The following is a 55,234-nucleotide window of genomic DNA, read 5'->3' as shown; positions in this document are numbered from 1 at the left end:
GTGTGCTGTTCCGTTCTGTGGCCGCGGGGCTCCGCCCCGGACCCCGCGCCTCAATCGCCGGCGGGGCTTGATTTGCTCGCCCGCAGGGGCTTGAAGAGGTCAGGCCGACTCGAGGGCTGACACGTCGATCTTGCCCATTTTCATCATCGCGGCGAGGACCCGACCCGCCCGATCCTTGTCGGGGTCCGCGAGGAGCTCGGTGAGGCGGCGCGGCACGATCTGCCAGGACAGGCCGTACTTGTCCTTGCACCAGCCGCACGGCCCCGGCTCGCCGCCGTCCGCCGTGAGCCGGTCCCAGAGCCGGTCGACCTCGGCCTGGTCGGCGCAGTCGACGGTGAGCGAGACCGCCTCGTTGAACTTGAACTCGGGCCCGCCGTCCAGCCCTTGGTACTCGGAGCCCGCGATGCGGAACGACACGATGACGCCCGAGCCGGGCTCCTGCGACTCCTTGTCGCCGAAGTGCTGGACGTCCAGGATCTTGGAGTCGGTGCCGGGGAACAGCGAGACGTAGAAGCCGGCCGCTTCCTCGGACTTGCCGTCGAACCACAGACAGGGGCGGATCTTCTGGGCGGTCTCGGACATGGTGTGCCTCCTGGTTCCCGTTCCGGTGCCGGCGGGCCGGCCTGTATCAGGGTTCTCCTCCTACAGACCGGCCGCGAGTCGAGAACTCATCGCCGCGGCACCCCTAGGGCGTGTTTCGAAAGTCCCGTCTGCCTCGCGGGCGGACGACGCTACTTTCGAAACACGCCCTAGAACACAACCAGCGCCCGTCCGCCCTTGCCCGCCACCATGTTGTCGAACGCCGCCGGGATCCCCTCCAGGACGATCCGCTCGGTCACCAGCGTGCTCAGGTCGAGGCGGCCCGCGCGGATGTGCTCGGCGAGCACCGGAAGGTCGACCGCCGGGTCGCAGTTGCCGTAGACGCAACCGGACAGCGTGCGGCCCCAGTGGAAGATCTCCAGGGCGTTGAAGGTGACCTGCTGGTCCTTGCCGCCGATGCCGACGACGGTGGTGCGGCCGCCGCGCCGGGTGGACTCCCAGGCGGTACGGATCGTGACGGCGCGGCCGACGCACTCCACCGCCACGTCGACGCCCTGCTTGTCCGTGAGCCCGCGGATCTCGCGCGCGGTCGTCTCGGAGGCGACCACGTAGTCCGTCGCGCCCGCCGCGCACGCCAGCGCCTCCTTCTCCGGGGACACGTCGACCGCGATGATCTTCGAGGCGCCCGCGATGCGCGCGGCCTGGAGCGTGGCGAGGCCGACGCCACCGACGCCGTACACCGCGACCGTCTCCCCCTCCCGTACGCGCGCGGAGTGGTGCACGGCGCCGTACCCGGTGAGCACCGCGCAGCCGAGCAGGGCCGCGTCGATGAGCGGGACGCCGTCCGGCACCGGCAGCACGCAGTTCGCTGCGACGACGGTCTCCTCGGCGAACGCGGCGACGTTCAGGCCGGGGTGGAGGTCGCTGCCGTCGGACGCGCGCTTCGCGTGGATGTTCGCCGCGCCCGCGAGGGCGTTGGCGCACAGCCAGACCTCGCCCAGCGCGCAGGCGTGGCAACTTCCGCAGGAGGGAGCCCAGTTGAGGACGACACCGTCACCGGGGACCACGTGCGTGACACCGTCACCGACGGAGACGACGGTCCCCGCGCCCTCGTGACCGAGGACCGCGGGGACCGGGACCCGCATGGTGCCGTTGGTCAGGGACAGATCGGAGTGGCAGACCCCGGCGGCGGCGAGTCGCACCCGGACCTGGCCGGGCCCCGGTTCGGGCAGGTCGATGTCGGCGATCTCCAGCGGGGAACCGACGGCGGGCAGTACAGCGGCGCGGACCATGATGGACACAACTCCCTGAGCGAGTGCGGGATGTCACGTACGTGCCGATCCAAACTAGCGTCGCTAGTTTCCAGGGTCCAGGGGTGCCCGGTGGAGGGTCAGTGCCGCTGGTGGTCCTTCTCGCGCCGACGCAGCCGGGGCGCCCATGCTCTCCCTTGCCCCGCACCGTCTTCGGCACCGCGCTTGGCGCCACCCCTGACCCCGAGCCCCGCCGCCACGAACAGCAGTCCGCCCAGCATCACGAACGGGGCCGCCGTCCCCGCCACGCCCGCGATCAGGCCCGCGGAGGCCGGGGCCGCGACCTGGCCGAGACGGTTGCCGGTCAGCCGGAGCGCCAGCGCGGTGGAGCGGGCCTCCGCCGGGGCGGCCTGCACGACCGTGGTCATGGAGAGCGGCTGGCCCACCCCGAGGCAGAAGCCCAGCACGATCAGCATCGCGCCGAGCGCCCACACCGGCACGGGCAGCGCGATGCCCACGCACAGCAGCGCCGCGAGCAGACACGTGGTGGCGACCAGGGTGGTCCGGCCGAGCCAGTTGATGAGCGGGGTCATGACCAGCCGGCAGGCGACCGTCGCGCCCGCGCGCAGGCTGAGCAGCACGCCGATCACCGCGGGCGCGATCCCCCGGTGCTCGCCCACCACCGGCAGATACGCCGTGAGGATGTCGGTGGCCGACAGGACGGCGAGGCTGATGAAGATGCCGCCGGGCACGCCGCGGGTGCGCAGGATGCGGTGCACGGGGACCCTGGAGGACTCCTTCGCACGCGAACCCGTCTGCGTACGAAGGGACTCGATGCGCCACAGCGAGGTCACGGCCAGCGCGCAGACACCCGCCGACACGAGGAGCGCGAGCGCGCTCGTGCCCGCCATGTCGTGGCCCTCGATCAGGGCGCCCGCGGCGATCGGCCCGACGAGCTGGCCGAGGGAGGCCCCGATGGTGAAGTGGCCGAAGTTGCGGTCCTGGTCCTCGGGCGCGGACTGCCGGGCCACGATCGACTGGGCACCGATGACGAAGCACAGGTGCCCGAGCCCCATCACGCCGCTCCAGGCGGCCATCCCCGCAAGGGAGTTCGCGAGTCCGCTCATCGCGCAGCCGCCCGCGATGAGCACCACACCCACGGGGAGCAGCGGCGCGCACCGGCCGTGGTCCGTGCGCCGCCCGAGCGGCACGGCGGCGAACAGCGGGAGCAGCGCGTAGACCCCCGCGATGACGCCGACGGCACGCTCGTCGGCGCCCAGCGCGAGGGCCCGGTAGGAGACCGCGGGCCGCGCCATCGACACCGCCGCCTGCGCGAAGCTGAAGGCGATGACGAGGCGGAGCAGCCAGGCACGGCTCATGAGGTCACAGGATTCATCGGGTCACACGATTCCGAACAGCAGACCGGCGCAGAGGACGACCAGCGCGGTCAACGCCGCCCATTTCACGGTGAACTTGGTGTGGTCGCCGAACTCGACCTTAGCCATGCCCACCAGCACGTAGACCGCCGGGACCAGCGGACTCGACATGTGCAGCGGCTGTCCGGCGAGCGAGGCGCGGGCGATCTCGAGGGTCGAGACGCCGTGCGCGTTGCCGGCCTCGGCGAGCACCGGCAGGATGCCGAAGTAGAAGCCGTCGTTGGACATGAAGTACGTGAAGGGGATGGACAGCACGCCCGTCACGAGTGCCATGTGCGGGCCCATCCAGTCCGGGATGCCGCCCACGACCCACTTCGCCATGTGGTCGACCATGCCGGTGCCCTGGAGCACGCCCGTGAAGACGGCGGCGGCGAAGACCATGCCCGCGACGTTGAGGACGTTCTCTGCGTGCGCGCCGATCCGCGCCTTCTGGTCGGCCATGTGCGGGTAGTTGACCGAGAGCGCGAGCGCGGCGCCGAGCATGAACAGCACCGGGATCGGAAGCAGTTCCATGATCATGGAGGCCAGCAGCCCCACCGTGAGCAGGGCGTTGAACCAGTAGAGCCTGGGGCGCAGGGTGGCCCGGTTCGGGTCGAGCCCGGAGAACGTCTCGCCCTCGTCGTTCTCGTACGAGGGGGTGGACGCGGCGCCGGTGCCCTTGCTGCCGCTGCCGCCGCCCGCGCCGACGAGCACCTTCTCCTCGACGGTCTCGGTGACCTTGACGTCCTCTTCCAGGGAGAGGAAGCCGAGCCGCTTGCGCTCCCGGCGCCCGAGGACGTACGAGAGGGCGAACACGAAGAGCAGTCCCACGCCGAGCGCCGGGATCATCGGTACGAAGATGTCGCTGGCGTCCACCTTCAGCGCGGTGGCGGCGCGGGCCGTCGGGCCGCCCCACGGCAGCGTGTTCATCACGCCGTTGGCGGTCGCGGCGACACCCGTCATCACGACGAGGCTCATCTTCAGGCGCTTGTACAGCGGGTACATCGCCGAGACGGTGATCATGAAGGTGGTGGAGCCGTCGCCGTCGAGCGAGACGATCGCGGCGAGCACGGCGGTGCCGACGACGATGCGGACGGGGTCGGCCTTCGCGAACTTCAGGATGCCGCGCACGATCGGGTCGAAGAGGCCGACGTCGATCATCACGCCGAAGTAGACGATCGCGAACATCAGCATGGCCGCGGTGGGCGCCAGGTCACCGATGCCGGCGATCACGTAGTCGCCGAGGTTGGCGCCCTTGCCCACCAGGACGCAGAACAGCGCCGGGATGAGCACGAGCGCCGCGATCGGCGACACCTTTTTCATCATGATCAGCACCAGGAAGGTGGCGATCATGCCGAAACCGAGGATGGTCAGCATGGGGAGGGGCCCTCTCACGTCTACGTTCGCCTTCGAACAGCCGCCGTGGGGGAGGCAGCCAGCGAGACGCTAGGTGGGCCGAACAAGTGTTAACAAGGCGTTGACACGCGAGCAATAAGCGCAAAACTCCAGGTCACGAGCGGTTCACACGGGCGGTTCAGTCGAGCACGCGCGCCAGATACGCCCGCAGCAGCTCCCGTACCTCTCCGATGATCGCCTCGTCGCCGCGCTCCGGGTCGACGCGGAACGCGAGCCGGACCAGCGCGTCGGCGGATTCGACGGCGACGAGGAACGCGCGGCGCAGATCGACGTCCGGGACGCGGTCGAGGCGTGGGGCGAGGAGGCCGGTGAGGGTGTCGGCGACGCGGTGGTTGGGGCCGGCGTCGGGGGCGCCCACGGGGAGCTGGGTGCCGAAGTCGACCAGGGAGAAGCCCGGCGCCGTGCGCTTCATCGCGAGGTACTCGTCGAGTACGGAGTCCATCGCGGCCCGCCAGTCACCGGCGGGGACGTCCCTGAGGCGCGCGGTGACCCGCCGCACGTACCGGTCGAGGTTGCGTTCGGCCAGCGCGTCGACCAGGGCCCGCTTGTTGCCGAAGAAGCGGTAGACCGAGCCGATGGGGACCTCGGCGCGGTGCGCGACGGCGCGGGTGCTCAGCTCGTCGTAACCCGTCTCGTCGAGGAGTTCGGCGCAGGCGTCGAGGATCCGGGCCAGGCGCTCGGCGCTGCGCCGCTGAACGGGCTTGCGGCGCAAGGGCGTTGGATGGGCCATGGAACAAGCCTACGGTGAGGCCGTCAGGTCCGCGGTGGCCTCGACGGGCTTGTTCGCGACGGCCCACACCGTGTGGTCGTCGGCGTAGAGGCGGGCGGTGAGGTGGTGGGTGCCGCGGTGCAGGCGGGTGCCGGGGAGGCGGTAGTCGACGGCGCGCAGCCGGGCCAGGTGGCGGCCGTCGAGGTAGAGGCGCGCGTAACCGCGGCCCTCGACGGCGCGGGTCGGGGTGCCGTGGGGGCTGAGGCGGAAGTGCCGTACCCAGATACGGACCTCCCAGCCGCCCGCGGGGCCCGTCCGCGGCTTCACGATCAGGCCGATCTCGGGTGCGCCCTCGTCGGGGACCCGGCGGTAGTGGTGCCCGGCCGCGTCGGTGTGCTCCAGGACCTCGCCGACCTGCCGCGGTCCGCCGCCGTCGCCCCCGCAGCCCGCGACGCCGGCGAGCAGGGCGCAGGTCAGCAGCGCCGCGGCGGCCGCGCGGAGGGACGGGAAAGTGGGCATGTTCCGGACGGTAGAGGACCGCTGACATCGGCGGATCCCTCGCGGGGAGGACCCTCTGCGGCCGCTGCTCGGCCGCTGGTACCGCCGCGCGTCAGCCATACGACGGACGGTGACGTCTTGCGCCGCCCACCCACGAATCCTACGGTGTTGCATAGGATTCACGGACCAGGGAGCGATGATGAGCGGGGACGTACGCAAGACCGCCGAGGGGCTGACCTACCTCTCCGGCTTCGGGAACGAGCACGGCTCACAGGCCGTGCCCGGGGCCCTGCCGGAGGGGCGCAACTCGCCGCAGCGCGCGCCGCTCGGCCTGTACGCGGAGCAGCTCAGCGGCACCGCATTCACCGAGCCGCGGGCACACAACCGCCGCTCGTGGCTGTACCGGATCCGCCCGTCGGCGGCGCACCCGGAGTTCAGCCGTGTCGACAACGGGGCGGTGCGCACGGCCCCGTTCACCGAGACCGCCCCCGATCCCAACCGCCGCCGCTGGAACCCGCTGCCCGAGCCGGCACCCGGCACGGACTGGCTGGCCGGCCTGTGGACACTGGGCGGCAACGGCGACGCGACGCAGCGCACCGGCATGGCCGTGCACCTGTACCACGCCAACTCCCCCATGAAGGACCGGGTGTTCAGCGACGCGGACGGTGAACTGCTGATCGTTCCGGAACACGGCGGGCTGCTGCTGCACACGGAGTTCGGGAAGCTCGCCGTCGAGCCGGACGAGGTCGCGCTGGTCCCGCGCGGCGTCCGCTTCCGGGTGGAGCTCCTCGACGACTCCGCGCGGGGGTACGTGTGCGAGAACTACGGCGCCCCGTTCCAGCTGCCCGACCTCGGCCCGATCGGCGCCAACGGCCTGGCGAACGCACGGGACTTCAGGGCGCCGGTCGCCGCGTACGAGGACGACGACCGTCCGGTGGAGGTCGTGAACAAGTTCTGCGGGAACCTGTGGTCGGCCGTATACGACCACTCCCCGCTCGACGTCGTCGCCTGGCACGGCAACCACGTCCCGTACGTGTACGACCTGCGCCGCTTCAACGTCATCGGCACGATCTCGTACGACCACCCGGACCCGTCGATCTTCACGGTGCTCACGTCGCCGTCCGACACCCCGGGCCTCGCGGGTGTCGACTTCGTCGTCTTCGCGCCGCGCTGGCTGGTGGGCGAGGACACGTTCCGGCCGCCGTACTTCCACCGGAACGTGATGAGCGAGTACATGGGGCTCATCGACGGCGCGTACGACGCCAAGGCCGAGGGCTTCGTGCCGGGCGGCGGCTCGCTGCACAACATGATGTCGGCGCACGGCCCCGACCGGGAGACGTTCGACAAGGCGAGCGCCGCCGAGCTGAAGCCGCAGAAGGTCGACGACGGCCTGGCCTTCATGTTCGAGACGCGCTGGCCCGTCACCCTCGCCCCGCAGGCCGCGACCGCCGGACATCTGCAGCGCGGCTACGACGATGTGTGGCGCGGCCTGGAACGCCACTTCCGCGGATAGATCCGGCGGATGGATCCGGCGGATCCGATGGACCCCATGGTCGCCGCATTGCACCACTCCCCCCACGACCGGTACGGATAACCCGTGACGTCATTCGCCCCGGACTCGATCGTCCTGAACCGCAAATTGCCGCTCTGGTATCAGGTGTCGCAGTCCCTGCGCGCCTCGATACTCGGAAGATCGCCGCAGGACCCGCTGCGCCTGCCCACCGAGGAGCAACTCGCGGGGCACTACGGGGTCTCCGTGCTCACCATGCGCCAGGCGCTGAAGGAACTGGAGGACGAGGGGCTCATCACGCGGCACAGGCGCCGCGGCACGTTCATCGAGCCGGACGCCCAACAGGGTGCGCCGGTACGCCTGTTGGGCTCGGTCGACGCGATCGTCGCGCAGCAGTCCGGCATGACGACGCGGCTGCTCGACCACGGCACGGTGCCGGTCCCCGTGGCCTTCGCCGAGCACTTCCCGGAGGCGGGGGCCGTCCCCACGTACCACCGGCTGCGCAGCGACGAGAAGACCGGCGAGCCGACGAACCACGCGCGCAACTATCTGCGGCCCGACCTCGGCGCCCGCGTCGACCTCGCGGATCTGGAGCGGTGGCCGATGACGAAGGTGCTGCGGGATGTGGTGGGTGTGCGGATCAGCCGGATCACGGACTCGGTGCAGGCGCGGCTCGCGGATCCGGAGACGGCGCGGCTCCTCGAAGTGCCGTTGCTCAGTCCGATCCTGCACTACACGGGTGTCACGTACGACGAGGCGGGCAGGGTGCTTGATGTGGCGGTCATCCACTACCGGGGGGACCGGTTCTCCTTCACGGTGACGTTGGACGCGGACTGATGCGCAGCACCGGCGTTCCGGCCACGGGGCTCCGCCCCGGACCCCGCGCCTCAATCGCCGGCGGGGCTGGAAATGGGTCACCCGATCAAGCCCCTGCGGCGATTGAGCAGCGGGGTCCGGGACGGAGCCCCGAGGCCGTAACGCCGGTGCCGTGGAGGGGGACGTAGCATGCCGGGCGTGACGAATGACCCGCTCACCGAGGCCATCGGACTGACCGACCTCATGCCATGGTCCGTCGCACCCCTGCGCCTGGGCCGCACCTGGCCCGTCTCCCCGGACCCCGCTTCCCTGAAGACCCGTTGGAACGCCTTCGTGGCTGCCGACGAGGCCGAGCGCACCGCACTCCTCGAACCCTCCCGCGCCCGCACCCTGCACACCGCCACCGCCCAACTCCCCGGCCAACGCACCGGCACCGAACCACTCGCGCACGCCCACGGCCCCTGCCCGGCCCCCGTGCCACTGCTGCACGGCCCGTTCGACGAGCAGTGGCTCATCCCGGACCAGCGCCTGATCGACGCCGCGCGCCCCGAACTGTGGCGGGTCGCGGACGAGCGGCAGCTGTTCCTCGTCGAGCAGAGGTACGCGCCCGATGCCGCCGGCCCCGCACTACTGGCGTCCACCGTGCTCCCGGAGGGCCGCGTCCGCCCGCTGTACCGCCGCCCCGGCGGCGCGGAGCCGAACGTGGCGCCGGGCCTGCTCACCCACCTCTCCGGCGCGTACGACCAGGAGGTGACAGCGGCCGAGCTGTTCGCGTGGATCCTGGTGACGGGCACCCGCGACGGCTCGCGCGGCATCCGCGTGCCGCTGCCTGACGCCGCCGACGTATGGGCGCGCGGCGTGGAACTCGGCCGCCGTGTCCTGTGGTTGGAGCGGCGCGGCACGGACGCCGAGCGCCCCAAGCTGCCCGGTGGCCGCCGCCCGTACGTACGCGCCCCGCTACCGGCCCGGCCGACGGAGATCCTCTACGACCGCGAGGAGGAGGCCCTGCTCGTCGGCGACGGGCGGGTGTCCCCGGTCCCCGCGGCGGCCTGGGACTTCCATGTCGGCGGGGTCCGGGTCCTGGAGCAGTGGTTCGCGCGCCGCACCGCACCTGCCGAACCCGGCACACTCGCGGCCCTGCGCCCGGCCACCTGGCCGCAGCCGTGGACCTCGCAGCTCCTGGAGCTCGTCACGACCCTGACGCTGCTCGCGGAACTCGGCCCTTCACAGGACGAGTTGCGGGAGGCCGCCCTCGCGGACCCGATGACGACGAAGGACCTGGAACGGGCACACATCCTCCCCGTCCCGGACTCGGCCCGCCGTCCCGCCTCCGTCCTCGACCACCAGGAGGAGGGCCCGGGCGGCCAGTTCGCGATCCTGTAAATCCCGAGAGGTCCGGGAGGGCGAGCGCTCCCGGCGCCAAAGCGCGAACCCCTGGGCGACTGTCGGCCCGGGCCATCAGGAAGCGGGCGCGGGCGACCCGTTCGCCCGGCTCCCAGGTCACCCGGCGGGCACGCTCACTCCGCCGCGAACCCCTCCAGCGTCCGCCGCAGCGCCCGCTCGAACACGGCCTCCAGGTCGATGGGCCCGGCGTCCTCCGCGAAGGACGCCGCGAGCCGCGGGTACCGGCCCGAGGCCACCTGCCTGCCCAAGTACGCGATCCGCGCCGCCTGTTCCTGCTCGGCGCTCCACGGCAGGGAGCGGGTCCGCTCGGCCGTGGCGATCTCGTTGGCCACGTACGTCGTGACCACGCTGGTCACCGCGGCGACCAGCTCCATCTTCGTGCCGTACGGCAGGTCGAGCGGATCGAGGCAGGTCAGGCAGTACTCCAGGTAGGCGAGGGCGTTCGGGCTGAACCCGTAGACCGGTGACATCAGGCCCGGCATCCAGGGGTGCCGATGCATCAGCGCCCGCGCCTGCCGGGCGAGCCCGAGCACATCCGCCCGCCAGTCGCCGCTCGGCCCGGGGAACTCGTACTCGGCACTGACGGCGTCGACCATCAGCTCGTACAGGTCCTCCTTGCGCGGCACGTAGTTGTACAGCGACATCGTGCCCATGCCCAGCTCACCGGCGATCTTCCGCATGGACACCGCGTCGATGCCCTCGGCATCGGCGACGCGCACCGCCGTCGCCGCGATGTCGGCCCTGCTGTGCGCGGGTCTCGGCCCCCGCCCGGCGCGCTCGGGGCGCGCCCAGATCACTTCGGGTTCGGCCGCTCGGCCCGCCATTGGTCATCACCTCGCGCACCATCCTAGTTACGTACGCCGTACGTAATGCGCTACGGTGGGGTCATGACTTCTACGTACGCTGTACTTAGTGAGGGTCTGGAGAAGCGCTTCGGCAGGGGGCCGAAGGCCGTGCACGCCGTGCGCGGCCTGGATCTGGCGGTCCGCGAGGGCACGGTGTGCGGTCTGCTCGGGCCGAACGGGGCAGGCAAGACGACCGCCGTCCGGCTGCTCACGACGCTGCTGCGCCCCGACGCCGGCACCGCGCGTGTCGCCGGGCACGACATCACCGCCGCCCCGCAGTCCGTCCGCCGCCGCATCGGCGTCACCGGCCAGTACGCCTCGGTCGACGGCGACCTCACAGGACGCGAGAACCTGCGCCTGTTCGCCCGCCTCCTGCGCGCGCCGCACGCCCGTGCCCGCGCCGACGAGCTGATCGAGCGCTTCGAGCTGACCGACGCCGCCGACCGCACCGCGCGTACGTACTCCGGCGGCATGCGCCGCCGCCTCGATCTGGCCGCGAGCCTGCTCACCCGCCCCGCCGTCCTCTTCCTCGACGAGCCGACCACCGGCCTCGACCCACACAGCAGGAACGGCATCTGGGAGACCGTGCGCGAGCTGTCCCGCGAGGGCACGACCGTCGTCCTCACCACGCAGTACCTGGAGGAGGCCGACCAACTCGCCGACGACATCGTGCTGATCGACGAGGGCCGCGCCGCCCACTCGGGCACGCCCGCCGAACTCAAGGCGCAGATCGGGCACTACGCGGAGGTCGTCGTGGCACAGGAGGCGGGCGAGCGGGCGCTGCACGCGGCGGCCGTCGTCCTCGACCAACTGACCGGCACCCGGCCCCGGTTGGACACGGAGTGCCGCACCGTGGGCGCCGTCGTGCTCGACCCGGCTCTCACCCTCCCCCGCGTCGTACGCGAACTCGACGCGTCCGGCGTCCCGTTGCTCGATGCGACGCTGCGCCCGCCCACGCTCGACGAGGTGTTCCTGCGCCTCACCGTCACCAGACCTCAGGAGGTCGCCGCATGAGCACCGCCATCCTCTACGACGGTACGGCCGTGCTCGGCCGTCACCTCCAGCGCCTCCGGCACGCCCCGGCGATCCTGATCATGACGCAGACCATGCCGATCGTGTTCCTGCTGTTCTTCGGATACGTCTTCGGCTCCGCGCTCGCCATGCCGGGCGCGGAGTACCGGGCGTTCCTGGTGCCGGGCATGCTCGTGGCGACCGCGGCCAACGGGATCATGACCGGGATGTTCGGCGCCGCCCAGGACTCGCACCGGGGCGTGATGGACCGCTTCCGCACGCTGCCGATGAGCCGGGCCGCGGTGCCGCTCGGGCAGGCGGTCGCCGATCTGCTGACGACCGCCGTCGGCCTGGTGCCGCTGGTGCTCGTGGGGCTCGCGATGGGCTGGCGGATCGAGGGCGGACTGCCGGGCGCACTCGGCGCGTTCGGGCTGCTGCTGCTCCTCCGGTTCGCCGCGACGTGGGTCGGGATCCTGCTCGGGCTCGCCTCGCAGAGCGAGGAGGCGGCGGGGCAGCTGGGCGGCGCCACGTTCATGCTGCCGCTACTGTCGAACGCGTACATCCCGACCGACGGGATGCCGGGGTGGGTGCGCACCCTCGCCGAGTGGAACCCGATCAGCGCCGTGGCCACGGCCGTGCGCGAGCTGTTCGGCAACGCGCCGGTGCCGTACGGCGCGGCCTGGCCCGTGGCGCATCCGGTGGCGGGCTCGCTGGCGTGGTGCACGGTGCTGCTCGCGGTGTGCGTGCCGCTCGCCGTCCGCCGCTATGCGCGCGGCGAACGGTGAACGGGCCGTGCGTACCGGCTACTTCTGCGGCTCGAGCGCGGGGCCAAGGGAGGAGAACTTCTCCTGGGACACGATCCGCTTCGGCGGCCAGGTGATGTTGTTCGGCGGCCACTTCTGCCCGGTCTTCTTCAGGAACCACTCGGGCGGCTCGTACATGGGCGGCTCATAGCCGTCCGGGATCGCCGTCTTCCATTCGACGTCCTTCGTACGGTCCTTGAACTCGTCCTTGATCGCCTTGAGCCGCTCCGGCTGGGTGATCAGGTCGACCGCCGTGGCGGCGAGGTACTTCGCGGCGGCGAGCACCGCGGCCTGGCCGGGCGCCGCGGCGGCGCAGGCGGCCGTGGACCAGGTGTGCATCTTCGTGCCGATCGGGGCGAGCGCGGAGCCCATCGAAACGGTCGGCGCGTTCCAGCTGATGTCCGCGACGTCGGTCGAGCCACCGCCGAGGAACACCGGGTCCGGCGGCGTGAGTTCGGCGACCTTGTCGTGCATTCCGGACTCGGGGAGACCCAGGGACTTCTGCAGGTCCTTCGCCAGCTGATGGGCTTCAGCGTTGAATTTCGGCGGGCCGATCTGCTGCATGTTGTCGTGCAGCAGCTCCGCGAAGGACCTGGACGGCAGCTGGTTCCAGCAGGCGGAGGTGATGCGGTGCTGCACCTTCGTCTGCGAGGCCTTGGCGGCGGCCTCGGAGATCGCGATCACCTTGTCGAGCAGCACCTGGACGCGGGCGGTGCTGCCCTCGCGCACGTAATAGCTGATCTCCGCGAGTTCTGGGGTGACGTTCGGGATTTCGCCGCCGTTGTTGATCACCCAGTGGAGGCGGGCGCTCGGCGCCATGTTCTCCTCGCGCAGGAACTCCGACATCGTCGCCATCATCACGGCGGCGTCGAGCGCGGACTTGTTCCCGAGCGGGGTGCCGCCGTGACCGGCGACACCGAGGAACGTGAAGGTCACGGCGGTCATGGCGTTGGTGGTGCCCCAGCCGGTGGCGTTGGCGGTGGAGGGGTGCCAGTCGAGGAAGGCGTCGAGACCCTCGTACACGCCCTTGCTGACCGCGTACGTCTTGCCGATCAGGGCCTCCTCTGCGGTGGAGCCGAAGAACTTCACGGTGACCGGGAGCTTGTGCTGCTTGGCGGCCTGCGCGACCGCGGCCGCCGCGGCGGCCGCCGCCGTGCCGAGCGCGCTGTGCCCGCAGCCGTGTCCCGGGCCGTAACTCGGGGCGAAGGGGTCGTGGATGTACTCGCGCGGGTCGTGGTGGCCCACGCCCTTGTTCTGCGAGAGGCCGGGCAGCGCGTCGTACTCGCCGCTGAAGCCGAGCACCGGGCCGCCGCTGCCGTAGGAGTAGGTCGCGGTGAACGCGGTCGGGAAGCCGGCTGTGCCGAACTTCACGTCGAATCCGGCCCGTTCGAGGAAGCCGGCCTCGGCGAGCGAGGAGTTCCACTCGCGCAGCGACAGCTCGGCATGCTCCCAGATCTCCTCGTTCAGGCCGGTGATGCGGGAGCTGTTGGCGCCGATCCAGCCGAGGGCGGCGGACTTGGCGGGGCTGTCCTCCGCGAGGCCTTCGGGCGCCTTGTACTCGAGCGGGGCCGCGTCGGCGCCGTCGGCCGCGGCGGCCATCGCCGGGTCCGCCTGGGCGGTCATCGCGGCGGTGGTCACTCCGGCGGCGCCGAGCATCTGCATGATGCGGCGTCTGCTGATCTGCGGTCCGGTCATTGCCGCGGGTATCTCGTGCTCGTGATGGTCGTGCAGGTCACACACGCGTACCTCCCGGGGGTGAGGTGGGTGTAGCTGTAACTGCCAACGAAGATCACGCGCCACATTGGACCCTGGAGATTGCCCCGTCAACACCCGTGCGTGACAAGGGCGTTACGCGATGTATGGGTGAGCGGGCACGACAAAGGCCCGCATCGTCCTCCTTGCCGGAGTGTCCGCCGCGTGCCGTGGGGATGACGGTCGCTGTGCTGCGTGGCGATACACCGGACGGCGCGGAGGCGCGATACGAGCCTTGTCCTCTACTGGGGCGGCGCTTCCTAGTGGCCGCCGAACAGCGTGCGGCGAAGCCGCCGCAGGGGCGCGAAGAGCGAGACCCTCCGCATACGTGCGCGACTACCGCTGCGCTCGTGCGCCGCGTCCCGCGTGGTCAGCTCGCGCATCAGTGACGTCGCCTCCATCGTCTCGCGCTGCGGGACGGCAGGGCCGCCGAGCACCGAGAGATGGCGGTCGAGACGCGAACTGGTCGCACCGTTCCCGCAGGTGATCGCAGGCACTCGCGGCCTGCTGCGCACTGTTATCTGTTCCATGTCACTCCCCACCCGTACGAGGGCACCCGGCCCGGGCAGGTTAACCCTATCGCCCCAGCGCGGCACTCGTGCATCCCGGTGGCAGTATTCACCTCCCTCGTAAGGGGGTTGACGGTTCGAAAGCGATCACTCTCCGAATCCGACCGATTCCAGGGCGAGTTGGACAAGTGGGGCTCCTGTGGGGCGCGCGGAACCGCCGTCCGGCTCCGTTGTGACGGCGAGTGAGGAGGCGTCCGAAGTCAAGCCGGTGGCCACCACGGGCGTGTCGGAGCCGCCCTCGGGCAGCACACCGAGGGAACGCGGCGGTGCCGAAGGGGCCATCAGCCACAACTGGTGGACCCGGCCGCGGGGCGGCGCTTCGAGACCTGTGACAGTGATCACCGCACTGCCCCGCTCGGGCGACGCGACCACGTTCAGTCCGTCGGCGCGGACGGCACCGGCGTCCGGCGCCGCGAGCACCCGCGCCACCTCGCGCGCGGCGGCCCGCTGCGCGTCGAGCCGGTCCGAGGTGCGCTCCAGTTGCACGGCGAAGAGCGCGGCCACGGTGAGCGCGCCCGCGCCCGTTGCCACGCCGAGCGGAATCAGCAGCCCACGCGCGCGTGGCGCCGGTCGCTCCACGGTGGCCGCGGGGGCCTGAGCGGTGATCCGTACGGCGGTCAGCACCCGCTCGCGCAGTTCGGCGGGCGGCGCGACCGCGGCCGAGCAGGCGAGCCGCACGGAGCTCTCCGTCAGCGCACGCACCTCGTCGGCGCAGGAGTCGCAGCGCGCCAAGTGCCGCTCGAGCCGGGCCCGTTCGCGGTGCTCCAGGGCATCCAGGGCGTAGGGCGCGGCGAGGGAGTGGACACGCGGGGCCCACGGGACGCGGTGAGGCTTCGGGGTCCGGTCGTTCATGCGGCGTCCCCCAGGCAGGCGCGCAGCCGGGTCAGCCCGTCGCGCATCCGCGTCTTGACGGTGCCGAGCGGGACGGAGAGGCGCTGCGCGACTTCCCGGTAGGTGTACCCGTCGTAGTAGGCGAGGGTCACGGAGCGGCGCTGGAGTTCGGTGAGCCCTTCGAGGCAGCGGCGGACCCACTCGCGGTCCAGGTTCGTCTCGACCTGCTCGGCGACCTCGTCGAAGGCGGTGCGGTGCCAGCGGCTCACGGCCCGCTCCTCGCGCTCCCTGGCCGCGCGGGCGCTGCGCACCCGGTCCACCGCTCTGCGGTGGGCGTGGGTGAGCACCCAGGCCATTCCAGTACCCCGGCGCGGGTCGAAGCGGGCGGCGTCCCGCCACAGTTCGAGGAACACCTCCTGGGTGACCTCCTCTGACTGGGCGGGGTCGCGCAGCACCCGGAGCACGAGCCCGTACACCGCGCCCGACACCAGCTCGTACAGCTCCTCGTACGCCCGCACGTCGCCCTGCCCGACCATCGGCAGCAATTTGTCCGCCCGCATCGGTTCCCCTCCCGCCCGGTGGCGCGGCCCGGTGCCGCGCCGCCCCCACTACGTGGTTCGCGGCCGGGCCCGGTCCGGATCGGGGACGCCGCGAAGTTTCGTGAAGGAAGTACGGGCGGACAGGGGTCCGGCACCCAATTCGCGGTCGACCAATCCGCCGGGCGCGGCGCGCCGAATGGCTTGGCGTCAACCGCACTTCGTGCACGGACCGCGTGAGGACGGACCCATGACCTCTCAGTCAGCGAAGCCATCGAAAGCACCGGCTTCGGCAAGCCCAGACACGGCACGCGGCACTGCGCGCGTGCGGATACGGCGCCGGGGGCAGAAGCCCGCCCTGGCGCTCCTGGTCTGCGGCGGCCTCGCCGTGGGCGGTCTCACGGCCGCCGGCGCGACCGGTGTCGGCCCGCAGCGGGCCGAGGCCTCCAGCCACCGCGAGGCGCCACTGATCTCGGGCCAGCCCCAGTACGACAACACGGACGTGTACGCGTTCGTGAGCCCCGACAAGCCGGACACCACGACCCTGGTGGCCAACTGGACCCCCTTCGAGGAGCCCGCGGGCGGCCCGAACTTCTACCCGTTCCCCGAGGATGCCCACTACGACCTGCACATCGACAGCGACGGCGACGCGCAGGGCGATCTGCTGTACCGGTGGACGTTCAAGACCCGGACCAAGAACGGGAACACGTTCCTCTACAACACCGGCCCGGTGAACAGCCTCGACGACCCGAACCTGAACGTCACGCAGACCTACGACATCGATCTGCTGCGCCTCAAGGACCAGAAGATCGTCTCGAAGTCGAAGATCGCCGACGACGCCCCGGTGGCGCCGTCGAACGTCGGCAAGGCGTCGATGCCCGACTACAAGAAGCTGCGCGACCAGGCGGTGAAGAAGGTCGGCGGCGGCGTCACCTCGTACGTGGGCCAGGCCGACGACCCCTTCTTCCTCGACCTGCGCGTCTTCGACCTGCTGTACGGCGGGAACCTCTCGGAGGTCGGCCGGGACACGCTCAAGGGCTACAACGTGAACACGGTCGCCCTCCAGGTGCCCACCGCGTTCCTCACGGAGTCGAAGGACCAGCCGACCATCGGCGTGTGGTCGACGACCTCCCGCAAGGACGCGAAGGGCGACTGGACGCAGGTGTCCAGGCTCGGCAGCCCGCTGGTCAACGAGGTGGTGAACCCGCAGAAGGTCAAGGACCGCTTCAACGCGTCCGCGCCGTGGAACGACAGCCAGTTCCTGCCGTTCGTGACCGAGCCCGAGCTGCCCAGGCTCATCGAGTCGATCTACAAGATCAAGGCTCCGAAGACGCCGCGCAACGACCTGGTGGACGTCTTCCTGAAGGGCGTGAAGGGCCTCAACCAGCCGCCGGGCGTGCACCCCTCGGAGATGTTGCGCCTCAACACGTCGATTCCACCCACGAGTTCACCGAAGCGTCTCGGCGTCCTCGAGGGCGACAAGGCGGGCTTCCCGAACGGGCGCCGGCTCTCCGATGACGTCGTGGACGCCGAGCTGCAGGTCGTCGAGGGCGAACTCCTCGGCAAGAAGAACGACCTGGGCGACGCCGTCGACGCCAACGACAAGAAGTTCGATTCGTCGTTCCCGTACGTGGCGCTGCCCACGGAGGGTTCGCGCGGCCCGCTCGCCAAGAGCAAGTCGCAGAGCGACACCGAGGTCCGCGACCAGCTCACCGGCAGCTCGGTGTCCTCGGGCTCCGGCGACGACAACACGCTCGTGACGGCGTCCATCGCGGCGGCCGGCGCCGGCTTCCTGCTGATCGGCACCGGGCTCGTGTGGTGGCGCAGCCGGAGCAGGCGGCGCGCCGGGTTCGGCCCGCCGTACTCCATGTGAGCCGTCCCCGGAACGGCGCGGCCCGCGTGCTTGATCCTCCACCGCGGGCCGCGCCTCCCACTCGCACATCCGTATCTCCATCTCTCGGAATTCGTCCCAAGGAGCGCGCATGCAGGCCTTGTCCGGCAAGGGGTCAGGGGCGTCGGGGCTCGGGCGGCTGCTCGCCCTGGGCGCCGCGCTCGCCCTCGCCCTCACCGCGGGCGCCCTGGTCACCGACGACGGCTCGCCGCCGAAGGCCGTGACCACGGGCACCGCCCCGAACCCGGCACCGGCCCGGCTCGCATCGGGCGACCTCGACCGGGGCGTCTCCGAGCTGCAGAAGCACCTGAAGGCCCGGCCCAGGGACGACGCGTCGTGGGCGTCGCTCGGCACGGCGTACGTCGAACAGGCGCGGGTGAGCGCGGACCCGTCCCGCTACCCGCAGGCCGAGCGCGCCCTGGCCCGCTCCCTGAAGCTGCGCCCCGGCAACGACCCGGCGCTCGCCGGGCAGGCCGCACTCGCCGCGGCCCGGCACGACTTCGACGGCGCACTGCGCCTCACACGCAGGGCCCTGAAGGTCAACCCGTACAGCGAGGCCGCGCTGGCGCTGCGCGTCGACGCACTCGTCGAACTCGGCGACTACAAGGGTGCGTTGAAGGCGGTCGACGTCGCGGACTCGCGCCGACCCGGCATCCCAACCTTCACCCGCTTCGCATACGTACATGAGTTGCGCGGCGACGCCACGACCGCCCACAAGGTCCTCTCCCGGGCCCTCACCAGCGCCACATCCCCCGGCGACGTGTCGTACGTGGCCACCGCCCTCGGCCAACTCGCCTGGCGCCAGGGCGAGTACAAGGCCGCCCTGCGGCACTACGCGACAGCCCTGCGCGCGGACCCGACCGCCGTCGCCGCCCTGGAGGGACGCAGCAAGGCGCGGGCCGCGAGCGGGAACACCGCGGACGCGATCCGTGACCTGAAGGCCGTCGTCGCGCGCGCCCCGCTGCCGACCGCGCTGGTGGAGCTCGGCGAGCTCTACGAGGCGCGCGGCGAGGACAAGGCGGCGAAGCGCCAGTACGCCCTCGTCGGCACCTGGCTGCGGCTCGCGCGCGCGGGCGGCGTCGACGTCGACCTGGACACGGCGCTCGCCTCGACGGAGCACGGCGACCGGGCCGCGGGCCTCAAGGCGGCGCGCGCCGAGTGGCAGCGCCGGCACACCGTGCACACGGCGGACGCGCTCGCGTGGGCGCTGCACGTGGGCGGCCACGACAAGGAGGCGTTGCCGTACGCGCGGCGGGCCACGGCCACCGGCTTCGGCGAGGCCGCGTTCCTCTACCACCGAGGCGTCATCGAACTGGCCGCGGGCGACCGGCCCAAGGGCCGCGAGCTGCTGCGCGAGGCGCTGGACCGCAACCCCGGTTTCTCGCCACTGGGCGCGAAGGCGGCACGTGCGGCGCTGGCCGGGGCGACGGGGAAGGGGGCGGGGCGATGAGCCGCATACGGCATATACAGCACAACGGGCGCTGGAAGCGATACGTCGCCCTGCCCGCGGTCCTCGCCGCCGCCACGGCCGGGCTCCTCCTGGCCGGCTCCCCGCAGGCCGCCGCCCACCCGCTCGGGAACTTCACCGTCAACCACTACGACGGTCTGCTCGTCGCCCCCGGTGGCCTGCGCGTCGAGCACGTGGAGGACCTGGCGGAGATTCCGACGCAGCAGGTGCGGCCCGAACTCGACGCGCGGGGGCGGGCGGCGTGGGCGAAGGAGCGCTGCGCGAGCGCCGCGGAGCGCGCCGAGGCCGACGTCGACGGGCGGCGGGCCGCCCTTGACGTGCGTACGGCCGACGCGGTGCTGCGCCCCGGCCAGGCGGGCCTCAGGACGCTGCGCGTGGAGTGCGCGTTCACCGCGCCGCTGCCGCGCGGCAAGCACGGCGAGAAGGTACGCGTCGAGCTGCGCACCGGCGCCGCCGAGGGCCCGGGGTGGCGCGAGATCACGGCGCGCGGCGACCGGATGACGCTGACGGCGTCGAACGTGCCCACGACGTCGACGTCGGAGCGGCTGACGCGCTACCCGAAGGATCTGCTGTCCTCTCCCCCGGACCGGACCTCTGCCCGGGTCACGGCCGTTCCCGGCGGCCCGGCGGCCACCGGCTCGGGCTCGGGCGCTGACGCGAGCAGTGGCGCGACCCGCTCCGAGATCCTCCCCCGCGGCGCCGACCGCTGGACCGAGGCTCTCACCGGACTGGTGTCACGGCACGAACTCGGCCCCGGCTTCGCGGCGTTGGCCCTCGGCATCGCACTGTTCCTCGGCGCGCTGCACGCGCTCGCGCCCGGCCACGGGAAGACCCTGATGGCGGCGGCCGCGGCGGCCCGCAGCCGGGCGAGGTTGCGGGACGTGCTGCCGCTCGCCGCGTCGGTGACGGTCACGCACACGCTCGGCGTGATCGCCCTGGGCATCCTCGTCACGGCCGGCTCCGCCGCCGCGCCCTCGGTGATCGCCTGGTTGGGCCTGGCGAGCGGTGTACTGGTCACGGCGGCGGGGGTGGGCCTGCTCCGCAGGGCGTGGCGCCACCGCTCGGCGGCACGGGCACACACGCATGACCACGAGCACGCGCACACGTATGACCACGGGCTCGGCCACGATCACCACCACGGCCACACGCACCCGATGCCTCAACCCACCCTCCGCGGCACCCTGTTCCTCGGTTTCGCCGGAGGTCTCGTCCCCAGCCCTTCGGCCGTCGTCGTGCTCGTCGGCGCCGCCGCGCTCGGCAAGGCGTGGTTCGGCCTGCTGCTCGTGTTCGGTTACGGTGCCGGGCTCGCGCTCACCCTCACCGCCGTCGGCTTCACGGTGGTGCGGATCGGCGGCCGGATCGCGCAGTCCCTCACCGGCCCTCCCGTCTCCCACCACCGCCCTTACCGGAATCGCTTCGCGATACTCCCTCTGTCTCGGCCCGGACGCGGCCCGCTCGCCGCGTTCGTACGCCGTGCACTGAGCCGCGCGGTGCCGTTCGGATCGGCCTTCGTCGTGGTGGCCCTCGGCTGCGGATTGGTGTTCAGGGGGGCGGCAACCGCGCTCGGTTGAGCTACTTTTGTTCAGACTTGTCGTGCCGCGCTTGCTTGTCTTCCCACGAATGGGGGCGCCCGTGGTTGAGCGTGTGGTCGCCGGACGGTACCGGCTGCTCGACCCCCTCGGCGAGGGCGGCATGGGCACCGTGTGGCGGGCCCGCGACGAGGTGCTCGGGCGCGAGGTCGCCGTGAAGGAGGTGCGCGCGCCCGCCGGGCTCCCGGACGCCGAGGTACAGCGGATGTACGCGCGCCTGGAGCGGGAGGCGTGGGCGTCGGCGCGGATCAGCCACCGCAACGTGGTGACGGTGTACGACGTGGCCACCGAGGAGCAACGCCCTTGGATCGTCATGGAGTTGGTCCGCGGCGTCTCGCTCGCCGAGCAGTTGGACGCGGAGGGCCCGATGTCCCCGGCGCGCGCCGCGCACGTCGCCGCCGAGGTACTCGCCGCGCTGCGCGCCGCCCACGGCGTGGGCGTGCTGCACCGCGACGTGAAGCCCGCCAACGTCCTCCTGTCGAACGACGGCAGGGTGGTGCTCACCGACTTCGGCATCGCCATGGTCGAGGGGACGCAGGCACTCACCATGACGGGCGAGGTCATCGGCTCGCCCGAATTCCTTGCCCCGGAACGGGCGTTGGGGCGAACCCCGGGTCCCGAGTCGGACCTGTGGTCGCTCGGTGTACTGCTGTACGCGTCCGTGGAGGGGCACTCGCCGTTCCGGCAGGACACCCCGCTGAGCACGCTGCGGGCCATCGTGGACGAGGAGTTGCCGCCGCCGCGCCGCGCGGGGCCGCTGGCGCCCGTGATCGAGGGCCTGCTGCGCAAGGATCCGGCCGAGCGGACCCCTGCGTCCGAGGCCGAGGGGGACCTGCGCATCGTCGGTTCGGGCGGCACCCTGTGGGCGGGCCCGGTGCAGGCCTCCCCGCTCGCCGCGCAGCCGACGGTGACGTCGTGGCAGACGCCCGCGCACACACCTCCGGCCCCGCTCCCGATGGGCGCCCCGCAGACGGCCACCACGGCCCCGGTCCGCGCCGATCCCGACTCCCGATACCCCCGCCGCGCATCGATGGCCATGATCGCGGGCATCGTGGTCCTCCTCCTCGCCATCGGAGGACTCACGTACGCCCTGCTCAACCGCGATTCGAACCCGAACGGGAACACGAACAGCGGGGGCGGCACATCCGGGGGCGGGAACAGCGGGAGCACCTCGGGCGGCAACAGCGGCGGCAGTGGGGGCGACAACGGCGGCGGAACGACGGGCGACAACAACGGCAGCGGCGGCTCCACCAATGGAGGAAACGGCGGCAACGGCGACTCCGGCAGCAACGGCCACACGACCGCCCCAGCCCAGTCCGTCAAGGTCAACGTCCGTGCGGTGCGCGGCAGTTACTCGGGCCCGTGCCCGCCGCCGGCCGCGGCCGCCCCCGCGTTCGCCGCGACGATCACGGTTGGCCGCGCCCCGGCCTCCGTGCAGTACCGCTGGGTGGTGAGGGGCGGCACGGCATCGGACCCCGGCTGGAAGACGCTGACCGTCCCCAAGGGCGCAGCGAACAAGGCCCGTACGGTCACCACCACGCAGACGCGCTACGAGGCGGGCGGGACGCTGCGCGGCCAGATCGGCGTCGAGGTGCGCAGCCCGGTGGCGGTGACGTCCAACTACGTCTCGTACGCGATCACGTGCAAGGTGGTGACCCCGACGAGCGGGGCCACCACCGGTTCACCTACGTACTGAGGTCCGCGTACCGGGATCGGTTACGCGGCGGAGGCGAACACGGGCAGGTAGCCGCTCGACTGTCCGGTGGCCGTGGGGTGGTAGGACTCGCCGATGTTCGACCAGTTGACGCTGTGCAGCCACGCGGCGCCGGAGCAGATCTCGTGCCCGGAGAAGGTGCTGGTCACGTCGCCGAAGGCGAAGCCCCGGGTCGCGGCGTTCTGCTTGATGGTGGAGTTGAGGAGGTCAGCGGCGCCGTTGATGGCCGACCGCTCGCTCTCGGAGAGGCCCGCCACGCAGCTGCCGCTGAGCTTGTAGAAGCGGGGGTAGCCGAGCACCACCACGCGGGCGGCGGGCGCCTTCGTGCTGATCGCCGAGTAGACGTCGGAGAGTTTGCTCGGCAGCGTCGAAGTGACGTACGCGCGGGCCTCGTTGACGCGGTTCAGGCACGTCGACTCGGAGTACAGGATGCAGGTCGTCATGACGTCGGCGAAGCCCGCGTCGTTGCCGCCGATCGAGAGGGACACGAGTCCGGTGCCCGCGCCGAGCGGGCCGAGCTGATTGGCGATGACGTCACCCGTACGAGCGCCCGAGCAAGCGGTGAAATTAAAGCTTGAGGGTGAGTGGGCGGCCGCCCACAAGGCGGGGTACGCCTTCGTGGAGCGCTTGCAGTCGCCGCTGCCGGCGTCGTAGCCGCCGGCGCCGACGCCGGAGGAGTAGGAGTCGCCAAGGGCCACATAGCCCGTGGCGGCGGCGGAGTCGGAGGCTTGCGCGGCCGTCGCCCCGGTCAGGGCTGCCACCGCGGCAAGGACGAAAGAGGAGACGTGGGCCGCAATCCGGAAAGATCTCATGGAACCTCCCTTTAGCAGGATCAGCAGGGTCTCTGCTGACCGCCGTTGTTGCAGGTTCATGCCAGTGATATGACATACCCTCAGCTCACCGGCGCTACGCCCGTAGAGCGCCACCCAACTGGACTCCAGGGGTCCGTAGTTGCTCCCGCTCCGCTCCCGCACCGCCCCCCCGAGTCACCCCTGCCGCGTCCTTGACGCCGCCCCGCCGACTGCGTCACATTGAAGCCCGGCATCCGGCGCTTCAGGGGGCAAAGTCGCCAATGCAGACCATCGGCATCAAGCCGTCTTCATCGGACGGCACATATCTGCTCGCGGGGGCGGGCTTCGTCGCGGGAGGCGCGGGTCTCGTCCTCGCGCTCTCGCACGCCGGATCCCCGCTGCGCGGACCACTCGCGCTCTTCTTCCTGCTCGCCGCGCCCGGCGCCGCCTTCGCGGCCGCCCTGCGCGGTCTCGACCCGTGGGCCCGCGCGCTCACCTCGACGGCCGGCGCGGTCGCGGTCGTCATGCTGATCGCCCAGGGCATGCTCGCCGTGCACTGCTGGTCGGTGACCGGCGGGGTGCTCACCGTGGCGGTACTCAGCGCTTCCGCTTTTCTTGTGCAATGGATCGTCCGGCGACTGCGTGGGGGCGCAGGCCAGGAGATTCGTAAACGGATCGGGAAAATCCACTAAGAGGGGACGCAAGTTAAGGGAATGGCCAAAACAATAAAAACGTGAGGCCTCGTTCCAGGTCTTGCCATACAGTCTCAATCATCAATACCGTCGTACATCCACCCGCATCGGACCAGCAGTAAATGCGATCTAGGGGAGGGACCGAGGTCGCGAAGGTCCGGAGCGGGGCGCGGCAGGGGGGTGCCGCGTTCCGGTGAGCCGCTCGCTTCGGCGTCCTGGGTCGCCGGGTCGCGTGCCGCGCGACCGGTCCGACAAACCGGTGTGCAATGCCAGCTCACCCGGCCTGCACGGAGAGCTCTTCCGGCGTGGCCGCACGGGGTGACAACCCCCCTTTCGAACCGGACACGAAGCCGGACCGCCCGGGGGCGGGCGGTCCACCGGACGAGAGGGACCAGACTCATGAGCAGTTCCGTTGTGCCTCCGGTGATACCCGAGGGGACACCACCGGAAGGCCGAATTCCCGCCCGTTACCGGGCCATCTCCACGCACATGGCGATCGCGCCGCGGGTCAGCGTGGTCATTCCGGCCATGAACGAGGCGGAGAATCTTCCGTACGTCTTCAAGACCCTTCCCGACTGGATCCACGAAGTCGTCCTGGTGGACGGCAATTCCACCGACAACACCGTGGAAGTGGCCAGAGAATTGTGGCCCGAAGTCGTGGTCGTACCGCAGCGCGGAAAGGGCAAGGGGGATGCCCTGATCACCGGCTTCAAGGCCTGCTCGGGCGACATCATCGTGATGGTCGACGCGGACGGCTCCGCCGACGGCCAGGAGATCGTCTCCTACGTCTCCGCGCTCGTCTCCGGCGCCGACTTCGCCAAGGGCTCGCGGTTCGCCAACGGCGGCGGCACGGACGACATGACGCCCATCCGCAAGCTCGGCAACTGGGCGCTGTGCTCGACCGTCAACGCGAAGTTCGGGGCCCGCTACACCGACCTCTGCTATGGGTACAACGCGTTCTGGCGGCACTGCCTCGACGAGATCGACCTCGACTGCACCGGGTTCGAAGTGGAGACCCTGATGAACATCCGGGTCGTCAAGGCGGGCCTGAAGGTCCAGGAGATCCCGAGCCACGAGTACCTCCGGATCCACGGCGCGAGCAACCTCCGGGCCGTGCGGGACGGGCTGCGCGTGCTCAAGGTGATCGTGCGGGAGCGCTCCAACCGGCGCGATCTCCGCCGCCGGTCGGCTGCGCCGAGGCTCAACCTGGTTCGGGGGGACGGGTCTTGACGGGGCGTCCGAATCAGGCCCCGCCGGCGTTTGAGGCGCGGGGTCCGGGGCAGAGCCCCGAGGCCGCAACCTTCTCGGTCGTCATCTGCGTGTACACCGAAGACCGCTGGACCGACATCCTCGCCGCCGTCGACTCCGTGCGGCAGCAGTCGTACTCCTCCCTGGAGACCCTCCTCGTCGTCGACCACAACCCGGTACTGCTGGAGCGCCTCGCCGCGAAGTTCGAGGGAGCGGCGGATACGAGGGTGCTGGCGAACGCCGGCCCGCGCGGACTGTCCGCCGGACGCAACACCGGGATCGCCACCGCCCGCGGCGACATCATCGCGTTCCTGGACGACGACGCCGTCGCCGAGCGCGACTGGCTGCACTGGTTCGCCGACGGATACGCCGACCCGCGCGTCCTCGCGGTCGGCGGGCACACCGAACCGATCTGGGCCTCGGGCCGCAGGCCCCTCTGGTTCCCGGCGGAGTTCGACTGGGTGGTGGGCTGCTCGTACAAGGGCCTGCCGCGCGGCAAGGTCGAGGTGCGCAACGTGCTCGGCGGCAACGCCTCGTTCCGGCGCCGCGCCTTCGACATCGCGGGCGGCTTCGCGACCGGCATCGGCCGCGACGGCGACAAGCGCCCGCTGGGCTGCGAGGAGACGGAGCTGTGCATCCGGATCACGCGGGCGAGACCGGACGCGGTGCTCCTGATCGACGACCGGGCCGTCATCCACCACCGGGTGCCGGCCGCCCGCGAACACTTCGCCTACTTCCGTACGCGCACCTACGCCGAGGGCCTCTCCAAGGCGCTGGTCGCCCGAAGTGTCGGCGCCGACAAGGGACTTGAGACGGAGCGCGCGTACTCGACGCGAGTGCTGCCGGCCGGAGCCGCGCGCGGTGTGCGGGACTTCGCACTCGGCCGGGCCGGCGGCGCGGGCCGCGCAGGGGCGATCGTGGCCGGGGTGCTGACGGCGGCCGGGGGCTATGCGCTCGGCACCTTGCGGGCGCGCGGCGCGGGCGCGACCTTCACCGTGGCGGAGATCGACGCGCCCGCGAAGGAATCCGGGAGAACGGAGGCGGCAGCGTGAGCGTGCAGCAGCGGAGGTCCGACGGCGGGTCCGTACCGATCCTCATGTACCACGCCGTCTCCTCCGACCCGAATCCCGAGACCCGTCAACTGTCGGTCTCACCCGCCCAGTTCGCCGAGCAGATGGAGCTGCTCGCCGACCACGGCTGCACCCCGCTGACCACCGCCGAGCTCGCCGGGATCTGGCGCGGCGGCGGCAGCCGGGCGCTCCCGGAGCGGCCCGTCCTGATCACCTTCGACGACGGTTACGAAGGTGTCCACACACACGCCCTGCCGAGCCTCGCCAAGCACGGCTTCGCAGCCACCCTGTTCGTCTCTACGGGGTGGTTGCGCGGCGCGTACGACACCGGGGGCGGGCTCGACACGATGCTCGACTGGGGCCAGGTGCGCGCGCTCGCCGGGCAGGGCGTGGAGATCGGCGGACACAGCCACACGCATCCGCAGCTCGACCAACTCGACGACACCGACCTGGAGTTCGAGCTGCTGCGCTGCCGGGACATCGTCTCCGGCGAGCTGGGCCTGCCACCGGTCTCCTTCGCGTATCCGTACGGCCACTCCGACCGCCGGGTGCGGCAGGCGGTGCGCGCGGCCGGGTTCGCCCAGTCGCTCGCTGTCGGCAACGCGCTCGCCCGGCGCCCGCAGGGCCCCTACGCCCTGCGGCGGGTCACCGTGCGCCGCTCGACCGACGTCACCGAGTTCGAGCGGCTCATCGACGGCCGCGCCATCGGCCGCGCCTTCGCCGGGGACCGCGCCCTCACCAAGGGGTACGCCGTGGTCCGCAGAGCCCGGCAGGCCGGCCGCAGGGCGGCAGCCCTGATGCCCGGCACGCTCCGCCAGAAGGGCCCACGTACCCGTGTCTGACACGACGACCACCCGCGCCCAGGGCACCCCGGCCACCACGACCGACACCGAAGCCCCGGCCCCCGCAGGACGCCGGCTCAGGCTGCCGCTGCCCCTGCCCGGCATAGGGCGCGGCAAGAAGGGCACAGAAGACGGCATGGGCGGGTCGGGGGGCGGGAGCCAGCTGTTCCGGAACGCCTATGCGCTGATGCTGAACACCGGCATCTCCGGCGTGCTCGGCGTCGGCTTCTGGCTGGCCGCGGCGCACTACTACACGGCGGACGCGGTCGGTCAGGGCTCGGCGGCGATCGCGGCGATGAAGTTCCTCGCGGGGCTCACCGCCGTGACACTGACCGGGGCCCTCGCCCGCTTCATCCCGATCGCCGGGCGCGCGACCGGACGGTTCATCTTCCGTACGTACGCGGGGAGTTCGGCGGTCGTCTCATTCGCCGCGCTGATCTTCCTGCTCACGCTCGACGTGTGGGGGCCCTCGTACCGCTTCCTACACGGAACGCTCAACGGCCTGGGCTTCATCGCGGCCGTCGTCGCCTGGTCGCTGCTCACGTTGCAGGACGGGGTGCTCACCGGGCTGCGCAGCGCGCTGTGGGTGCCGGTGGGCAACACGGTGTTCTCGCTGGTGAAGCTGGGGCTGCTCGTCGCGTTCGCGGGCGCGTTGGCGACGACCGGGGTGTTCGTCTCGTGGGTCGTCGCGATCGCGTTCTCCGTGGTCCCGCTCGGCCTGCTCGTGTTCCGGCGGCTCGTGCCGCGGCACATCGCGGCGACGGACGGCAAGGCGGAACCGCCCAAGCTGCGCGAGATGGGCCGGTTCCTCGCGGGCGACTACACGGGCTCGCTGTTCTCGCTCGCCGTCGTCTACCTGGTTCCGGTACTCATCGCCTCGCAGGTCAGCTCGGCGGACAACGCGTACTTCTACATCGCGACCACGATCGGCGGCACGGTCAACCTGCTGGCCATCAACATGGGCGCCTCGCTGACCGTGGAGGGCTCGCACGACCCGGCGCAGCTCGCCGCCAACACCCGGGCCGCGCTGCGCCGCATGGCCCGCATCATGCTCCCGATCTGCGCCCTGCTCTTCCTCCTCGCCCCGTACGTGCTTCATGTGTTCGGCGCCGACTACGCGGACGCGGCGACCCCGCTGCTGCGCTGGTTCGCGGTCGGGGCGGCGCTGCGAGTCGTCATGGAGACGTACTTCGCGGTGCTGCGCGCACAGAGCCGGACCTCCGGACTCGCCTGGCTCCAGGGCCTGTTGTGCCTGCTCGTGCTCGGCCTCACGCTGCTGCTCCTGCCCCGGATGGGGCTCACCGGCGCGGGCGTCGCCGAGATCTCCTCGCTCACCGTGATCGTGGCGATCGCCGCGCCGAAACTGTGGCGTGTGGTGCGCGCCGCCGCTCCCGCCGCGCCGACACCCGAGGACGCGCCACCCGACGGCGACCTGGCCGACCTGGGCACGCCGAAGACGCGGACCGCCACGGAGGAGAGCCCCAAGTGGGCGCTGCGCGACGCGATGGACTCGGACACGCTGCAACTCGCGGTGCAGCTGAACCTGGACCACCAGGAGCGCCGCCCCGACGTCCGTCCGGGGCCGATGACACCACCGGCCGGCACACACATGCCCACGTGGGCGACCAAGTCCCCTCCCCCGCCCGCTTCCGGGTCCGATTCCGGGCCCGCCTCCGCCTCCGCATCCCAGGCGTCGAGCGACATCCACGGGGAGGACGATTCGCTCCTCGAGCCCGACCCGTACCCGGAGGCCGTCGACCTGGCCTTCGAAACAGAGACCGAAACCGAGACCGAAACCGGGCCCGAGACCGAAACCGACCCCGTCCCCGGCCCGGTCGCGGAGCCCGAGCCCGATCCGGTCGTCCCGCTACCCACCGCCAAACCGGCGGAGCCGCCCGGGCTCACAAGGCTCACTCCACTCACCCCCACCGTCGTCGTCCTCGCGCTGCTCCTCGTGGCGGCCGTCGGGCTCTACTGGGGGCCCGTCCTCGGGATGGGCGAGGCCGACCTGGACCGGATGGGCGGGCTCGGCCTGATCTCCGTCCTGCCCCCCGTGACACTGCTCGGCGCGGCCCTGCTCATCGGCGTCTTCGCCTCACTCCTGTGGCTCGAACGCCCGCACAAACGCCTGCTGTTGCTGACGCTGCTCGCCACCGTCGTGTCGCTGCACGCGCTGCCCGCGGTCATCGAGGCGGAGCCGCGGTTCGCGACGGCCTGGCAGCACCTGGGCTTCATGGACTACATCGACCGCACCGGCTCCGCGGTCCCCGACCTGGACGCCCGCTGGAGCTGGCCCGGATTCTTCGCCGCGGCCGCGTTCCTCGCGAAGGCCTGCGGCGTCAACGACCTCACCGAGCTGATCCGCTGGTGGCCGACGGCCATCCAACTCCTCTACCTCGCCCCGATGTTCCTGCTCCTTCGCTCAATACGGGCGAGCTGGCGTGCCAAGTGGTCCAGCGTCTGGATCTTCGTCCTGAGCGGCTGGGTGGGTCAGGACTACTTCTCGCCGCAGGGCTTCACGTATCTCCTCTATCTGGTCTTCGTGGCGATCCTGCTGGTCTACTTCCGGGCGCCCCGCATGCTGTGGGGGAAACGGCGCCCCGGGGAGGCCGAGGTCGCGCCGACCGACAGACGGCAGCGCGCGGTGCTGCTCGTCGTCCTGATCGCCCTGTTCGCGGCGACGGTCCCGGCACACCAGCTGACCCCGTTCGTGATGCTGGGCGTCCTCGCGGTCCTGGTCCTGGTCGGCAGGTCCGAACTGCGCGGCCTGCCCCTCCTCTTCGGCGTCATCGTCGTCGTCTGGCTCGGCTTCCTCGCCGAGCCGTATTGGTCGGGGCACTTCAACGACCTGTTCGGCGGGATCGGCGGCGTCGGCGGCAACGTGACGTCCTCGGTCTCCGGACGTATCCAGGAAGGCAGTTCGTCCCACAAACTCGTCCTCTACACGCGCGTGCTGCTCGCCGGCGCCGTGCTGGCGTTCGCCTGCTACGGCTGGTGGCGGCGCCGCGACTGGAAGTACCGCGAGCGCTCGCTGATCGTGCTGGCCTTCGTCCCGTTCCTGGGCTTCGGCATGCAGTCCTACGGCGGCGAGATGGCGCTGCGCGTCTTTATGTTCGCCCTGCCCGGCGTCGCACTCCTCTGCGGGCTCGCGCTCTTCCCGCGCACCGGCGCCACGGCGAAGGAACGCGACAAGGACCGCATCAGCCTCGCCCCGCTGGCCGCGCTCATGGTGGGCCTGATCCTCATGGGCGGCTTCCTGGTGGCCCGCTGGGGCAACGAGCCGTTCGAGCGGATCCGGCCGGGCGAGGTCGCCGCGATGGACTACGTCTACGCCCACGACGACCCGACCGTACGGCTCCTGTGGATGAGCAACGACACGGTCAACAACGTGACGCCCGCGCTGCCTTGGGGTGCCCGCGACATGGAGAAGGTCAACTACGTCCCGACGCTCGCGCCCGTCGACCCGGTCCTCGTCGGCGGCCTGGTCAAGGCACTCAAGGACGCGGGCCCCAACTCGTACCTGATGCTCAACAAGAGCCAGGTCGTCTATCTCCAGATGGACGTCGGCTACTCCAAGGCCTGGCCCACACGCCTCGTCGAGAACCTGGACCGCCGCAAGGAGCTGAAGAAGGTCTACGTCAACGCGGACGTGACCATGTACCAACTGCGCAAGGAGCCACCGGGCAAGGTCGCGAAGGCCGAACCGGGCCCGATCGGACCGCAGATCACCTGGACACCGTGGTCACTGGTGGGCGCACTCGCGGCAGCCGCCCTGATCGTGCTGCTCACGGCACGCGAGGTGGTCCGCGTCGCACTCCGCCCAAGCATCCGCCAACTCCGCTGGCTCCAAAGCACCTTCTGGTTCTCACTACCTCTACTCGCGGTGCTCCTCGCATCCCTGATCCAACGCTTCATAACGATGGGCCTGACGTAATTCAAGCCCACGCGGCGCTTGAGCAGGCCCTTCAAGCCCGGTGCGGCAAAATCAAGCCCCGCCTTTCGGACGAGAGCCAGCGGGGTCCGGGGCAGAGCCCCGCGCCCGCAACGCACATCGACCGCAGGGGAACTACCGCCGCAACCACTTCACCTCGTACCCGCGCATCTCGAACCGCTTGCCGTCGACCTTCGCGCTGATGGAACGCTTCAACGTATTCACAACAAGCACCGCATCGTCATCCGCCAGCACCCGCACATTCGGCACATCGTCCCTGGCCACCGCCACCCGCTCAAACCTCGTCCCCGGCCCGAACTCCTCGTTGAACCGCGACACCAACCCGTACATCGGCAACGCACTCCCCCCGGAGGCCCGGTCCGTGGGCCGCCACAGGCAACCCGCGCACCCCGCACCCTTCTCGTCCTCCGGGTTCCAGTAGAACCCGGACGTCGCCCCGCCCCTGGCCATCGCGATCATCCCGGAGGCCTGCACGGCGACACGGTGCGACTCGCTCCAGCCCTGCCGCTCGTCCCGGCTGTCGGCCGGCTCCACGTAGTACTCCGCCCACCACAACGGCAGCCCGTCGGTCTGTCGCTCGATCCACTCACTGACGTCGGTGAACTTGTCGGTGGCGGCGAACTCGTCCGGCAACAGCTCGTCGTCGTTCGTATAACTGGACCCGTCGACAACGACGAAATCGGCGCCGGTCTTGTTCTTGTTCCAGTAGCCGAAGGCATCGACGATCCGCTGGTCCATCCGCCCCCAGGCCCCCTTGACCGCATCGGACCCGCCGTCCGTCTGCTGCGGATGGAGGCTGTCCATGACGAGATAGGGCCCACCGACCATGATGTCCTTACGAACGCCCTTCAGCGCCTTGTAGACGAGGTTGTAGAGCTTCGTGTACCCCTCGTAGTCCCAGCGGCCCGCGTCGTCGTTCCAGAAGCCCTTGAACTCGTTCCAGACGATGAAGTGCCGGACGTACGGGTACCGCTTGGCGACCGTCGCCGCGAGGTTCGCGTAGTCCTTGTAGTGCTCGGGCGACGGGGCGGTCTCCAGGCTGGCCTTGCTCCAGTCCGTGTTGCCGACGCCCGCCTTGCCGCCCTTCATCCAGTCGGGCGCGCAGCACAGCGTGACCACGGGCGTGCCGCCGGACTTGCGGACGAAGTCGATCCGCCGGTCCATCTCCTCGAACTGGTAACGCCCCTTCACCGGCTCCGGGTTGCTCGCACCCCAGCCCATGATGTGCTGGTTCTGCGGCATCGGCCGCTCCCCCAGCAGCTTCTCCGCGCGCTCGGTCGCGGCGGACGAACCCTCGTCGGCGGAGAACTGCGTGTGCGTGAACCCCCAACCGACCTGCGGCCCCAGCTCCTTCGGCGGCTCACCGGGCGTGCCGTGCACCCGGTCACCGTCGGTGGTAGTGCCCGCGGTGCTCTGCTTGCCGTCCGGAAGCGTGCTGATCACCGTCAGCACCAGGGCCAGTACGGCCATACCCACGCCGAGCAGGGCGATGAGCCGCCATCGCCGCGCCCCCGATTCCCACCCATGACGTCCCATCAAGGACAAGAGTAACGAGGGGAGTTGGTGGAAGGACCAGCTCCGTTGCCACGGACTCGTAACGAGGTTCGACAGCCGGGGTGCGCGTGTCGGCCGGTGTCGGCCGGTACAAGGAAGGGGGCACGCTGCGGAAATTGCGTGCGGGAGACCCGTTCGTGCCGGATCATGGCGGCATGTCTGCGAACCCATTCGATGTGCTGCCGGTCCGGCTGGGCGTCGACGACAGCGACTCGCCCTCCGACGTCGTCGACGCGCTGTTCCTCGGCCGCTTCGCCACGGGCGAGCAGCCCTACTCGCACGCGATGAACATCGACCGGGTGCGCTCCGCCGCGACGCTGCTGCCGCCGAACGCCCGGGTGCTGCGCTCCGCGCGCGACGACGACCGCAGCGCGACGCTCGCCGAGGGCGACGGGTGGACGCTGCTCATCTCCCGATGGAGCAGGGGCGCGGACGTCACCGTGACGGCGACGACGGCGGAGCTGGCGGAGAAGGTCCTGGGGCAGGCAACGGACGGCGCGGCCGACGAACCGGAACCGCAGCCGGAGAACGTGGCGATGGGCTTCTGGTACGTGTCACCGCGCCGCGGCCCGCACCGCACGACGCGCCAGATCTCGGCCGGTACGTGGGAGGAGGTGCGGGCCAACTACACGGCACCGGTCGCCGAGGCGATGGACGGGCTGATGAAGACGCGCCCCGAGGACATCGCGGGCCGCCTGCTCCTGCTGCACGGCCCGCCGGGCACGGGCAAGACGTCGGCCCTGCGCACCCTGGCCCGCTCGTGGCGGGACTGGTGCCAGGTCGACTGCGTCCTGGACCCGGAGCGGCTCTTCTCCGACGTCGGCTACCTGATGGACATCGCGATCGGCGAGGACGACGGCTCGGCGAACGGGCGCTGGCGCCTGCTCCTCCTGGAGGACTGCGACGAGCTGATCCGCGGCGAGGCGAAGCACACGGCGGGCCAGGCGCTCTCCCGTCTGCTGAACCTGACGGACGGCCTCCTTGGCCAGGGCCGCAACGTCCTGGTCGGCGTCACCACCAACGAGGACCTGGAGCGCCTCCACCCCGCGGTGGTCCGCCCCGGCCGCTGCCTGGCCCGCATCGAGGTCTCCCCACTGACCCGCCGCGAGTCGGTCGACTGGCTGGGATCGGAGGAGGGCGTGAGCCGCGAGGGCGCGACGTTGGCGGAGCTGTACGCGTTGCGCCGCGGAGTGTCTCCGACCCAGGTACCGGATCCGCGGGGTGGGTCGGAGGCGGGGTTGTACCTGTAGGCCCCGCCCCCCACGCCCCGGGGCTCCGCCCCGGACCCCGCGCCTCAATCGCCGGCGGGGCCATTTATAGCCCCTGCGGCGATTGAGCAGGCCCGTCCGGCAGGACTTTCGGGAAGGGGCGGGGAGACAAGGGGCTCCACCTACGCGTACGCCGCGCGCACAGCGTCCCGCGCCGCCGACAGAGCCGCATCCTCCGAGAGGCCCAGGCGGCGAACCCGCTCCGCGTACGCCTGCGCCGCCACCACGGCCTCCCGCTCCGCCGCATCCCCCGCGGCAGCGACAAACGTGCCGTTCCGCCCCCGCGTCTCGATCACCCCGTCCGCGTCCAGCGCCTTGTACGCCTTGGCCACCGTGTTCGCCGCGAGCCCCAGCTCCTCGGCGAGCCCCCGCACCGTGGGCAGCTTGTACCCGACGGGCAGCACCCCCGACCGCGCGAGCTCGGAGATCTGCGCCCGCACCTGCTCGAACGGCGCCGCGCTGTCGTCAATGCGGATATCGATCTTCATCGTCACGCGGTCGATTCTCCCGCAGCCCCCGAAAATGAGAGGCACCCGGTAGCGCACGGCGCGTAGCGTGCGCCCCCATGACCGTGATCGTGCGCACGCTGCGCCTGGACGACCCGGCCGACACCGATGCCTTCGCCCGCATCCGGCGAGCCTGTCTCCCCGCCATGCTGGCGACCCCCGCGTCCGTCGCGTACGACGCCGCGCACGCCCACCCCGACGCCCACTACCGCCAGCTGATCGCACAGACGGGCGACGGCGAGGCGATCGGCACCGCGCAGGTGGGCCTCGCGTACGACAGCCCGGAGCCGGGCCAGGGCTACGCGAACGTATACGTACATCCGGAGCACACGGGCCACGGCGCCGGGACCCTCCTGCTGCGCACGGCCGAAGAACACCTCGCGCAGCACGGCGCGACGGAGGTGCACTGCTGGGCCCTGGACGCCCCACGCAACCTGGCCTGGGCCGCCACCCGCGGCTACCGCGCGAGCCGCAGCGCCCACTTCCTCCGCCTCGACTTCACGGCCGGCGACCTCCCGCCCCGCCAACCTCTCCCGCCCCACGTGGAGTTGCGCACCGCCTCCGCCTACGCGGCCGACCCCCGCCCCCTCTTCGACCTGGACGCGGCGGCCACCGTCGACGAGCCGGGCGACATCCAGGCCGAACTCACGGACTACGAGCAGTGGTTGCGCGACACATGGCGCCACCCCCTCCTCAGCCACGAGCTGACGACGGTGGCCGTCGTGGACGGCACCCCTGCGGCTTTCACGGCGGCGCTCACCGACGGCGAGGGCCGCTACGTCTCGGGCATGACCGGCACGGCCCGCGCCCACCGCGGCCGCGGCCTCGCCAAACTCGCCAAGAACGACTCCCTGCACCGGGCCCGCGCCGCCGGCATCACGGTGGCGTACACGGGCAACGACACCGGAAACGAACCGATGCTCGCGATCAACAAATGGTTCGGCTACACCCTCGACGCGACGGAGATCCGCCATGCCCGCACCCTCACCACCTCATGACCGCGTGCAGATCCGCCTGATCAAAGCGGGCCACACAAAGATCACCTACCCGGCCCGGCTCCTCCACGACGACGGCGCCCACGTCACGGTCCGCGCCAACTGGGCCGGCGAGGGCGTACGCGACTTCGGCTTCGTCCGGTTCGCCCCCGGCGACGTCTTCACCGAGCACTACTGGCGCGACCGCTGGTACGCAATCAAAGAGGTCCGCACGGCCGACGGCACCCTGAAGGGCTGGTACTGCGACGTCACTCGCCCCGCCGTCCGCACCCCCGACGGCGACATCCTCTCCGAGGACCTGGACCTCGACCTGTGGGTGTCGGCGGACGGCAGCCAGGTGATCCGCCTGGACGAGGACGAGTTCGCCGAGAGCGGTCTCACCGACCGGGACCCGCAGGCCGCACAGAACGCGGTCCGGGCCCTCGACGACCTCGAACACCTCGCCAAACAGGGCGAGTTCACCACCCTCCTCACCCACCAGCCACTCACTTAACAGCGACCACCACATACCGCTCATCCACGACCTCCCGCCCCCACAGCCGCGCGTCCCCCGACAGGGACTCCCACCGGACATCCGCGACGAGCGGCGCGAGCGCCTCCGTCAACCGCGCCGCCGATATCCCGACCGGGCTCACCTCACCCCACACGCCCTCCACCAGGACGAGCCGCCCACCGGGCCTGAGCAGCGCCACCCACCGCCTCAGCACGTCCCCGATATCGGGAAGCATCCACAACACGTGCCGCGCCAGCACCACGTCGTACGCCCCCGCCCGCACCGGCGGCTCCGCCGCGTCCCCGAGGAGAAACTCCGTGTCACGCCCCGCGAGCTTGCGCCGGGCAAGGTCCAGCATCCTCGGCGCGCTGTCCACCCCGGTCACGCGATGCCCCCGCTCGGCCGCGAGGAGTGACAGACTGCCCGTCCCGCACCCGAGATCCACCACGTCACAGGCTCCCTCCGGCAGCCACTCCGCAAGCCGAAAAGCCCAGGCGGCCCGCACCTCGGGATCCTGCAGCCCATGGTCGGGTTCGTCGTCGAAATCACCCGCCATCGCGTCCCAGTCGATCGCGCCGTCAGCCGTTCCCCCGAATGTCGTCATGGCCCCACCGTGACATCCGCCACTGACAATTGCGCTTTGAAGGGCCACGCTCCGGGAACAGGTCTACAACGGCACCACGTTGGGGCCCGTGTAGGTACAGGAGGCACCATGCGCCGAGTGACCATGCACAAGCCGACCGGGGCGAGCACCATCACGCGCCGGCTGCGCGAAGACGCGGCCGACGTGAAGCAGGAACGCCCCGAAGTGCGCAAGGACGTCCGCAAGACGTGGTGGCCGGACGAGTGAGCGGGGCCGGTCGTATGACATTCAGACGCGCAGTCACAGCCGCTTGACGTAGTGGACCCGGTCGTAGGGGCCGTCCGTGCGGCGCTCCACGACCTCGTATCCGTAGCGCGGGTACAGCTCCTGGTTCTCCCACATGAGGGCGTTCGTGTAGAGCCGTACTTCGGGGAGCCCCAGTACGCGTGCGTGGTCGTCCACGAACGCGAGCAGGCGGCGCCCCACCCCCTGCCCATGGGCGTCGGGGTGGACCGCGATGCTGTCGAGGAAGAGGTGGTCGGGGCGGGACTCGACCACGACCAGGCCGGTCACGTCCGGGGCGCCCGTGACGTGGACCAGGCCCGCCGCCACGTTCGCCGCGTGGTCGGCCTCCATGGGTGCCGGTACGACGCCGATGCGGGCGATGTAGTGGTGGTACGCCGCGTCCGTGACCGCCTTGACGGCGGGCACGTCGGCGGGCGTCGCCCGGCGGATCACGGGTTCACGGCTCTCGTCGGTCATGCCGTCCTGTCTACGTCACTCCCCCTCCCGCGCACCACCAGCTTCTTCAGCAGCGGCCACGCCACGATGAGCAGGACGACCGCGTAGACCGTCACGGAGAACGGCGTGTTGACCAGGCCGCTGACGCTGCCGTCGCTGATCTGGAGGGCGCGGCGCAGCTGTTGCTCGGCGTTCGGGCCGAGGATGACGCCGATGACGGCGGGCAGCACGGGCAGTCCGTAGCGGCGCATGCCGAAGCCGATGAGGCCAATGACCAGCAGGATGACGAGGTCGATGGCCTCGCCGCCGACCGCGTACGCGCCGACCGCCGCGAAGAAGAGGATGCCGGCGTAGAGGTACGGGCGGGGGATGCGCAGGAGCTTCGCCCAGACGGGGGCCAGGGGGAGGTTCAGGGCGAGCAGCAGCACCATGCCGACGAAGAGGGATGCGATGAGGCCCCACACCAGGTCCGGTTCGCGTTCGAAGAGGAGCGGGCCCGGCTGGATTCCGTACTGCTGGAAGGCCGCGAGCATGACCGCGGCGACCGCGGTCGTCGGGAGGCCGAGGGTGAGCATGGAGACGAGGGTGCCCGCCGCCGATGCGGAGGCCGCCGATTCCGGGCCCGCGACGCCCTCGATGGCGCCCTTGCCCCACTCGTCCTTGTGCTTGGACAGGCGCTTCTCGGCGACGTAGGAGAGGAACGTGGGGATTTCGGCGCCGCCCGCGGGGATCGCGCCGAACGGGAAGCCGATGAGGGGGCCGCGCAGCCAGGACTTCCAGGTGCGCTTCACATCCGAACCGCCGAGCCAGGGGCGGCCGACGGGGATCGCCTCGCCGCTCGTGCGGCGCAGGTGGGCGGCCACCCACAGGGCCTCGCCGATGGCGAAGAGGCCGACCGCGACGATGACGACGTCGACGCCGTCGGCGAGCTGCAACGAGCCGAAGGTGAGGCGTTGTTGGCCCGTCATCTGGTCCAACCCGACCAGGCCGATGGTGAGTCCGATGAGGAGGGACGCGAGGCCGCGTACGCGGGACGAGCCGAGGACCGAGGTCACCGCGATGAACGCGAGGACCATGATGGCGAAGTAGTCGGGCGCGCCGATGTCGACGGCGAGCGAGGCGACCTTCGGGGCGAGGGCGACCAGGAGGATCGTGCCGATCATGCCGCCCGCGAAGTGTCCGATGGCGGCGGCCGCGAGGGCCTGCGCGCCGCGTCCGGACTTCGCCATGGGGTTGCCCTCCATGGCGGCGACCACGGCGGCGCTCTCGCCGGGCGTGTTCAACAGGATGGACGTCGTCGAGCCGCCGAACATGGCGCCGTAGTAGATGCCCGCGAACATGATGAACGCGCCGGTGGGTTCGAGTCCGTACGTCACCGGGAGGAGCAGGGCGACGGCCATGGCGGGGCCGATGCCGGGCAGCACGCCGATGGCGGTGCCGAGCAGGACGCCGATGGCCGCCCAGAGGAGGTTGATGGGGGTGAGGGCGGTGCCGAAGCCGTCGAGAAGGGAGTTGAGGGCGTCCATCGCGTTACAGCACTCCCATCAAGGGGCCGCCCGGCAGGGGGACGCCGAGCAGGTTGTTGAAGAGGACGAAGGTCAGGAGGGAGAGTCCTGCGGCGATCAGGGGGTCGCGGGTGAGGTGGCGGCTGCCGAGCGCGTACGCCGCGCCCCAGAACAGCAGCGCGCCCGCGAGCGGGAAGCCGAGCGGCTCGATGAGCACGGCGGTGGCGAGGAAGACGCCCGCGAGCAGCAGCACGGTGCGCCAGTCGGCGGGTTCGGCCAGGTCGACGTCCTCGCCCGCCTCTGCCTCTCCCTTGCCGCCGCGCAGTACGTCGACGGCGAGCAGGACGGCGACGACGAGGAGGCCGATGCCGACGACGATCGGCACGGTCTTCGGGCCGACGGGCCCGCGCTGTGCGATGTCGACGTTCATGGTGAGCGCGTCGGTGAGGACGAGGATGCCGAGCGCCAACAGCAGGACGCAGACGCCGAGTTCGGAGTGGGAGCGCAGCCAGGACATGCGCGGGCCCTCATCGGGGCGGGTGTCGGTGGCGGTCACAGGCTCTACCGGATTCACAGCCCCAGCTCCTTCAGTACGGACACGACCCGCTTGTCCTCGGCGTCGAGGAACGTGCCGAATTTGTCGCCGACGAGGAAGGCGTCGTCCCAGCCGTTCGTCTTCAGCGACTTCTTCCACTCCTTGGAAGCGTGCAACTTCCGTACGAGGTTGGTGAGTTTGTCGCGCTGGGTGCCGGACAGGCCGGGCGGGGCGACGATGCCGCGCCAGTTGGTGAAGTCGACGTCGTAGCCGGATTCCTTGAGGGTGGGTCCGTCGAGGCCGGAGGCGCGCTCGGGTCCCGTGACGGCGAGGAGGCGCAGTTCGCCGCTCTTGATCTGGTCGAGGTACTCGCCGACGCCGGAGACGCCGAAGGCGACCTTGTTGCCGAGGATGGAGGCGAGGAGTTCGCCGCCGCCGTCGAAGGGCACGTAGTTGACCTTTTTAGGCTGGATGCCGGCGGCGCGCGCCATCAGCATGGGCGCCAGGTGGTCGGGGCCGCCGGGCGAGGAGCCGCCGCCGACGGGCAGCTTGCCGGGGTTCTTCTTCCAGGCGTCGATGAGCTGCTTGATGTTCTTGTACGGGGAGTCCTTCGCGACCACGACGACATCGGGCTCCTCGGTGAGCCGGGCGATGGGTGTGGTGTCGGCGAGGGTCTTCGGGGAGTGGTTGGAGCGGGCGGCGCCGACGACGCCGAGGCCCATGGACATGGCCAGCTTGCCGTTGCCGTGTTCGCCGACGAGGCGGGTCAGGCCGACGGTGCCGCCCGCGCCCGGCAGGTTGAACACCTCGATGTTGTGGGTGAGTCCGGCGTCCTCGGCGTTCTTGGCGGCGGTACGCGCGGTGATGTCGTAGCCGCCGCCGGGGGTGTTGGGGACCATGAGGCGCAGGCCGGGGATCTGGGTGCCGGTGTCGGCGCCGCTGCCCGTGGTGAGCAGCGGCGGCGCCACCAGGACGAGCAGCGCGGCCCCGAGCAGGGCGAGGGGTGTGCGCAGGCGCACGTGTGCCACCTACTTCTTGGGTTCGTTTTGACTGTGGGGCGGTTGTGAGGTGGCCCACATGTTGCCCACGCGTTAACAAGCTGTCTCCCTTCCGCAAGCAACGGACGTTGTGGTCCTTGTGGTCGCGCACCTACTCTGCGCCAGTGACAAAGGTCTTGATCAAGGTCTTGATCGTGGACGACGACTTCATGGTCGCGAAGCTGCACAGCCGGTGCGTGTCCGCGATGGACGGGTTCGTGGTGGCCGGGGTGGCGCACAGCGGCGCGGAGGCGCTGCGCGCCGCGGAGGCGCTGCGGCCCGATCTGGTGCTCCTGGACGTGTACTTGCCGGACATGGACGGCATCGAGGTGTTGCGGGCGCTGAGGGTGGCGGAGGAGCGGGATCCGGCCAGGACCGCGGTGGACGCGCTGTTCATCACGGCGGCGCGGGAGGCGGAGGTGGTGCGGGCGGCGCTGCGGGCGGGGGCGCAGCACTACCTCATCAAGCCGTTCAACCAGGCGGCGCTGCAAGAGCAGTTGAGGCATGTGGCGGAGCTGCGGACGCGCCTCGACGATCTGGACGAGGCGCGTCAGGAGGACGTCGACCGGATCTTCGGCGCCCGCCCGCCGGGTTCGAGGGAGCTGCCGAAGGGGCTCGCGGCGCACACCGCGGATCTGGTGGAGCGGACGCTGCGCGCGCATCCGGCGGGGCTTTCGGCGACGGAGTGCGCCCAGGAGGCGGGCACGCTGTCGCGGGTGAGCGCGCGCCGGTACCTGGAGTTCTTCGCGGGAACGGGCCGAGCGCGGGTGACGCTCCGCTACGGCGGGACGGGGCGGCCGGAGCGGCGGTATCGGTGGGTGTCCTGAGGGGAGTCTGAGTGGCGTCTTAAGGGGGCCATAAAGATCCACTCGGAGCGCTCCCAGGGGCCGAACAGGGCGTTTTTTCGGGCTAACTTCCTTGCCGCACCCCCCAATGCAACTCGATCAAGGAGTACCCCCATGCCCGCAAGCCGCCGCAAGCTCGCCGCGCTCACCACGGTCGGCGCGATCCCCCTCGCGTTCACCGCCCTGTCCGCCACCCCCGCGGCAGCGCACGGCACGCTCGGTGACCCCGCCAGCCGGGTCGCCGCCTGTTACGCGGAGGGCGCCGAGAGCCCCACGTCGGCGGCGTGCAAGGCGGCGGTCGCCGAGGGCGGCCCGCAGGCCCTGTACGACTGGAACGGCATCCGGGACGGTGCCGCCGGCGGCAAGCACCAGGAGAACATCCCGGACGGCAAGCTGTGCTCGGCGAACTCGGACGAGTTCAAGGGCATGGACCTGGCCCGCGACGACTGGCCCGCGACGAAGGTCTCGGCGGGCTCGTACACCTTCAAGTACAAGGTGACCGCCCAGCACAAGGGCACGTTCAACCTCTACATGACGAAGCAGGGCTACGACGCGTCGAAGCCGCTGAAGTGGTCCGACCTGGACCTGGAGAACCCGGTCGCGACGAAGACGGATCCGACGGCGTCGGGCGGCTACTACACGTTCTCCGGGAAGCTCCCTGACCGTACGGGCCGCCAGCTGGTCTACGGCATCTGGCAGCGCTCGGACAGCCCGGAGGCGTTCTACTCCTGCTCGGACGTGACGTACGGGGGTGCGTCCGCGGCCGCGGCGGCCGAGCCCTCGGACCAGCAGATCGCGGCGGACGCGGACAAGTCGACGGTCGACCACAGTGGTATGGACATGGGTGACGACGACGCCAACGCCCCTGCGGCGCAGGGAGGTTCGGAGAACCTGGCGGAGACGGGGGGCGACTCCGCCACCCCGTACATCGCGATGGGCGGCGCGGCTGCCCTGGCGATCGGCGCGGCGGGCCTGTTCGCCTCGATGCGCCGCCGCGCAACGACTGGCCGCCACATCCGGTAGCCCAATCCCCTGCGGCGATCGCACCATTCAAACCCGCGCGGCGGTCGGGCCATTCAAGCCCCTGCGGCGATTGAGCAGGCCTTTCAAGCCCCTCCGGCGATTGAGGAGCGGGGTCCGGGGCGGAGCCCCGGGTTTCGGCCCGGGAGCCGCCTGCTCAATCGCCGCAGGGGCTTGATTGGCTCAGCCCCCCGCAGGGGATCGGCTCAGGCCGCCGCAGGGCGGACCATGGATGGGCCGAATTTGGTGCGGGTGCGGTCGGCGGCAGCCTCCAGGGACCGCGCCCGCTCATCCGCCGAATCGAACAAAAGCTGCCGCGCCGCCCGCTCCGCCGAAACCAACCTCTCGGCCCGCAACGCGAAGGACCGCACACGGGCCCGCTGCAACCCGAGCCGCTCATGAAGCTCGTACGCGAACGAGGTCAACGCCGGGGTATGGGCGGACGCCTCCCGCAGACTGCCCGTACGGGTCGTCACGCTGCGATCCACATAACGCACGGTCAGCGCAAGGGACCCGGCCGCCTGCCCCTCCGCACGCAGCCGCAGCCCGAGCCGGTCGGTGAGCGCGAGCAGCGCGGCCCGCTGCCGGTCGCGGTCCAACTCGTCCTGCGGGAAGTCGTGTTCGACGCGGATCGAGCGAGCCGGGGCCGCCGGGACCACCGTTGTCGGGTCGAGGCCGCGGGCCGCGTCGTGCAGCCGGCGCCCCGCGGCGGCGCCGAGGATCCGTTGCAGGGTGCCGAGCGGCGCGGCGGCGATCCGGCCGATGCTGTCGAGGCCGTACGAGGACAGGGTGCGGGCGGTCGCCGGCCCCACGCCGTACAGCGCGGCGGCCGGTTTGTGCGCGAGGAAGGCGGTGACCGCGTCCAGGTCGGCGGGGAGTTCACGGACCGCCGAGGGCGGCCCGTCGACGGCGACCATGCGGGCCAGCATCGGGTTCGCGGCGACGCCGATGGTCGAGCGGAGCCCGTACAGACCCCCGGTGCGGGCCCGGATCCGCTCGGCCAGGGCGAGCGCGTCCGTGCCGAAGTAGCGCAGGCTGCCCGTGACGTCGACGAGCGCGGCGTCCGGCGGCAGCGCCTGCACGAGGGGCGTGAACTCGGCGAGCAGGGCGAGCAGTCGGAGGTAGAGCTGCTCGTCCACGAGGTCGTGGAAGTGCACGTACAGAACCTGCGGCACCTGGACACCGTCTCCTTTCGTCATCCCGCGCTCCCCGGGCTCTGGTGCCACAACTTGCGGCTCTGCTTGACGGATTCGCCGGGTGGCTGGAGGTCCGCCCAGGGGTGAAGGTCGTAACCGGTCTCCAGGTGGATGCTGCGGCTGTCCGCCGCGGCGGGGGCCGGGGCGTGGGCCTCGGTGAGCCGGTCCGTCACCGCCGACAGGCCCCCCGCGCGGCGCAGTTCGGCGAGTTCGGCGAGGTCCCAGGCGGCGGATCCGGTGACCGAGAGCGCCTTGCCGTTGCCGCCGCCGCGGCGCTGCACGACGCCGCGTACGAGGAGCAGCCAGGAGTGGAAGACGGTGTGCGCGGACGCGTCGTGGCTGTCCTCGAAGAACGCGCAGTCGACCAGGCCCGAGGTGTCGTCGAGCGTCGTGAAGATGACGCGTTTGCCGGAGCGGACCGGTGGTGTCTGTACGGCGCCCTTCGCGCCGGCGACCAGGACCACCTGTCCGTGCGGCAGGTCCTTGAGGCGGTGTGCGGAGGCCACGCCCAGTTCGTCGAGCAAATCCCGGTGGTCGCCCAGGAGATGGCGCGAGGTGTCCATGCCGAGCACGCCGAGCTCGGCGCCGAGCCGTTCCGCGTCGTCGAGGTCGGGCAGCTGGGCGGGGGCCACCTCGGCGGGGGCCTCTCCCGTCTCGCCGAGCGCCAACTGGCCCTGCGCGCCGCCCCGTCCGCTCCGCTGCGACTCGGCGATGTGCAGCATCAGGTCCCGCCGGTTGCGCCCGAAGGCGTCCAACGCGCCGACCTGCGCGAGGCGTTCGGCGACCGGGCGGGACGGGCGGGCGCGGGAGAGGAAGTCCTGGAGCGAGACGTAGGGGCGTCCCGCGACGATCCGCTCCGCCTCGGCGTCGCTCATGCCGCGCACATCACCGAGCGCGAGCCGGACACCGTGCACCAAAGCGGGACCGTCCCCGCCATTCAGATCAGACACCAGTTCGATTCGATAGACCGGGTCCGACGCGTTCACATCGAGCGGCAGCACCGGCACCCCCCACCGCCGCGCGTCCGCGAGCAGCAGCCGCTTCGGGTACATGCCGGGGTCGTGCGTGAGCAACCCCGCGTAGAACGCGGCCGGATGGTGCGCCTTCAGCCACGCCGACTGGTACGAGGGCACGGCGAACGCGACGGCGTGCGCCTTGCAGAACCCGTACGCGCCGAACGCCTCGATGATCTCCCAGGTCCGCTTCACGACCTCCTCCTCGTATCCGCGCCTACGGGCCTGCTGCGCGAACCAGGCGCGCACCCGCCCGAGTTGGTCCGCCTTCGACAGCGTCCGCCGCGTGTAGTCGCCGAAGGCGAGGCTGCACCCGGTCATCACGTGCAGCATCTTGATGATCTGCTCGTGGAAGACGACCACGCCGCACGTCTCCTCCAGCGCGTCCTTCAGATCCCGATGCGGGTACGCGGGCGCCTGCTTGCCGTGCCGCGCCTTGATGAACGGGTCGACCATGTTGGCCGCGACCGGGCCGGGCCGGAACAGCGAGATGTCCACGACCAGGTCGTGGAAGGTCTCGGGCCGCAGCCGCGCGAGCAGATCGCGCTGGCCCGGCGACTCGGTCTGGAAGCAGCCCAAGGTCTGTGAGGACTGGATGAGTTGATACGTCTTCGGGTCGCCCGGCGGCACCTGTTCCGGGTCGTCGAGCTCCACCCGCTCCCCGGTCGACCGTTCGATCTCGGCGACCGAGTGCGCCATCGCGGACTGCATCCGCACCCCGAGGACGTCGAGCTTGAGCAGGCCGAGGTCCTCCACGTCCTCCTTGTCGAACTGGGCCATGGGAAAGCCCTCGGTGCTGGTCGGCACGACCGGCGTGCGCCGCAGCAGGGACGTGTCCGAGAGCAGCACCCCGCACGGGTGCATGGCGATCCCGCGCGGCAGCGCGTCGAGCGCCTCGACCAGGTCCCACAGCTTCGGCGGGTACGCGTCCGGGTCGATGCCGCGCAGCTCAGGGAGTTCCTGGAGCGCGGAGCGTGCGTCGCGGGCGCGGATGTGCGGGAAGGACTTCGCGAGCCGGTCCACATCGGCCGGCTCCATGCCGAGGGCGAGGCCCACGTCCCGTACGGCATGGCGGACCCGGTAGGTCTCCGGCATGGACACGGTGGCCACCCGCTCGGGCCCGAAGCGGTCCAGGATCGCCCGGTAGACGTCCAGGCGGCGGGCGGACTCCACGTCGATGTCGATGTCGGGCAGCTCCATCCGCTGCTCGGACAGGAAGCGCTCCATGAGGAGTCCGTGTTCGACCGGGTCGGCCGTGGCGATGCCGAGCAGATGGTTGACCAGCGAGCCAGCACCGGAACCACGCGCGGCGACCCGTATGCCCAACTCCCGTGTATCGGCGATGACTTGGGCGACGGTGAGGAAGTACGAGGCGTAGCCGAGCCGTTCGATCAGGCCCAACTCGCTCTCCAGACGCTCCCAGTACCGGCGCTTGTAGTCGTAGCGGCGGGCCAGCATCGCGGCGGTGCAGCGCGAGCGCAGCACCCGGTCGGGGGTGCGCCGGGCGGCGCCGACGAGGTCCGGTTCAGGGAAGTGCACGCGGCCGAGCCCCAGGTCGTCCTCGGGGTCGACGCGGCAGGCCTGGGCGGTCTCCTCGGTGACGGCGAGGAGGCGGTGCGCGGTGTTGGCGCCGTATCCGGCGGCCTCGGCGACCTGCTCGGCGACGCGTGCCATGTCGGTGGCCGGCTTGAGCCACCGCTCGCCGCTGTCGAGCGTCCCGCGCGGGTCGATCGGCACCAGGCGGCGCGCGGAGTCGAGGACGTCGGCGACCTGCCCCTGTCCGGCGTCGGCGTAGCGGACGGCGTTGCTGAGTACGGGGAGGATCCCCTGGTCGGCGGCGAAGCCGAGGGCGCGGGCGGCATGGCGCAGTGAGCCGGAGCCGGTGCCGCTCAGGCCGTGGGAGACGACCTCGATGCGCAGCGCCGCGCTGCCGTACCGCTCCCGCCAGGGCGCGAGCAGCCGGGCCGCGCGGTCCGGGCGTCCCGCGGCGAGCGCGCGGCCGACGTCCGAGTCCGGGCCGAGCAGTACGAAGACGGGGCCGCCGGGGCCGTGGTCCACCCCCAGCACGCCCCAGGGCAACAGGGGCCGGCGGCTCCCCCCGGAGCCGATGCCCGCGTCCCGGTGCGCCGCGGTGACGAGCCGGCACAGTTCGGCCCAGCCGTCCGCGCCGCCCCGGGCGAGGAACGTCACGCGCTGCGCCGACTCGTCGACGAACGCGCCACCCCTGGCCGGTGCGCGCCGCCGCTCGGTGCGCTCGGCCACCTCGGCGGGCGCGGCCACGGCGAGGTCCACCCCGAACAGTGGCCGGATACCGGCCCTGCCCGCGGCCTTGGCGAAGCGGACGGCGCCGCCGAGGGTGTCCCGGTCGGTCAGCGCGAGGGCGTCGAGGCCGCGCTCGGCGGCGCGCTCGGCGAGCGCGTCCGGGTGCGAGGCCCCGTACCGCAGGGAGAAGCCCGAGGCGGTGTGCAGATGCGTAAAGCCCCGCATCCGAACCACCTCGTCACTACTCCCCCCTCTATCCGACCTGCCAGACCTGTACGACCTGCCACACCAGCCTCATCAGGGCCGATGCCCTCACCGTAAACCATGTTCGAATACTTGTGCGAGTCGAAACAGCCACCCGGGAACCTGCCCGGAACCCGCCACCCACCCGTTCGGCCCTCCCCGACTGCACGCGCCCGGCCCCCGCCCGACCGTGGGGGACATGAAGTTCGCCGAAGAGTTCAGATCCGCCGTCACGCCCAGAGCCGCGCTCCTCGTCATCGGCGTCCTGGCTCTCCAGCTCCTGTTCATCACCTCGTACGTGGGGGCGCTGCACAATCCGAAGCCGAAGGACGTCGCGTTCGGCGTCGTCGCGCCGCAGCCCGCGGCGGCGAAGCAGCTCGCCCAGCAGCTGGACAAGCTGCCCGGCTCCCCGCTGGACGCGCGGGTGGTGGACGACGCGAAGACGGCCCGCCAGCAGGTCCTGAACCGGGAGATCGACGGCGCCCTGGTGTTCAAGGCCAAGGGCACGCAGGACACCCTCTACGTCGCGTCCGGCGGCGGCACCGTCCTGGCCTCCTCCCTCCAGGGCCTGGCCACCACGATCGACGCCCAGCAGCAGCGCACGGTGCGGACCGTCGACGTGGCACCCGCCTCGCAGCAGGACTTCGACGGGCTCTCGGCCTTCTATCTGGTCGTCGGCTGGTGCGTCGGCGGCTATCTGTGCGCCTCGATCATGGCGATCAGCGCCGGATCCAAACCCGCGAGCCCGCAGCGCTCCGCCATCCGGCTCGGCTCGCTCGCGGTCTTCTCGATCGTGGGCGGCATCGGCGGCTCACTGATCATCGGCGACTCGATCCTGGGCGCGCTGCCAGGAGCCTTCTGGGGCCTGGCCGGACTCGGCGCCCTGATCACCCTCGCGGTCGGCGCGGTCACGCTCGCCCTGGAGGAACTCACCGGCGTCGTCGGCATCGGGCTTGCGGTCCTGCTGATCGTCATCGCGGGCAACCCGAGCGCGGGCGGCGCCTTCCCGCTGCCGATGCTGCCGCCGTTCTGGCAGGCGATCGGCCCCTGGCTGCCGCCGGGCGCGGGCACCTGGGCGGCCCGCTCCATCGCCTACTTCAAGGGCAACGACCTCACCCACTCGCTGCTCGTCCTGTCCGCGTGGGCGGTGGTGGGCATCGTCGTGACGCTGCTGGTGTCGGGCCTGCGCGAGAAGCGGCGGGGCGCGCGGGGCGGGCCGGCCACCGAGCCGGCCCCAGAGCCCACCGCGTGAACTTCCCGCACCGCTCGGGCCCGGCCGCCCAAGCCAGCTCCGTCAAACGAATGGAACCGACGGCCCAGGCACAGCTCGGCCCGCTCGGCCTGACGGCGGGGTTCTGGGGCGTCCCCCAGAAGACACAGCATTGTCGCCACGATGATCGCCACCGGTATCGACGCGGGCATCTTCCCCGAGAAGCTGGCGGCGGGCGACGTGCCCACCGTCGGCTTCTTCATCGGCGGATTCGGCCTGTTCTGGATGGCGAAGGCCCTGATGCTGGAGCCCGTCGAGTCGTGACCTGACACGACCCGACGGGCTCGGCCCGGAGCGCTACGCGATGGTCCCGTAGTACGCCTGCCGCATCAGCCGCTTCATGTCGTCGATCATCGGCATCCGCGGATTGGCGGGCGCGCACTGGTCGGCGTAGGCGTTCATGGCCTGCTGCGGCAGGGCCGCCATGAACTCCCCTTCGTCGACGCCCTCTGCACGGAACGACGCCGGGATGCCGCACCGCTCGCGCAGTTCCTCGACGGCCTTCGCGTACGACTCCACGCCTTCTTCGGGGGTGGCCGCGGGCAGGCCGAGCATCTTCGCGATGTCCTGCAGCCGCTCGGGCGCCCGGTACGTCTCGGCCTTCGGCCACGGCGTCGCCTTGTACGAGACGGTGCCGTTGTGCCGGATGACGTGCGGGAGGAGCAGCGCGTTGGTGCGGCCGTGGGCGACGTGGAAGGTGTTGCCGAGGGTGTGTGCCATAGCGTGGACGAGGCCGAGGAAGGCGTTGGCGAAGGCCATGCCCGCGATGGTGGAGGCGTTGTGCATCTTCTCGCGCGCCTCGGGGGCCCTGGCACCCTCCGTCACGCACGCCTCCAGGTTCTCGAAGATGAGCCTGATGGCCTGGAGGCACTGGCCGTCGGTGAAGTCGTTCGCGTACACGGAGACGTACGCCTCGGTGGCGTGGGTCAGCGCGTCGAAGCCGGAGTCGGCGGTCACGGTGGGCGGCAGGTTCATCGGCAGCATCGGGTCGATGATCGCGACGTTCGGGGTGAGCGCGTAGTCCGCAAGGGGGTACTTCTGGGCGGCGGCCGGGTCGGAGATAACGGCGAAGGGGGTGACCCCGGAGCCGGTGCCGGACGTGGTCGGGATGGCGACGAGCTTCGCCTTCTCGCCCAACTGCGGGAACGTGCAGGCCCGCTTGCGGATGTCGAAGAACTTCTCCTTCGTGTCCGCGAACTCGATCTCGGGGTGCTCGTACATCAGCCACATGATCTTCGCGGCGTCCATCGGCGAACGACCATCCGCGCGGCCAGTTCGAGGCCGTGCTCCGTGTCGTTCGCCTTGAGGGCAGCGAGGATCGGGGAGAGCTTCTCGCGGGTGAGCGGCTCGTCCGGGCCGACCTCGGCGCACTCGGCGACGAGGATCGAGGTGTCCTCGGGGATCTCGAAACCGGCCTGCTCCGCGATCCAGACGGCGGACCTGCCGACGACCGACGCGTTGAGCTCGGCGCCCGAGCAGTCGCCGCCGTGGGCGGTGGCGCCGAAGACGAACTCCTCCAGCTTGGTCTTTTCGGCGGCGGTCACGACATGCGCGCCCAATCGCTCCATCTCGGCGATGCCGTCCTCGTAGATCTCCCGGTCGAGGATCACGGCCTGCTCGGAGGCGCAGATCATGCCGTTGTCGAAGGCCTTGGAGAGCACGATGTCGTGGATGGCGCGGCCCAGCTTGGCGTCCTTGGCGACGTACGCGGGTACGTTGCCCGCGCTGACGCCGAGGGCGGGCCTTCCGCACGAGTAGGCGGCCTTGACCATGGCGTTTCCGCCGGTGGCGAGGATCGTGGAGACGCCCTCGTGGTTCATCAGGAGGCCCGTCGCCGCCATCGACGGCTCCTCGATCCACTGCACGCAGTGCGCGGGGGCGCCGGCCTCGATCGCCGCGTCGCGCACGATGCGCGCGGCTTCGGCGGAGCACTTCTGGGCGCTGGGGTGGAAGGCGAAGACGATGTCGTCGACCTGTTCCTGGTCGTACGTCTCGAACCTCGCGAGCGCCTCGCGCGCTCCAGCGACCAGTTCGTCGACCGTCCCCTGAACTGTCCCCTCGGCATCCACGGCAGGCTCCTTTTTCACGCCTTTCTCGCTGATGCCTCAATTCCACACCTTTGGGCTCCGCTGATGGGGCGGGGAACGTCCTCGGCCCGTGGGACCAAGGTCCCGCGCCACCATGCAAAAGCCCCGCCCCCGGTCTCCCGGGGGGCGGGGCCCAATGCGTCAGTCGGTCAGCCGATTTCCGTGCCTGTGGCGGAGAGCGCCTCCGTCACCGGCTGGAAGAAGGTCTCGCCGCCGGACGTGCAGTCGCCGCTGCCGCCGGAGGTGAGGCCGATCGCCGAGTCGCCGGAGAAGAGCGAGCCGCCGCTGTCACCGGGCTCGGCGCAGACGTCGGTCTGGATGAGGCCGTTGACGATGTCGCCGTTGCCGTAGTTCACGGTGGCGTCGAGGCCCTTCACCGTGCCGTCGTGCACCTGCGTGGTGGAGCCGGAGCGGGTGACCTGCATGCCGACGGTCGCTTCGGCCGCCTTCGTGATCTCCTGCGCGGACCCGTCGTAGAGGTTGACCTCGCTGGGGTGGTCGACGCCGGACGCGTACTTCACGAGCCCGAAGTCGTTGTCCGGGAACTGGGAGTCGGCGTTCGTGCCGATCTCCTGGCCGCTGGAGTCGGTCCAGGTCGAGATCGACTCGGTGCAGTGGCCGGCCGTGAGGAAGAACGGCTCACCGCCCTTGGTCACGTTGAAGCCGAGGGAACAGCGGCCGCCGCCCCCGGTGATGGCGTCGCCGCCCGAGACGAACGGCTTGAACTCGCCCTGGCTGCGCTTGAGTTCGGCCTTTCCGCCGAGCTTCTCGACGACTCCGGTGAGCTGGTTCCAGGCAGATCCCTTGACCGTACGGTCGGCGGTGACGACGACCTTGTTGGTGGCGGGGTTCACCGCCCAGGACGTGCCCGGGATGGTCGCGTCCTGCTTCAGGGTCGTCCGTGCGCCCTTCAGGTCGGCCAGGGAGTTCTGGACGACTCTGGCCTTCGCGCCGGCGGCCTCGGCCGTCTTCGCGGCGTCCTCGTCAAGGACGTTGACGACGAGCTGCTTGGCCTTGGCGTCGTAGTAGCTGCCCGCCGAGTCCGCGCCCAGGTCCTTCGTCAGGGACGAGGCGAGAGTTCCGGCCTTGGTGATCGACAGCTGCTGCGCGGCCACGTCCGGTACGTCGGTGCTGGCGTTCGCGGTCTGGAGGGTGATGCCCGCGGCGGCCAGGGCGAAGATTCCCGCTCCAACCACTGCGACACGTCGCTTGGGTATGCGTCGGTGCTTCAACTCTCGTCCTCCTGTGGGGGGTTGGGATGCCGGTTCGAGTGGGGTCGGACCGGATCCGTGAGGCTGACTGGCCCACTATCCCGACCGTCACAGCGAACACACAAGGTCGACTTCCGGACGCGCGTTCGTCAACCGTCGTACGCCCTCTACCCCTTGAGTGCGCCCCCGCGCCCCACGTGGACCCCCACCGCACACACACCGTGCATCCTTGGATGGGCGGAGGGTGAGGTCTAGTCCTGTCCGGATTTCGCCCCTGCTTGGCCGCCATTCACCGTGGGTTCGGGGGGACTCGCCGCATCCCTCTCCTCGGACGCGGACTCGGGCGCCGACGCCTCGGTCAGCCCCGGAAGCGCCCCATCGGCGAGTTGTGTGACGGCTGCCCGCGCCGCGTGCTCCGCGTCCCCGGGCGTGGCCCGCTCCAGGAAGCGCAGCAGTTCGACCGGGAAGGGCAGCACCAACGTCGAGTTCTTCTCGGCCGCGACCGCCACCACCGTCTGCAACAGCCGGAGTTGGAGGGCGGCCGGCTGATCGGACATCACCTCGGCGGCCTCGGCGAGCTTCTTCGAGGCCTGCAACTCGGCGTCGGCGTTGATGACTCGGGCCCTGCGCTCACGGTCGGCCTCGGCCTGCCGTGCCATCGAGCGCTTCATGGTCTCCGGCAGCGACACGTCCTTTATCTCGACCCGGTCGATCTGCACGCCCCAGCCCACTGCCGGGCTGTCGATCATCAACTCCAGCCCCTGGTTGAGCTGTTCGCGGTTCGACAGCAGATCGTCCAGGTCGCTCTTGCCGATGATGGACCGCAGCGAGGTCTGCGCCATCTGCGAGACGGCGAACCGGTAGTCCTCGACCTGCACCACGGCCTCCGCCGCGTCGACGACCTTGAAGTAGATGACGGCGTCCACCCGCACCGTGACGTTGTCCCGCGTGATGCCGTCCTGCGCGGGCACCGGCATCGTCACGATCTGCATGTTGACCTTACGGAGCCGGTCCACGAACGGCACGACCATCGTGAACCCCGGCCCGCGCACGGACCTGGTGAGCCGGCCGAGCCGGAACACCACCCCGCGCTCGTACTGCTTGACGACCCGCGCCGCGGACATCACATAGACCCCGCCGGCACATACGACGGCCACTCCCGCCGTCACCAGTTCCTCGACCATCTCACGGTCCCCCAGGGTCCGAAGTGGGCGCAAAAGGCGTGTACTTCGACGGTAGCCCCGTAAGGGGCACATAGGGAGAGCCCCCGCCCGGCCGAAATGGCCGGACGGGGGCTCCCTTTGCTGGCTGCGACTGCGGAACGTACGACAGGGTGCAGCGGTCGGATCAGTAGACGCTCACGCCGTACGCGCTGAGTGCCTCGGTAACCGGTTGGAAGAACGTGGTGCCGCCGGAGGAGCAGTTGCCGCTGCCGCCGGAGGTCAGGCCGTAGGCCTTGGTGCCGCCGTAGAGCGGGCCTCCGGAGTCACCGGGCTCGGCGCAGACCGTGGTCTGGATGAGGCCGGAGACGATGTCGCCGCCGCCGTAGTTCACGGTGGCGTTGAGGGCGGTCACCTTGCCGCTGTGGATGCCGGTGGTGGAGCCGCGCCGGGTGACGGTCGTCCCCACGGAGGGGGTCGCCGCACTCGTGATGTCCTGGCTGCCGACGGTGCCGGCATGCGCGACACCGCTCGCGTACTTGACGATGCCGTAGTCGTTGCCGGGGAAGCTGGATCCGGTGGTGCTGCCCACGGTCGAGGTGTGCGCGGAGTTGGACCACCAGGTCCCGGCGCCGTCGGTGCAGTGACCGGCGGTCAGGAAGTAGTAGGTCCCGGCGCTGTTGCGGACGTTGAAGCCGAGTGAGCAGCGCCAGCTGCTCGCGTAGATGGCGTCGCCGCCGGATATCAGCTTCTTGAAGGTGCCCGCCGTGCGCTCGACCTTGAGGGCGCCCGCGGTGTCGCCGGCCGCCTTCTCGATCTTGTTGATCTCGGCCTGCGAGACCGTGCTGTCGACGGTGACGACGACCTGTTTGGTCTTGGAGTCGACGGCCCAGGCGGTGCCTGCGACATCGGCGGACCGGACGGCGTCCCGGGTCTGGGTGAGTTCGGAGGCGCTGAACGTCTGCGACGCGTCGGACGCGTTCGCGGAGGGAATCGCGAAGGCTGCCACGGCGAGCAGACCGGAACCGACGGCGATCAGCCGGGTCGATCTGGTTCTGCCACTGCGGGGGGTGCTGCGCTTGATCCTCACTGCTCGTTCCTCCCATAGGGAACTTGGGGGCCCTCGTGGGGATGGGGCCCGTGAGGCGCAGTCAGGAACCGACGGTTGTCCGGATTCCGGACCCGCCGTGCCCCTGACAATCGCTGACGGGAGTATTCGCCGGTCGAACAGCCCCGCACAAGAGTGCCTTTCGGACTTCCCTCAATTCTTCGCAACCGCTGCCGACCTGTACGGGGCCGGTGTCTCAGACCCCGCAGTCACAGCACGAGCAGCAATCACAGCAGTCGCAGCAGTCGGGTCCGTCGCAGTTGCGGCAGCAGCCCTCGCGCTTCTTCCGCGACCAGGCCCCCTCGTACTCCTCGGCACAGCACACCTTGCAGGTGCAGCACAGCCCGATCGCGACGGCGCACCCGGCGAACAGCCCCCGCTTCCCGGGCTTCGGCGACTTCCCGAACGGGTCGCCGCCGGAGCCGCCGGGCCCACCCGGACCGCCGGAGCCACCGCCGCCGTACGGATTGTGGGACCCGTACGGCCCCGAACTCCCGGGCCCGTACGGCGTGTGCGGCGCGGATTCGTCGCCGTGCTGCGGCGTCGACGCCGCCCCGGAGTGCGCGTGGGCGGTGGCGCAGCCCCCGGTCCCGAACGCCCGGTCCACGGAGCGCCCCAGCTCGTGCGCGAGCAGCAGGTGGGCCAGCTTGCCGTCCACGAAGTCGACGTCGCGGAGCGCGAGCCGGATGCCGCGCAGGGCGTCGTCGGCGAGCCGCCGCGCCTCGGTGGCCGAAGTGCCGGTGGCGGTGAGCGGGTTCCACGCGCCGGCCGCGGCATCGGCGTCCCGGTCCTCGACGGCGTCCAGCAGGTGCGCGAGCCGCCCGAACAGCCGGCCCACCTCGGCGAGCGGCTCGGCGTTCCCCGGCCGCCCGGCGAGCGTCGCGGTGTGCGCGAAGGCGGCGGCGGTCGCGGTCTCGGTCGGCTCGGTCACGGCGAGAACAGGGGTGCCGGGCCCCGCGAGCGCCTCGACGCCGGCCTGCCGCTCGACGGCCTCGGCCAGGACCGCCGTGTCGAACCCGACGTCAGATCCTGTGCGGGCCCCGGCCCTTGCCCAGCCAGCGGCGACCTTCCGCGCGGCGGCGGCCACGGGCCCGCGCGCGAACAGCCCGTCCCGGTCGTCGACATGGTCGCGCACCTTCGCCGAGGCGAGGGCCAGGGAGACGGCCGCGGCGAGCCGCGCGCCCTCGCCCTGTGCGACGGAAGCGCCGCGCATGCCCCGCAGCGGGCAGGGTCCGGCCTGCCGCCGCCACGCACCGGCCGCGCCCACCCGCTCGCTCTGAGCCTCCGTCAGAACCGAGACGAGCAGACCGTCGTAGTTGGTGACGACACGCGCGAACTGCCCGTGGTCTGCGCGCAGCGCCAGACAGAGCCCGCAGAGGTGGGCCATCCACTGGGTTCTGAGGCTCTCACCGAGCCGATGAGAGCAGGGCCGGACCATGC

Annotated in this window: 47 protein-coding genes and 1 pseudogene (1 of these 48 cut by a window edge); 22 read left to right on the top strand and 26 right to left on the bottom strand. The window is 71.1% G+C overall.

Features of this window, described 5'->3' with window-relative positions:
* Window positions 1-99: 99 nt before the first annotated feature.
* The 6 genes from ACWD2L_RS31930 to ACWD2L_RS31905 form a co-directional block, all read right to left on the bottom strand.
* Window positions 100-582 (bottom strand): VOC family protein, encoded by a 483-nt coding sequence (locus ACWD2L_RS31930; protein ID WP_351345161.1) that lies wholly within the window; start codon window positions 580-582, stop codon window positions 100-102.
* Between the two features lie 167 nt (window positions 583-749).
* Window positions 750-1,832, bottom strand: a complete 1,083-nt coding sequence (locus ACWD2L_RS31925) for a Zn-dependent alcohol dehydrogenase (RefSeq protein WP_351345158.1) — start codon at window positions 1,830-1,832, stop codon at window positions 750-752.
* A gap of 98 nt (window positions 1,833-1,930) precedes the next feature.
* Window positions 1,931-3,169: an MFS transporter gene (locus tag ACWD2L_RS31920; protein WP_351345155.1), complete on the bottom strand. Its 1,239-nt coding sequence runs from the start codon at window positions 3,167-3,169 to the stop codon at window positions 1,931-1,933.
* A gap of 21 nt (window positions 3,170-3,190) precedes the next feature.
* Window positions 3,191-4,582 (bottom strand): CitMHS family transporter, encoded by a 1,392-nt coding sequence (locus ACWD2L_RS31915; protein ID WP_351345153.1) that lies wholly within the window; start codon window positions 4,580-4,582, stop codon window positions 3,191-3,193.
* A 157-nt stretch (window positions 4,583-4,739) separates the two neighbouring features.
* Window positions 4,740-5,351, bottom strand: coding sequence for a TetR/AcrR family transcriptional regulator (locus ACWD2L_RS31910; protein WP_351345150.1), 612 nt, complete (start codon window positions 5,349-5,351; stop codon window positions 4,740-4,742).
* A gap of 9 nt (window positions 5,352-5,360) precedes the next feature.
* Window positions 5,361-5,849, bottom strand: a complete 489-nt coding sequence (locus ACWD2L_RS31905; protein WP_351345147.1) for a hypothetical protein — start codon at window positions 5,847-5,849, stop codon at window positions 5,361-5,363.
* 178 nt (window positions 5,850-6,027) lie between these two features.
* Between ACWD2L_RS31905 and hmgA the strand changes: the two genes are divergently transcribed.
* The 3 genes from hmgA to ACWD2L_RS31890 all read left to right on the top strand — a co-directional run bounded on the left by hmgA (window position 6,028) and on the right by ACWD2L_RS31890 (window position 9,537).
* Window positions 6,028-7,341 (top strand): homogentisate 1,2-dioxygenase, encoded by a 1,314-nt coding sequence (gene hmgA / locus ACWD2L_RS31900; protein ID WP_351345144.1) that lies wholly within the window; start codon window positions 6,028-6,030, stop codon window positions 7,339-7,341.
* An 84-nt stretch (window positions 7,342-7,425) separates the two neighbouring features.
* Entirely contained in the window at window positions 7,426-8,175 is a 750-nt protein-coding gene (locus ACWD2L_RS31895) for a GntR family transcriptional regulator (protein ID WP_351345141.1), read from the top strand.
* Between the two features lie 168 nt (window positions 8,176-8,343).
* The gene (locus ACWD2L_RS31890; RefSeq protein ID WP_351341070.1) at window positions 8,344-9,537 is read left to right on the top strand and encodes a type ISP restriction/modification enzyme; all 1,194 of its coding nucleotides are present in this window, start codon (window positions 8,344-8,346) and stop codon (window positions 9,535-9,537) included.
* Between the two features lie 134 nt (window positions 9,538-9,671).
* On the opposite strand, the gene ACWD2L_RS31885 is transcribed toward ACWD2L_RS31890, so the two are convergent.
* Entirely contained in the window at window positions 9,672-10,382 is a 711-nt protein-coding gene (locus ACWD2L_RS31885; RefSeq protein ID WP_351341073.1) for a TetR/AcrR family transcriptional regulator, read from the bottom strand.
* A 63-nt stretch (window positions 10,383-10,445) separates the two neighbouring features.
* On the opposite strand from ACWD2L_RS31885, the gene ACWD2L_RS31880 reads away from it, so the two are divergent.
* Window positions 10,446-11,417 (top strand): ATP-binding cassette domain-containing protein, encoded by a 972-nt coding sequence (locus ACWD2L_RS31880; protein WP_351341076.1) that lies wholly within the window; start codon window positions 10,446-10,448, stop codon window positions 11,415-11,417.
* Entirely contained in the window at window positions 11,414-12,199 is a 786-nt protein-coding gene (locus ACWD2L_RS31875) for an ABC transporter permease (protein WP_351341079.1), read from the top strand. The genes ACWD2L_RS31880 and ACWD2L_RS31875 overlap by 4 nt, the downstream gene beginning before the upstream one ends.
* A gap of 18 nt (window positions 12,200-12,217) precedes the next feature.
* On the opposite strand, the gene ACWD2L_RS31870 is transcribed toward ACWD2L_RS31875, so the two are convergent.
* The 4 genes from ACWD2L_RS31870 to sigK all read right to left on the bottom strand — a co-directional run bounded on the left by ACWD2L_RS31870 (window position 12,218) and on the right by sigK (window position 15,929).
* On the bottom strand, window positions 12,218-13,912 hold the full coding sequence (locus tag ACWD2L_RS31870; RefSeq protein WP_451192715.1) for an amidohydrolase: 1,695 nt from the start codon (window positions 13,910-13,912) through the stop codon (window positions 12,218-12,220).
* 317 nt (window positions 13,913-14,229) lie between these two features.
* Window positions 14,230-14,499: a hypothetical protein gene (locus ACWD2L_RS31865; RefSeq protein ID WP_351341085.1), complete on the bottom strand. Its 270-nt coding sequence runs from the start codon at window positions 14,497-14,499 to the stop codon at window positions 14,230-14,232.
* A 126-nt stretch (window positions 14,500-14,625) separates the two neighbouring features.
* Window positions 14,626-15,390, bottom strand: a complete 765-nt coding sequence (locus ACWD2L_RS31860; RefSeq protein WP_351341087.1) for an anti-sigma factor — start codon at window positions 15,388-15,390, stop codon at window positions 14,626-14,628.
* On the bottom strand, window positions 15,387-15,929 hold the full coding sequence (gene sigK, locus ACWD2L_RS31855) for an ECF RNA polymerase sigma factor SigK (RefSeq protein WP_351341091.1): 543 nt from the start codon (window positions 15,927-15,929) through the stop codon (window positions 15,387-15,389). The genes ACWD2L_RS31860 and sigK overlap by 4 nt, the downstream gene beginning before the upstream one ends.
* 175 nt (window positions 15,930-16,104) lie before the next feature.
* On the opposite strand from sigK, the gene ACWD2L_RS31850 reads away from it, so the two are divergent.
* From ACWD2L_RS31850 to ACWD2L_RS31835, 4 genes are all read left to right on the top strand, one after another.
* Window positions 16,105-17,778 (top strand): DUF4331 domain-containing protein, encoded by a 1,674-nt coding sequence (locus ACWD2L_RS31850; protein WP_451192711.1) that lies wholly within the window; start codon window positions 16,105-16,107, stop codon window positions 17,776-17,778.
* 109 nt (window positions 17,779-17,887) lie between these two features.
* Entirely contained in the window at window positions 17,888-19,246 is a 1,359-nt protein-coding gene (locus ACWD2L_RS31845) for a tetratricopeptide repeat protein (protein ID WP_351341097.1), read from the top strand.
* Complete coding sequence (locus ACWD2L_RS31840; protein ID WP_351341100.1) at window positions 19,243-20,835, top strand: nickel transporter; 1,593 nt, start codon at window positions 19,243-19,245, stop codon at window positions 20,833-20,835. The genes ACWD2L_RS31845 and ACWD2L_RS31840 overlap by 4 nt, the downstream gene beginning before the upstream one ends.
* 49 nt (window positions 20,836-20,884) lie before the next feature.
* A complete protein-coding gene (locus ACWD2L_RS31835) occupies window positions 20,885-22,549 on the top strand; it encodes a serine/threonine-protein kinase (protein WP_351341103.1) in 1,665 nt (554 codons plus the stop codon).
* A 20-nt stretch (window positions 22,550-22,569) separates the two neighbouring features.
* Here ACWD2L_RS31835 and ACWD2L_RS31830 read toward each other — a convergent pair whose 3' ends face one another.
* Complete coding sequence (locus tag ACWD2L_RS31830; RefSeq protein ID WP_351341106.1) at window positions 22,570-23,379, bottom strand: SGNH/GDSL hydrolase family protein; 810 nt, start codon at window positions 23,377-23,379, stop codon at window positions 22,570-22,572.
* A 260-nt stretch (window positions 23,380-23,639) separates the two neighbouring features.
* On the opposite strand from ACWD2L_RS31830, the gene ACWD2L_RS31825 reads away from it, so the two are divergent.
* From ACWD2L_RS31825 to ACWD2L_RS31805, 5 genes are all read left to right on the top strand, one after another.
* Complete coding sequence (locus tag ACWD2L_RS31825; protein ID WP_351341109.1) at window positions 23,640-24,050, top strand: hypothetical protein; 411 nt, start codon at window positions 23,640-23,642, stop codon at window positions 24,048-24,050.
* Window positions 24,051-24,539: 489 nt separating this feature from the next.
* The gene (locus tag ACWD2L_RS31820; RefSeq protein WP_351341147.1) at window positions 24,540-25,280 is read left to right on the top strand and encodes a glycosyltransferase family 2 protein; all 741 of its coding nucleotides are present in this window, start codon (window positions 24,540-24,542) and stop codon (window positions 25,278-25,280) included.
* Between the two features lie 83 nt (window positions 25,281-25,363).
* Window positions 25,364-26,350 (top strand): glycosyltransferase family 2 protein, encoded by a 987-nt coding sequence (locus ACWD2L_RS31815; RefSeq protein ID WP_451192722.1) that lies wholly within the window; start codon window positions 25,364-25,366, stop codon window positions 26,348-26,350.
* A gap of 44 nt (window positions 26,351-26,394) precedes the next feature.
* Window positions 26,395-27,210, top strand: coding sequence for a polysaccharide deacetylase family protein (locus ACWD2L_RS31810; RefSeq protein WP_351341150.1), 816 nt, complete (start codon window positions 26,395-26,397; stop codon window positions 27,208-27,210).
* Window positions 27,203-31,144 carry a lipopolysaccharide biosynthesis protein gene (locus tag ACWD2L_RS31805; protein ID WP_451192707.1) on the top strand — a complete coding sequence of 1,314 codons (3,942 nt, stop codon included), beginning with the start codon at window positions 27,203-27,205 and terminating at the stop codon, window positions 31,142-31,144. The genes ACWD2L_RS31810 and ACWD2L_RS31805 overlap by 8 nt, the downstream gene beginning before the upstream one ends.
* Before the next feature lie 132 nt (window positions 31,145-31,276).
* Here the strand turns inward: ACWD2L_RS31805 and ACWD2L_RS31800 are convergent, their stop codons facing one another.
* Window positions 31,277-32,698: a GH39 family glycosyl hydrolase gene (locus ACWD2L_RS31800; RefSeq protein ID WP_351341117.1), complete on the bottom strand. Its 1,422-nt coding sequence runs from the start codon at window positions 32,696-32,698 to the stop codon at window positions 31,277-31,279.
* Between the two features lie 173 nt (window positions 32,699-32,871).
* Here ACWD2L_RS31800 and ACWD2L_RS31795 point away from each other — a divergent pair, with 173 nt between their 5' ends.
* A complete protein-coding gene (locus ACWD2L_RS31795) occupies window positions 32,872-33,966 on the top strand; it encodes a DUF5925 domain-containing protein (protein WP_351341120.1) in 1,095 nt (364 codons plus the stop codon).
* A gap of 140 nt (window positions 33,967-34,106) precedes the next feature.
* Here the strand turns inward: ACWD2L_RS31795 and ACWD2L_RS31790 are convergent, their stop codons facing one another.
* Window positions 34,107-34,472, bottom strand: coding sequence for a GntR family transcriptional regulator (locus tag ACWD2L_RS31790; RefSeq protein ID WP_351341153.1), 366 nt, complete (start codon window positions 34,470-34,472; stop codon window positions 34,107-34,109).
* 77 nt (window positions 34,473-34,549) lie between these two features.
* On the opposite strand from ACWD2L_RS31790, the gene ACWD2L_RS31785 reads away from it, so the two are divergent.
* Together ACWD2L_RS31785 and ACWD2L_RS31780 are read left to right on the top strand one after the other, a co-directional pair.
* Window positions 34,550-35,488, top strand: a complete 939-nt coding sequence (locus ACWD2L_RS31785; protein ID WP_351341123.1) for a GNAT family N-acetyltransferase — start codon at window positions 34,550-34,552, stop codon at window positions 35,486-35,488.
* Window positions 35,463-35,978 carry a DUF402 domain-containing protein gene (locus ACWD2L_RS31780; RefSeq protein ID WP_351341126.1) on the top strand — a complete coding sequence of 172 codons (516 nt, stop codon included), beginning with the start codon at window positions 35,463-35,465 and terminating at the stop codon, window positions 35,976-35,978. The genes ACWD2L_RS31785 and ACWD2L_RS31780 overlap by 26 nt, the downstream gene beginning before the upstream one ends.
* Here the strand turns inward: ACWD2L_RS31780 and ACWD2L_RS31775 are convergent.
* Window positions 35,971-36,582, bottom strand: a complete 612-nt coding sequence (locus ACWD2L_RS31775; protein ID WP_351341129.1) for a class I SAM-dependent methyltransferase — start codon at window positions 36,580-36,582, stop codon at window positions 35,971-35,973. The genes ACWD2L_RS31780 and ACWD2L_RS31775 overlap by 8 nt on opposite strands.
* A 108-nt stretch (window positions 36,583-36,690) precedes the next feature.
* Here ACWD2L_RS31775 and ACWD2L_RS31770 point away from each other — a divergent pair, with 108 nt between their 5' ends.
* Window positions 36,691-36,828, top strand: coding sequence for a hypothetical protein (locus ACWD2L_RS31770; RefSeq protein WP_351341132.1), 138 nt, complete (start codon window positions 36,691-36,693; stop codon window positions 36,826-36,828).
* A 33-nt stretch (window positions 36,829-36,861) separates the two neighbouring features.
* Here ACWD2L_RS31770 and ACWD2L_RS31765 read toward each other — a convergent pair whose 3' ends face one another.
* Genes ACWD2L_RS31765 through ACWD2L_RS31750 form a run of 4 tightly spaced genes read right to left on the bottom strand, consistent with a single transcriptional unit; the run spans window position 36,862 to window position 40,361 of the window.
* A complete protein-coding gene (locus ACWD2L_RS31765; protein ID WP_351341135.1) occupies window positions 36,862-37,323 on the bottom strand; it encodes a GNAT family N-acetyltransferase in 462 nt (153 codons plus the stop codon).
* Complete coding sequence (locus ACWD2L_RS31760) at window positions 37,320-38,828, bottom strand: tripartite tricarboxylate transporter permease (protein ID WP_351341138.1); 1,509 nt, start codon at window positions 38,826-38,828, stop codon at window positions 37,320-37,322. Before ACWD2L_RS31760 ends, ACWD2L_RS31765 begins: the two co-directional genes overlap by 4 nt.
* Window positions 38,829-38,832: 4 nt before the next feature.
* Complete coding sequence (locus ACWD2L_RS31755) at window positions 38,833-39,324, bottom strand: tripartite tricarboxylate transporter TctB family protein (protein ID WP_351341156.1); 492 nt, start codon at window positions 39,322-39,324, stop codon at window positions 38,833-38,835.
* 53 nt (window positions 39,325-39,377) lie between these two features.
* On the bottom strand, window positions 39,378-40,361 hold the full coding sequence (locus ACWD2L_RS31750) for a Bug family tripartite tricarboxylate transporter substrate binding protein (protein ID WP_351341141.1): 984 nt from the start codon (window positions 40,359-40,361) through the stop codon (window positions 39,378-39,380).
* A gap of 155 nt (window positions 40,362-40,516) precedes the next feature.
* On the opposite strand from ACWD2L_RS31750, the gene ACWD2L_RS31745 reads away from it, so the two are divergent.
* Both ACWD2L_RS31745 and ACWD2L_RS31740 read left to right on the top strand, forming a co-directional pair.
* Window positions 40,517-41,206: a response regulator gene (locus ACWD2L_RS31745; protein WP_351341158.1), complete on the top strand. Its 690-nt coding sequence runs from the start codon at window positions 40,517-40,519 to the stop codon at window positions 41,204-41,206.
* 132 nt (window positions 41,207-41,338) lie between these two features.
* Window positions 41,339-42,247: a lytic polysaccharide monooxygenase auxiliary activity family 9 protein gene (locus tag ACWD2L_RS31740; RefSeq protein WP_351341144.1), complete on the top strand. Its 909-nt coding sequence runs from the start codon at window positions 41,339-41,341 to the stop codon at window positions 42,245-42,247.
* 203 nt (window positions 42,248-42,450) lie between these two features.
* Here the strand turns inward: ACWD2L_RS31740 and ACWD2L_RS31735 are convergent, their stop codons facing one another.
* On the bottom strand, window positions 42,451-43,443 hold the full coding sequence (locus ACWD2L_RS31735) for a DNA polymerase Y family protein (protein ID WP_351341866.1): 993 nt from the start codon (window positions 43,441-43,443) through the stop codon (window positions 42,451-42,453).
* Entirely contained in the window at window positions 43,440-46,940 is a 3,501-nt protein-coding gene (locus tag ACWD2L_RS31730) for a DNA polymerase III subunit alpha (protein ID WP_351341864.1), read from the bottom strand. The genes ACWD2L_RS31735 and ACWD2L_RS31730 overlap by 4 nt, the downstream gene beginning before the upstream one ends.
* Before the next feature lie 217 nt (window positions 46,941-47,157).
* On the opposite strand from ACWD2L_RS31730, the gene ACWD2L_RS31725 reads away from it, so the two are divergent.
* Both ACWD2L_RS31725 and ACWD2L_RS31720 read left to right on the top strand, forming a co-directional pair.
* Complete coding sequence (locus ACWD2L_RS31725) at window positions 47,158-48,210, top strand: DUF3533 domain-containing protein (RefSeq protein WP_351341862.1); 1,053 nt, start codon at window positions 47,158-47,160, stop codon at window positions 48,208-48,210.
* A 141-nt stretch (window positions 48,211-48,351) separates the two neighbouring features.
* On the top strand, window positions 48,352-48,492 hold the full coding sequence (locus tag ACWD2L_RS31720; protein ID WP_351341861.1) for a hypothetical protein: 141 nt from the start codon (window positions 48,352-48,354) through the stop codon (window positions 48,490-48,492).
* Between the two features lie 33 nt (window positions 48,493-48,525).
* Here ACWD2L_RS31720 and ACWD2L_RS31715 read toward each other — a convergent pair.
* The 5 genes and pseudogenes from ACWD2L_RS31715 to ACWD2L_RS31695 all read right to left on the bottom strand — a co-directional run.
* A pseudogene (locus ACWD2L_RS31715) lies at window positions 48,526-50,297 on the bottom strand (iron-containing alcohol dehydrogenase).
* Between the two features lie 167 nt (window positions 50,298-50,464).
* Window positions 50,465-51,547 (bottom strand): S1 family peptidase, encoded by a 1,083-nt coding sequence (locus ACWD2L_RS31710; RefSeq protein ID WP_351341859.1) that lies wholly within the window; start codon window positions 51,545-51,547, stop codon window positions 50,465-50,467.
* Window positions 51,548-51,777: 230 nt separating this feature from the next.
* Window positions 51,778-52,710 (bottom strand): slipin family protein, encoded by a 933-nt coding sequence (locus ACWD2L_RS31705; RefSeq protein ID WP_351341857.1) that lies wholly within the window; start codon window positions 52,708-52,710, stop codon window positions 51,778-51,780.
* A gap of 163 nt (window positions 52,711-52,873) precedes the next feature.
* Window positions 52,874-53,776, bottom strand: coding sequence for a S1 family peptidase (locus ACWD2L_RS31700; RefSeq protein WP_351341855.1), 903 nt, complete (start codon window positions 53,774-53,776; stop codon window positions 52,874-52,876).
* Window positions 53,777-53,990: 214 nt separating this feature from the next.
* Window positions 53,991-55,234, bottom strand: partial view of a DUF5685 family protein gene (locus tag ACWD2L_RS31695; RefSeq protein ID WP_351341853.1) — the 3' portion only. The gene runs 7 nt beyond the window's last position; the window shows 1,244 of its 1,251 coding nt (coding positions 8-1,251); the start codon falls outside the window, past its right edge; its stop codon occupies window positions 53,991-53,993.

It is taken from the genome of Streptomyces sp. NPDC002754 (assembly GCF_053592315.1).
Note: the sequence above shows the minus strand (reverse complement) of the source record. Positions and strands in the feature narration are given on the sequence as shown.

Bases quoted from the DNA above. Each gene is read 5' to 3' on its own strand.
- ACWD2L_RS31810 (WP_351341150.1), top strand. From the start codon at position 26,395: ATGTACCACGCCGTCTCCTCCGACCCGAATCCCGAGACCCGTCAACTG.
- ACWD2L_RS31825 (WP_351341109.1), top strand. From the start codon at position 23,640: ATGCAGACCATCGGCATCAAGCCGTCTTCATCGGACGGCACATATCTG.
- ACWD2L_RS31800 (WP_351341117.1), bottom strand. From the start codon at position 32,698: ATGGGACGTCATGGGTGGGAATCGGGGGCGCGGCGATGGCGGCTCATC.
- ACWD2L_RS31890 (WP_351341070.1), top strand. From the start codon at position 8,344: ATGCCGGGCGTGACGAATGACCCGCTCACCGAGGCCATCGGACTGACC.
- ACWD2L_RS31870 (WP_451192715.1), bottom strand. From the start codon at position 13,912: ATGACCGGACCGCAGATCAGCAGACGCCGCATCATGCAGATGCTCGGC.
- ACWD2L_RS31850 (WP_451192711.1), top strand. From the start codon at position 16,105: ATGGCTTGGCGTCAACCGCACTTCGTGCACGGACCGCGTGAGGACGGA.
- ACWD2L_RS31875 (WP_351341079.1), top strand. From the start codon at position 11,414: ATGAGCACCGCCATCCTCTACGACGGTACGGCCGTGCTCGGCCGTCAC.
- ACWD2L_RS31905 (WP_351345147.1), bottom strand. From the start codon at position 5,849: ATGCCCACTTTCCCGTCCCTCCGCGCGGCCGCCGCGGCGCTGCTGACC.
- ACWD2L_RS31880 (WP_351341076.1), top strand. From the start codon at position 10,446: ATGACTTCTACGTACGCTGTACTTAGTGAGGGTCTGGAGAAGCGCTTC.
- ACWD2L_RS31845 (WP_351341097.1), top strand. From the start codon at position 17,888: ATGCAGGCCTTGTCCGGCAAGGGGTCAGGGGCGTCGGGGCTCGGGCGG.
- ACWD2L_RS31795 (WP_351341120.1), top strand. From the start codon at position 32,872: ATGTCTGCGAACCCATTCGATGTGCTGCCGGTCCGGCTGGGCGTCGAC.
- ACWD2L_RS31740 (WP_351341144.1), top strand. From the start codon at position 41,339: ATGCCCGCAAGCCGCCGCAAGCTCGCCGCGCTCACCACGGTCGGCGCG.
- ACWD2L_RS31790 (WP_351341153.1), bottom strand. From the start codon at position 34,472: ATGAAGATCGATATCCGCATTGACGACAGCGCGGCGCCGTTCGAGCAG.
- ACWD2L_RS31915 (WP_351345153.1), bottom strand. From the start codon at position 4,582: ATGCTGACCATCCTCGGTTTCGGCATGATCGCCACCTTCCTGGTGCTG.
- ACWD2L_RS31720 (WP_351341861.1), top strand. From the start codon at position 48,352: ATGATCGCCACCGGTATCGACGCGGGCATCTTCCCCGAGAAGCTGGCG.
- ACWD2L_RS31770 (WP_351341132.1), top strand. From the start codon at position 36,691: ATGCGCCGAGTGACCATGCACAAGCCGACCGGGGCGAGCACCATCACG.
- ACWD2L_RS31820 (WP_351341147.1), top strand. From the start codon at position 24,540: ATGGCGATCGCGCCGCGGGTCAGCGTGGTCATTCCGGCCATGAACGAG.
- ACWD2L_RS31725 (WP_351341862.1), top strand. From the start codon at position 47,158: ATGAAGTTCGCCGAAGAGTTCAGATCCGCCGTCACGCCCAGAGCCGCG.
- ACWD2L_RS31765 (WP_351341135.1), bottom strand. From the start codon at position 37,323: ATGACCGACGAGAGCCGTGAACCCGTGATCCGCCGGGCGACGCCCGCC.
- ACWD2L_RS31860 (WP_351341087.1), bottom strand. From the start codon at position 15,390: ATGAACGACCGGACCCCGAAGCCTCACCGCGTCCCGTGGGCCCCGCGT.
- ACWD2L_RS31780 (WP_351341126.1), top strand. From the start codon at position 35,463: ATGCCCGCACCCTCACCACCTCATGACCGCGTGCAGATCCGCCTGATC.
- ACWD2L_RS31760 (WP_351341138.1), bottom strand. From the start codon at position 38,828: ATGGACGCCCTCAACTCCCTTCTCGACGGCTTCGGCACCGCCCTCACC.
- ACWD2L_RS31930 (WP_351345161.1), bottom strand. From the start codon at position 582: ATGTCCGAGACCGCCCAGAAGATCCGCCCCTGTCTGTGGTTCGACGGC.
- ACWD2L_RS31865 (WP_351341085.1), bottom strand. From the start codon at position 14,499: ATGGAACAGATAACAGTGCGCAGCAGGCCGCGAGTGCCTGCGATCACC.
- ACWD2L_RS31835 (WP_351341103.1), top strand. From the start codon at position 20,885: ATGGGGGCGCCCGTGGTTGAGCGTGTGGTCGCCGGACGGTACCGGCTG.
- ACWD2L_RS31920 (WP_351345155.1), bottom strand. From the start codon at position 3,169: ATGAGCCGTGCCTGGCTGCTCCGCCTCGTCATCGCCTTCAGCTTCGCG.
- ACWD2L_RS31785 (WP_351341123.1), top strand. From the start codon at position 34,550: ATGACCGTGATCGTGCGCACGCTGCGCCTGGACGACCCGGCCGACACC.
- ACWD2L_RS31830 (WP_351341106.1), bottom strand. From the start codon at position 23,379: ATGAGATCTTTCCGGATTGCGGCCCACGTCTCCTCTTTCGTCCTTGCC.
- ACWD2L_RS31910 (WP_351345150.1), bottom strand. From the start codon at position 5,351: ATGGCCCATCCAACGCCCTTGCGCCGCAAGCCCGTTCAGCGGCGCAGC.
- ACWD2L_RS31755 (WP_351341156.1), bottom strand. From the start codon at position 39,324: ATGTCCTGGCTGCGCTCCCACTCCGAACTCGGCGTCTGCGTCCTGCTG.
- ACWD2L_RS31885 (WP_351341073.1), bottom strand. From the start codon at position 10,382: ATGGCGGGCCGAGCGGCCGAACCCGAAGTGATCTGGGCGCGCCCCGAG.
- ACWD2L_RS31735 (WP_351341866.1), bottom strand. From the start codon at position 43,443: ATGACGAAAGGAGACGGTGTCCAGGTGCCGCAGGTTCTGTACGTGCAC.
- sigK (WP_351341091.1), bottom strand. From the start codon at position 15,929: ATGCGGGCGGACAAATTGCTGCCGATGGTCGGGCAGGGCGACGTGCGG.
- ACWD2L_RS31840 (WP_351341100.1), top strand. From the start codon at position 19,243: ATGAGCCGCATACGGCATATACAGCACAACGGGCGCTGGAAGCGATAC.
- ACWD2L_RS31730 (WP_351341864.1), bottom strand. From the start codon at position 46,940: ATGCGGGGCTTTACGCATCTGCACACCGCCTCGGGCTTCTCCCTGCGG.
- ACWD2L_RS31925 (WP_351345158.1), bottom strand. From the start codon at position 1,832: ATGGTCCGCGCCGCTGTACTGCCCGCCGTCGGTTCCCCGCTGGAGATC.
- ACWD2L_RS31775 (WP_351341129.1), bottom strand. From the start codon at position 36,582: ATGACGACATTCGGGGGAACGGCTGACGGCGCGATCGACTGGGACGCG.
- hmgA (WP_351345144.1), top strand. From the start codon at position 6,028: ATGAGCGGGGACGTACGCAAGACCGCCGAGGGGCTGACCTACCTCTCC.
- ACWD2L_RS31705 (WP_351341857.1), bottom strand. From the start codon at position 52,710: ATGGTCGAGGAACTGGTGACGGCGGGAGTGGCCGTCGTATGTGCCGGC.